The organism is Pseudomonas sp. 8Z (assembly GCF_902506535.1).
In the GTDB taxonomy this organism is placed as follows: domain Bacteria; phylum Pseudomonadota; class Gammaproteobacteria; order Pseudomonadales; family Pseudomonadaceae; genus Aquipseudomonas.
In genome coordinates, this window is sequence record NZ_LR733827.1 from 1863966 (window position 1) to 1921323 (window position 57358).

52 protein-coding genes and 2 pseudogenes (1 of these 54 running past the window's edge) are annotated in these 57358 nt (G+C 61.2%); 13 read left to right on the plus strand and 41 right to left on the minus strand.

Annotated features, from left to right (window positions below; genetic code table 11):
• The first annotated feature begins 107 nt into the window (after window positions 1-107).
• Window positions 108-545, plus strand: coding sequence for an OsmC family protein (locus AERO9A_RS21595; RefSeq protein ID WP_372239692.1), 438 nt, complete (start codon window positions 108-110; stop codon window positions 543-545).
• 21 nt (window positions 546-566) lie between these two features.
• On the opposite strand, the gene AERO9A_RS21600 is transcribed toward AERO9A_RS21595, so the two are convergent.
• Complete coding sequence (locus AERO9A_RS21600; protein ID WP_159973939.1) at window positions 567-989, minus strand: hypothetical protein; 423 nt, start codon at window positions 987-989, stop codon at window positions 567-569.
• Between the two features lie 99 nt (window positions 990-1088).
• Between AERO9A_RS21600 and AERO9A_RS21605 the strand changes: the two genes are divergently transcribed.
• Window positions 1089-2156, plus strand: a complete 1068-nt coding sequence (locus AERO9A_RS21605) for an aminopeptidase (RefSeq protein WP_159973940.1) — start codon at window positions 1089-1091, stop codon at window positions 2154-2156.
• Window positions 2157-2213: 57 nt separating this feature from the next.
• The gene (locus tag AERO9A_RS21610) at window positions 2214-2444 is read left to right on the plus strand and encodes a DUF1161 domain-containing protein (protein ID WP_159973941.1); all 231 of its coding nucleotides are present in this window, start codon (window positions 2214-2216) and stop codon (window positions 2442-2444) included.
• 144 nt (window positions 2445-2588) lie between these two features.
• On the opposite strand, the gene AERO9A_RS21615 is transcribed toward AERO9A_RS21610, so the two are convergent.
• The 3 genes from AERO9A_RS21615 to AERO9A_RS21625 all read right to left on the minus strand — a co-directional run bounded on the left by AERO9A_RS21615 (window position 2589) and on the right by AERO9A_RS21625 (window position 4677).
• Complete coding sequence (locus AERO9A_RS21615; protein WP_159973942.1) at window positions 2589-3236, minus strand: HAD family hydrolase; 648 nt, start codon at window positions 3234-3236, stop codon at window positions 2589-2591.
• A gap of 401 nt (window positions 3237-3637) precedes the next feature.
• A complete protein-coding gene (locus AERO9A_RS21620; RefSeq protein ID WP_159973943.1) occupies window positions 3638-4138 on the minus strand; it encodes a GNAT family N-acetyltransferase in 501 nt (166 codons plus the stop codon).
• Entirely contained in the window at window positions 4135-4677 is a 543-nt protein-coding gene (locus AERO9A_RS21625) for a gamma carbonic anhydrase family protein (RefSeq protein ID WP_159973944.1), read from the minus strand. Before AERO9A_RS21625 ends, AERO9A_RS21620 begins: the two co-directional genes overlap by 4 nt.
• 132 nt (window positions 4678-4809) lie before the next feature.
• On the opposite strand from AERO9A_RS21625, the gene prlC reads away from it, so the two are divergent.
• A complete protein-coding gene (gene prlC / locus AERO9A_RS21630) occupies window positions 4810-6858 on the plus strand; it encodes an oligopeptidase A (protein ID WP_159973945.1) in 2049 nt (682 codons plus the stop codon).
• A complete protein-coding gene (locus AERO9A_RS21635; RefSeq protein WP_159973946.1) occupies window positions 6855-7142 on the plus strand; it encodes a YheV family putative zinc ribbon protein in 288 nt (95 codons plus the stop codon). The genes prlC and AERO9A_RS21635 overlap by 4 nt, the downstream gene beginning before the upstream one ends.
• Window positions 7143-7344: 202 nt before the next feature.
• On the opposite strand, the gene AERO9A_RS21640 is transcribed toward AERO9A_RS21635, so the two are convergent.
• Window positions 7345-8136: a helix-turn-helix transcriptional regulator gene (locus tag AERO9A_RS21640; protein WP_159973947.1), complete on the minus strand. Its 792-nt coding sequence runs from the start codon at window positions 8134-8136 to the stop codon at window positions 7345-7347.
• 82 nt (window positions 8137-8218) lie between these two features.
• Between AERO9A_RS21640 and AERO9A_RS21645 the strand changes: the two genes are divergently transcribed.
• On the plus strand, window positions 8219-9205 hold the full coding sequence (locus AERO9A_RS21645; RefSeq protein ID WP_159973948.1) for a bile acid:sodium symporter family protein: 987 nt from the start codon (window positions 8219-8221) through the stop codon (window positions 9203-9205).
• A 75-nt stretch (window positions 9206-9280) separates the two neighbouring features.
• On the plus strand, window positions 9281-10345 hold the full coding sequence (locus AERO9A_RS21650) for a PA0069 family radical SAM protein (protein WP_159973949.1): 1065 nt from the start codon (window positions 9281-9283) through the stop codon (window positions 10343-10345).
• Window positions 10346-10483: 138 nt separating this feature from the next.
• Here AERO9A_RS21650 and AERO9A_RS21655 read toward each other — a convergent pair whose 3' ends face one another.
• The gene (locus AERO9A_RS21655) at window positions 10484-11440 is read right to left on the minus strand and encodes a DNA cytosine methyltransferase (protein ID WP_159973950.1); all 957 of its coding nucleotides are present in this window, start codon (window positions 11438-11440) and stop codon (window positions 10484-10486) included.
• Window positions 11441-11798: 358 nt separating this feature from the next.
• Here AERO9A_RS21655 and AERO9A_RS21660 point away from each other — a divergent pair, with 358 nt between their 5' ends.
• Window positions 11799-12527, plus strand: a complete 729-nt coding sequence (locus AERO9A_RS21660) for a carbonic anhydrase (RefSeq protein WP_159973951.1) — start codon at window positions 11799-11801, stop codon at window positions 12525-12527.
• A 227-nt stretch (window positions 12528-12754) separates the two neighbouring features.
• Here the strand turns inward: AERO9A_RS21660 and oadA are convergent, their stop codons facing one another.
• Both oadA and AERO9A_RS21670 read right to left on the minus strand, forming a co-directional pair.
• Window positions 12755-14569: a sodium-extruding oxaloacetate decarboxylase subunit alpha gene (gene oadA, locus AERO9A_RS21665; protein WP_159973952.1), complete on the minus strand. Its 1815-nt coding sequence runs from the start codon at window positions 14567-14569 to the stop codon at window positions 12755-12757.
• Window positions 14570-14622: 53 nt separating this feature from the next.
• Window positions 14623-16038: an acetyl-CoA carboxylase biotin carboxylase subunit gene (locus AERO9A_RS21670; RefSeq protein WP_159973953.1), complete on the minus strand. Its 1416-nt coding sequence runs from the start codon at window positions 16036-16038 to the stop codon at window positions 14623-14625.
• 153 nt (window positions 16039-16191) lie between these two features.
• Here AERO9A_RS21670 and AERO9A_RS21675 point away from each other — a divergent pair, with 153 nt between their 5' ends.
• Together AERO9A_RS21675 and AERO9A_RS21680 are read left to right on the plus strand one after the other, a co-directional pair.
• Window positions 16192-17166 (plus strand): LysR family transcriptional regulator, encoded by a 975-nt coding sequence (locus AERO9A_RS21675; RefSeq protein ID WP_159973954.1) that lies wholly within the window; start codon window positions 16192-16194, stop codon window positions 17164-17166.
• An 83-nt stretch (window positions 17167-17249) separates the two neighbouring features.
• The gene (locus AERO9A_RS21680; RefSeq protein WP_178111165.1) at window positions 17250-18437 is read left to right on the plus strand and encodes an XdhC family protein; all 1188 of its coding nucleotides are present in this window, start codon (window positions 17250-17252) and stop codon (window positions 18435-18437) included.
• A gap of 222 nt (window positions 18438-18659) precedes the next feature.
• Here the strand turns inward: AERO9A_RS21680 and AERO9A_RS21685 are convergent, their stop codons facing one another.
• The 5 genes from AERO9A_RS21685 to hexR all read right to left on the minus strand — a co-directional run bounded on the left by AERO9A_RS21685 (window position 18660) and on the right by hexR (window position 23041).
• Window positions 18660-20897, minus strand: a complete 2238-nt coding sequence (locus AERO9A_RS21685) for a xanthine dehydrogenase family protein molybdopterin-binding subunit (protein WP_159974122.1) — start codon at window positions 20895-20897, stop codon at window positions 18660-18662.
• Window positions 20898-20911: 14 nt separating this feature from the next.
• Window positions 20912-21370, minus strand: coding sequence for a (2Fe-2S)-binding protein (locus tag AERO9A_RS21690; protein WP_159973955.1), 459 nt, complete (start codon window positions 21368-21370; stop codon window positions 20912-20914).
• Between the two features lie 192 nt (window positions 21371-21562).
• Window positions 21563-21775, minus strand: a complete 213-nt coding sequence (locus AERO9A_RS21695) for a PA3496 family putative envelope integrity protein (protein ID WP_159973956.1) — start codon at window positions 21773-21775, stop codon at window positions 21563-21565.
• Window positions 21776-21845: 70 nt separating this feature from the next.
• The gene (locus AERO9A_RS21700; RefSeq protein WP_178111166.1) at window positions 21846-22157 is read right to left on the minus strand and encodes a YceK/YidQ family lipoprotein; all 312 of its coding nucleotides are present in this window, start codon (window positions 22155-22157) and stop codon (window positions 21846-21848) included.
• 17 nt (window positions 22158-22174) lie between these two features.
• A complete protein-coding gene (gene hexR / locus AERO9A_RS21705; protein ID WP_159973957.1) occupies window positions 22175-23041 on the minus strand; it encodes a transcriptional regulator HexR in 867 nt (288 codons plus the stop codon).
• Between the two features lie 164 nt (window positions 23042-23205).
• Here hexR and zwf point away from each other — a divergent pair, with 164 nt between their 5' ends.
• Together zwf and tssD are read left to right on the plus strand one after the other, a co-directional pair.
• Window positions 23206-24627 carry a glucose-6-phosphate dehydrogenase gene (gene zwf / locus AERO9A_RS21710; protein WP_218580162.1) on the plus strand — a complete coding sequence of 474 codons (1422 nt, stop codon included), beginning with the start codon at window positions 23206-23208 and terminating at the stop codon, window positions 24625-24627.
• 284 nt (window positions 24628-24911) lie between these two features.
• Window positions 24912-25085: pseudogene (tssD, locus tag AERO9A_RS21715) on the plus strand (type VI secretion system tube protein TssD); the annotation flags it as partial.
• Here tssD and AERO9A_RS21720 read toward each other — a convergent pair.
• From AERO9A_RS21720 to hutC, 3 genes and pseudogenes are all read right to left on the minus strand, one after another.
• Window positions 25086-25688, minus strand: a pseudogene (locus AERO9A_RS21720) (urocanate hydratase); the annotation flags it as partial.
• A 266-nt stretch (window positions 25689-25954) separates the two neighbouring features.
• Window positions 25955-26527: a HutD family protein gene (locus AERO9A_RS21725; protein WP_159973959.1), complete on the minus strand. Its 573-nt coding sequence runs from the start codon at window positions 26525-26527 to the stop codon at window positions 25955-25957.
• Window positions 26524-27270, minus strand: a complete 747-nt coding sequence (gene hutC / locus AERO9A_RS21730; RefSeq protein WP_256666037.1) for a histidine utilization repressor — start codon at window positions 27268-27270, stop codon at window positions 26524-26526. The genes AERO9A_RS21725 and hutC overlap by 4 nt, the downstream gene beginning before the upstream one ends.
• A gap of 168 nt (window positions 27271-27438) precedes the next feature.
• On the opposite strand from hutC, the gene AERO9A_RS21735 reads away from it, so the two are divergent.
• Complete coding sequence (locus tag AERO9A_RS21735; RefSeq protein WP_159973961.1) at window positions 27439-28800, plus strand: formimidoylglutamate deiminase; 1362 nt, start codon at window positions 27439-27441, stop codon at window positions 28798-28800.
• Between the two features lie 136 nt (window positions 28801-28936).
• Here the strand turns inward: AERO9A_RS21735 and glmS are convergent, their stop codons facing one another.
• The 25 genes from glmS to yidC all read right to left on the minus strand — a co-directional run.
• Window positions 28937-30787 (minus strand): glutamine--fructose-6-phosphate transaminase (isomerizing), encoded by a 1851-nt coding sequence (gene glmS / locus AERO9A_RS21740; protein ID WP_159973962.1) that lies wholly within the window; start codon window positions 30785-30787, stop codon window positions 28937-28939.
• A 12-nt stretch (window positions 30788-30799) separates the two neighbouring features.
• Window positions 30800-31570 (minus strand): DeoR/GlpR family DNA-binding transcription regulator, encoded by a 771-nt coding sequence (locus AERO9A_RS21745; protein ID WP_159973963.1) that lies wholly within the window; start codon window positions 31568-31570, stop codon window positions 30800-30802.
• A gap of 163 nt (window positions 31571-31733) precedes the next feature.
• A complete protein-coding gene (locus AERO9A_RS21750) occupies window positions 31734-32345 on the minus strand; it encodes a LysE family transporter (RefSeq protein ID WP_159973964.1) in 612 nt (203 codons plus the stop codon).
• Between the two features lie 70 nt (window positions 32346-32415).
• Window positions 32416-32925 carry a M23 family metallopeptidase gene (locus tag AERO9A_RS21755; RefSeq protein WP_159973965.1) on the minus strand — a complete coding sequence of 170 codons (510 nt, stop codon included), beginning with the start codon at window positions 32923-32925 and terminating at the stop codon, window positions 32416-32418.
• 14 nt (window positions 32926-32939) lie between these two features.
• Window positions 32940-34301 (minus strand): bifunctional UDP-N-acetylglucosamine diphosphorylase/glucosamine-1-phosphate N-acetyltransferase GlmU, encoded by a 1362-nt coding sequence (gene glmU, locus AERO9A_RS21760; RefSeq protein ID WP_159973966.1) that lies wholly within the window; start codon window positions 34299-34301, stop codon window positions 32940-32942.
• Between the two features lie 117 nt (window positions 34302-34418).
• Complete coding sequence (locus tag AERO9A_RS21765) at window positions 34419-34844, minus strand: F0F1 ATP synthase subunit epsilon (protein WP_159973967.1); 426 nt, start codon at window positions 34842-34844, stop codon at window positions 34419-34421.
• 80 nt (window positions 34845-34924) lie between these two features.
• The gene (gene atpD / locus AERO9A_RS21770) at window positions 34925-36301 is read right to left on the minus strand and encodes a F0F1 ATP synthase subunit beta (RefSeq protein WP_159973968.1); all 1377 of its coding nucleotides are present in this window, start codon (window positions 36299-36301) and stop codon (window positions 34925-34927) included.
• A 30-nt stretch (window positions 36302-36331) separates the two neighbouring features.
• The gene (gene atpG, locus AERO9A_RS21775; RefSeq protein ID WP_159973969.1) at window positions 36332-37192 is read right to left on the minus strand and encodes a F0F1 ATP synthase subunit gamma; all 861 of its coding nucleotides are present in this window, start codon (window positions 37190-37192) and stop codon (window positions 36332-36334) included.
• Between the two features lie 50 nt (window positions 37193-37242).
• Window positions 37243-38787, minus strand: coding sequence for a F0F1 ATP synthase subunit alpha (gene atpA, locus AERO9A_RS21780; protein WP_159973970.1), 1545 nt, complete (start codon window positions 38785-38787; stop codon window positions 37243-37245).
• A 21-nt stretch (window positions 38788-38808) separates the two neighbouring features.
• Entirely contained in the window at window positions 38809-39345 is a 537-nt protein-coding gene (locus AERO9A_RS21785) for a F0F1 ATP synthase subunit delta (RefSeq protein WP_159973971.1), read from the minus strand.
• A 14-nt stretch (window positions 39346-39359) separates the two neighbouring features.
• Window positions 39360-39830 (minus strand): F0F1 ATP synthase subunit B, encoded by a 471-nt coding sequence (locus AERO9A_RS21790; RefSeq protein ID WP_159973972.1) that lies wholly within the window; start codon window positions 39828-39830, stop codon window positions 39360-39362.
• Between the two features lie 56 nt (window positions 39831-39886).
• Complete coding sequence (gene atpE / locus AERO9A_RS21795) at window positions 39887-40144, minus strand: F0F1 ATP synthase subunit C (RefSeq protein WP_003097235.1); 258 nt, start codon at window positions 40142-40144, stop codon at window positions 39887-39889.
• Between the two features lie 151 nt (window positions 40145-40295).
• The gene (atpB, locus tag AERO9A_RS21800) at window positions 40296-41162 is read right to left on the minus strand and encodes a F0F1 ATP synthase subunit A (protein ID WP_159973973.1); all 867 of its coding nucleotides are present in this window, start codon (window positions 41160-41162) and stop codon (window positions 40296-40298) included.
• Window positions 41163-41179: 17 nt separating this feature from the next.
• Entirely contained in the window at window positions 41180-41584 is a 405-nt protein-coding gene (locus AERO9A_RS21805; protein ID WP_159973974.1) for a F0F1 ATP synthase subunit I, read from the minus strand.
• Between the two features lie 159 nt (window positions 41585-41743).
• Window positions 41744-42613 (minus strand): ParB/RepB/Spo0J family partition protein, encoded by an 870-nt coding sequence (locus tag AERO9A_RS21810; RefSeq protein WP_159973975.1) that lies wholly within the window; start codon window positions 42611-42613, stop codon window positions 41744-41746.
• 10 nt (window positions 42614-42623) lie between these two features.
• Window positions 42624-43412 (minus strand): ParA family protein, encoded by a 789-nt coding sequence (locus tag AERO9A_RS21815; protein WP_159973976.1) that lies wholly within the window; start codon window positions 43410-43412, stop codon window positions 42624-42626.
• A gap of 11 nt (window positions 43413-43423) precedes the next feature.
• Window positions 43424-44071, minus strand: a complete 648-nt coding sequence (gene rsmG, locus AERO9A_RS21820) for a 16S rRNA (guanine(527)-N(7))-methyltransferase RsmG (protein ID WP_178111199.1) — start codon at window positions 44069-44071, stop codon at window positions 43424-43426.
• On the minus strand, window positions 44068-45960 hold the full coding sequence (mnmG, locus tag AERO9A_RS21825) for a tRNA uridine-5-carboxymethylaminomethyl(34) synthesis enzyme MnmG (RefSeq protein ID WP_159973978.1): 1893 nt from the start codon (window positions 45958-45960) through the stop codon (window positions 44068-44070). The genes rsmG and mnmG overlap by 4 nt, the downstream gene beginning before the upstream one ends.
• Before the next feature lie 804 nt (window positions 45961-46764).
• Window positions 46765-49965, minus strand: coding sequence for a type I restriction endonuclease subunit R (locus AERO9A_RS21830; RefSeq protein WP_159973979.1), 3201 nt, complete (start codon window positions 49963-49965; stop codon window positions 46765-46767).
• A complete protein-coding gene (locus AERO9A_RS21835; RefSeq protein WP_159973980.1) occupies window positions 49965-51518 on the minus strand; it encodes a restriction endonuclease subunit S in 1554 nt (517 codons plus the stop codon). Before AERO9A_RS21835 ends, AERO9A_RS21830 begins: the two co-directional genes overlap by 1 nt.
• Window positions 51515-51928, minus strand: coding sequence for a nucleotidyltransferase substrate binding protein (locus tag AERO9A_RS21840; protein ID WP_159973981.1), 414 nt, complete (start codon window positions 51926-51928; stop codon window positions 51515-51517). The genes AERO9A_RS21835 and AERO9A_RS21840 overlap by 4 nt, the downstream gene beginning before the upstream one ends.
• A gap of 13 nt (window positions 51929-51941) precedes the next feature.
• On the minus strand, window positions 51942-53750 hold the full coding sequence (locus tag AERO9A_RS21845; RefSeq protein WP_218580152.1) for a class I SAM-dependent DNA methyltransferase: 1809 nt from the start codon (window positions 53748-53750) through the stop codon (window positions 51942-51944).
• A gap of 17 nt (window positions 53751-53767) precedes the next feature.
• The gene (locus AERO9A_RS21850) at window positions 53768-54760 is read right to left on the minus strand and encodes a restriction endonuclease (protein ID WP_178111168.1); all 993 of its coding nucleotides are present in this window, start codon (window positions 54758-54760) and stop codon (window positions 53768-53770) included.
• A 75-nt stretch (window positions 54761-54835) separates the two neighbouring features.
• Window positions 54836-56203, minus strand: a complete 1368-nt coding sequence (gene mnmE / locus AERO9A_RS21855; protein ID WP_159973983.1) for a tRNA uridine-5-carboxymethylaminomethyl(34) synthesis GTPase MnmE — start codon at window positions 56201-56203, stop codon at window positions 54836-54838.
• 131 nt (window positions 56204-56334) lie between these two features.
• Window positions 56335-57358, minus strand: partial view of a membrane protein insertase YidC gene (gene yidC, locus AERO9A_RS21860; protein WP_159973984.1) — the 3' portion only. It continues 719 nt past the right edge of the window; only the last 1024 of its 1743 coding nucleotides appear in the window; its start codon lies beyond the right edge, outside the window — the gene reads right to left on this strand; the stop codon is at window positions 56335-56337.

Genomic DNA, 57358 nt, shown 5'->3' on the forward strand with positions numbered 1-57358 from the left:
GGAAAAGCGCAGTTTACGTGCTGTAAATGAGCATTTTGATCGGACTCGCGCACGAGCCTGTTTTTAACGCAGCGATGGCAACGCAGGTAGTTTTTAGAAGTGCCCCAATGGGAGAACGCATGAAAAAGACAGCATCGGCCCACTGGCAAGGCGGCATCAAGGACGGCAAAGGCACCATCTCGACCGAAAGCGGCGCCCTCAAGGACAACCCCTACGGCTTCAACACCCGCTTCGAAAACGCCCCTGGCACCAATCCCGAAGAACTCATCGGCGCAGCCCACGCAGGCTGCTTTTCCATGGCCCTGTCCAAAGAGCTGGGCGAGGCTGGCATGACCGCCGAAAGCATCGACACCCAGGCCGAAGTGACCCTGGACAAAGTCGATGGTGGCTTCGAAATCAGCGCCGTGCACCTGTCGCTGCGGGCGAAAATCCCCGGCGCCGACCGCGCCGCCTTCGAGCAGGCCGTGGAAACCGCCAAGACCGGCTGCCCGGTGTCCAAGCTGCTCAACGCCACCATCACCCTGCAAGCCGTGCTCGACAACTGAGGCAGCGGCGGCGCGAGCGACTCAGAGCGCCGTGCCGCAACGCTCCACTTCGCCACGCGCGAGCACATTGCGCTGCTCATCGTAGAGCCAGGCCTGCGCCTTCATCAGCATCTGCCGCGCCTCAATGCGATAGCGCTGGCCGGGGGCGAAATCCTTGTAATGCAGGGTGATCTCACAGGTCATACGCAGCGGCTCGCTTTGCATGCCCAAGCTGGCGCCGCTGCGCACCTCGAACTGGAAACGCGTCTGCAGCTCATGTTCGCCGGGGGTGACCTGGAAATAACGGCCATCCGGCCAGCGCTCGTCGTCCAGCCGGTCAGCCATCAGCAGCGTATCGGCACTGGAATACAGCTCGATCCAGGCCTGCTGCGGATCGGGCTTGGGCAGCGGTGAAGCACAGGCCCCGAGCATGAGCAGGGCAGGAGCGAGAAGTGCAGTACGCATGGCAACCTCCAAATCGGTTTCAATCAGCAGCCTACACCCGGCGATTACGCCGCGCGAAAGCCCGTGCGTCGCACGCGCCAATCGGCTAGCGTGAGGCGCATGCCCAATACCTTCCTTATCGACGGCTTGCGCCGCCTCGGCGTTCCCCTGCTCGCCCTACTGCTCGGCGGCTGCTCGACGCTGGATTACTACGCCCACTTGGGCCAAGGCCAGTGGCAACTGCTGCAAGCGCGCGAACCTATCACTGAACTGCTCGCCAACCCCGACACCGACCCGCAGTTGGCCAAGCGCCTGCGCCTGTCGCAGACCGCGCGGGATTTCGCCAGCGCCCATCTGCACCTGCCGGACAACCGCAGCTATCGCCTGTACGCCGACCTGCACCGGCCCTTCGTCGTGTGGAACGTCTTCGCCACGCCGGAGTTCTCCCTCGACCCCGAACTGCATTGCTTCCCCATCGCCGGTTGCGTCGCCTATCGCGGCTACTACCAGCAAGGCCGCGCCCGTGGCGCCGCCGCCCTGCTGCGCCAACACGGGCTGGACACCTACATCGCTGGCGTGGAGGCTTACTCCACCCTCGGCTGGTTCGACGACCCACTGCTCAGCAGCATGCTGCAATGGAACGACGAACGCCTGGTCGCGGTGATCTTCCATGAGCTGGCACACCAACAGTTCTACCTGCCGGGCGACACCGCCTTCAACGAATCCTTCGCCACCTTCGTCGAACGCGAAGGCCTGCGCCAATGGCACGCGGCCCGTGGCGAAACACCACCGCTCAACGATGATCGCCAGCGCCAGCAATTCATCGAACTGGTGCTGGCCAGCCGCGAACGCCTGCGCCAACTCTATGCCAGTAGCCTGCCAGAGCAGGACATGCGCGCCGCCAAACAAGCCGAATTCGCCCGCCTACGCCGCGAATATCGCGCCTTGCGCCAAGACGAATGGGGCGGCCAGAGCCGCTTCGATGCCTGGATCAACAGCCCGCTGAACAACGCCAAACTGCTGCCCTTCGGCCTCTACGACCAATGGGTGCCCGCCTTCGCCACGCTGTTCGCCCGCGAGCAAAACAATTGGCCAGCCTTCTATGCCGCCGTTGCCAACCTCGCCCGCTTACCACAAAGCGAACGCCAGATCGCCCTGCAAGACCTGCTGCCACACGGCAAGAACTGAGCGGCCATTTGCCAGTCCAACCACTCAGATTCGCCCCATACACAGGAGGTACACGCGATGCTACGACTGATCCCCGCCCTGGCCCTGATGCTGCTTGCTGGCGGCGCCATGGCCGCGACCAAATCCTGCGAGGAACTCAAGCAGGAAATCGAAGTGAAGATCCAGGCCAACAACGTACCCAGCTACACCCTGGAAATCGTCACCAACGCCGAAGTCACCGACCCAAGCATGGTGGTCGGTAGCTGCGACGGCGGCACGAAGAAGATCATCTACCAAAAAAACGACTGAAACCCAGCGCCTGCAGGCGCGGCTTCAACCGCGAAATTGCCACGCCCCGCAGCACAGCACAGACCGTAAGAGGGGCTTTAGCCGCGACAAACGCTCGCCGCTAAAGCGCCTCCCACAGGTTTAGCACCTCGCTCTACACAGCCTTCAACCGACCAAAGCCCGGTGCAAATCTGCCAGCGTTTCGACGTGATAGGCCGGTGCCTCACCCAACAACTCCTCGCGGCTGCCGAAACCATAGCCCACCGCCACCGCCTGCAAACCGTTGCTGCGCGCACCGATCAGATCATGCTTGCGGTCACCAATCATCAGAGTCGACGCGGGCGCCAGCCCCTCTGATGCCAACAGATGCGCCAGCAGCTCCACCTTGTTGGTGCGCGTGCCATCCAACTCGCTGCCATAGATGCGCGTGAAGTAACGGTCAAAACCGAAATGCCGGGCGATTTCCACAGCGAACAGCGTCGGCTTGCTGGTGGCGATATACAACGTGCGGCCCTGCGCCTGCAGCGCGTCGAGCAATGCGGGCACGCCCTCGAACACCCGGTTCTCGTAGAGCCCGGTCACACTGAAACGCTCGCGATAATGATTGACCGCCTGCCAGCCCGTAGCCTCGTCCAGCCCATAAGTGCTCATAAAGCACTGCAACAAAGGCGGCCCGATAAAGTGCTCCAACGCCGCCAGATCTGGCTCATCGATACCCAGTTTGGCCAGCGCATACTGCACCGAACGCGTAATGCCCTCACGCGGGTCGGTGAGCGTACCGTCAAGATCGAAAAGCAGAGTGGACTGCTGCATGCTAGGCGCCTATTCGTAACCGAAACGGCTGCGCAGGATACCCACCTTTGCCAAAGGCTTCACCCGCAGGTAGCTGACACCCGCCAGCACCACAGCCCCAGCGCCCACAATCACAACGCCCCAAGCGGTATGGCCATACCCTCTTTTTCAGAGCAGATAAAGCGCGCTTTAAAATCAAAGAGTTACGCACAGGCCAGAAAAAAGGGTAAACCACGCCTCAATCGCACCAAGCCTTGAGCCACAAGGCCTGGCCAGCTATCGTCTCTACTTCACTGCCGAATAGGCAGCTCAGAAATGGCCAGTCTGTAGCCTGGGTGGAGCGAAGCGATACCCGGGGCAGCGTTTCCCGGGTTTCGCGGTGCTCAACCCAGGCTACTCATCGGCGCGGTTTGCCGCGCCCTTCAATCCAGCAAACTGCGAAACATCACATAACAATCCACCAAACCATGCCGCGCGTGGCGGTAGGCCTTGGGCAGGGTGCCGACTATCTCGAAGCCGTGCTTCTGCCAGAGCGCCACGGCCACCGTGTTGGTGGCCACCACGCTGTTGAACTGCATGGCGCTGAAACCCAGCTCACGCGCCACATTCAGCGAGTGGGCGCAAAGCTGGCTGGCCACGCCTTTGCCGCGCGCGGCTGGGGCAGTCATGTAGCCGCAGTTGCAGACGTGGTCGCCGGGACCTGCGGCATTGGCCTTGATGTAGTAGGTGCCGAGAATCTGCCCGTCCTGCTCGGCAACGAAGGTGGCGCGCGGCAGTTCGACCCAGAGTGTCCAGGCGGTGTCGCGATCCATATCGGGGTCATAGGCGTAGGTTTCCTGCGCCTGCACCACGCCTTCGATGATCGGCCAGACCTGGTCGAAATCGGCAGCCGCGATGGGACGGATAATCAGCGCGGCGCTCATTGGTCATACCCCTCGGCCAGGTGCTGATCCTTGAGCTTCACGTAGTTGCCTGCGGTGTAGCTGAAGAAGTTGCGTTCCTTGTCGGTCAGCGCGCGCGCCTGTTTGACCGGGCTGCCAACGTACAGATAGCCGCTTTCCAGGCGCTTGCCCGGCGGCACCAGGGAGCCGGCGCCGATGATCACATCATCCTCGACCACGGCGCCATCCATGACGATGCTGCCCATGCCGACCAGGATGCGGTTGCCCAGGGTGCAGCCGTGCAGGGTGACCTTGTGCCCGATGGTCACTTCGTCGCCGATGGTCAGCGGGTAGCCCTCCGGGTTGAACGGGCCGGCGTGGGTGATGTGCAGCACGCTGCCGTCCTGCACGCTGGTGCGCGCACCAATGCGGATGCGGTGCATGTCGCCACGAATTACGCTCAGCGGCCACACCGAGCTGTCCTCGCCCAGCTCCACGTCGCCGATGACCACGGCGCTGGCGTCGACGAAGACGCGCGCGCCCAGTTGCGGGAGGTGCTGTTGGTATTTGCGAATGGCCACGATAGAGGCTCCAAGGCTGCGGGAAAGCTTGATTGTAATTAAGATGGCCCCCATGTCGGTTGTTATCGCGGTGCAACTCGCTGCGCCGCCCAGAATCTCAACCCAGTCTCCCTCCGTTACAGGTGCCTCGCCGTGACCGCCAATAATCCCTTGCTGCAAGACTTCGACCTGCCGCCCTACTCGCAGATCAAACCGGAACACGTCGAGCCCGCCGTCGACCAGATCCTGGCTGATAGCCGCGCCGCTATCGCCGAGTTGCTCGAAGCGCAGCAAGCCAACCCGAGTTGGGACGGCCTGGTGCTGGCGCTGGACGAACTCGGCGCGCGCCTGGGCCGCGCCTGGAGCCCGGTGAGCCACCTCAACGCGGTGTGCAACAGCCCCGAGCTGCGCGCCGCCTATGAGGCGTGCCTGCCCAAGCTGTCGCAATACTGGACGGAGATGGGCCAGAACAAGCCGCTGTTCCAGACCTATGAAGCCCTGGCGCAAAGCCCCGAGGCCGCGGCGTTCGACGTGGCGCAGAAGACCATCCTCGAACACGCGCTGCGTGATTTTCGCCTGTCCGGTATCGATCTGCCCGCCGAGCAGCAGAAGCGCTATGGCGAAATCCAGATGCGTCTGTCCGAGCTGACCAGCAAATTCTCCAACCAGTTGCTCGACGCCACCCAAGCCTGGAGCAAGCTGATCAGCGACGAAGCGCAGCTCGCCGGTCTGACCGACTCGGCCAAGGCGCAGATGAAGCAGGTGGCCGAATCGCGCCAGCTCGCCGGCTGGCTGATTACCCTGGATTTCCCCAGCTACTACGCGGTGATGACCTACGCCGACGACCGCGCCCTGCGTGAAGAGGTGTATGCCGCCTACTGCACGCGCGCCTCCGATCAGGGGCCGAACGCCGGGCAGCACGACAACGGCCCGCTGATGAGCGAGATTCTCGACCTGCGCCAGGAGCTGGCGCGCCTGCTCGGTTTCGCCCATTACAGCGAGCTGAGTTTGGCCAGCAAGATGGCTGAATCCACCGAGCAGGTGCTGAGCTTCCTGCGTGACCTGGCGGTGCGCAGCAAGCCGTTCGCCGAGCAGGATCTGGCCGAGCTGAAGGCCTTCGCTGCCGAGCAGGGCCTGGATGATCTGCAAAGCTGGGACGTCGGCTACTACAGCGAGAAGCTGCGCCAGCAGCGCTACAGCATCTCCCAAGAAGAAGTGCGCGCCTGGTTCCCGGTGGACAAGGTGCTCAGCGGCCTGTTCGCCATCGTGCAAAAGCTCTACGGCATCGAAATCAACGAGCTGAAAGACTTCGACACCTGGCACCCGGACGTGCGCCTGTTCGAGATTCGCGAGAACGGCGAGCACGTTGGGCGCTTCTTCTTCGACCTCTACGCCCGCGCCAACAAGCGTGGTGGCGCCTGGATGGACGGCGCGCGCGACAAACGCCGCGACGCCAGCGGCCAACTGATCGCCCCGGTGGCCAATCTGGTGTGCAACTTCACCCCGGCCTCGCCCGGCAAACCGGCGCTGCTGACCCACGATGAAGTGACCACGCTGTTCCACGAATTTGGCCACGGCCTGCACCACCTGCTCACCCGCGTCGAACACGCCGGTGCCTCGGGCATCAACGGCGTGGCCTGGGATGCGGTGGAGCTGCCGAGCCAGTTTATGGAGAACTGGTGCTGGGAGCCGGAAGGCCTGGCGCTGATTTCCGGCCATTTCGAGACCGGCGAAGCGCTGCCGCAGGCCATGCTCGACAAGATGCTGGCGGCGAAGAACTTCCAGTCCGGGCTGATGATGGTGCGCCAGTTGGAGTTCAGCCTGTTCGACTTCGAACTGCACGCCACCCACGGCGACGGCCGCAGCGTGCTGGAGGTGATCGAAGGCGTGCGCCGCGAGGTGTCGGTGCTGCGTCCGCCGGCCTACAACCGCTTCGCCAATGGCTTCGCGCATATCTTCGCCGGCGGCTACGCGGCCGGTTACTACAGCTACAAATGGGCCGAAGTGCTCAGCGCCGACGCCTTCTCCAAATTCGAGGAAGACGGCGTGCTTAACCCGCAAACGGGCCGCGCCTTCCGCGAGGCGGTGCTGGCCCGTGGCGGCTCGCAGGCACCGATGGTGCTGTTCGTCGACTTCCGTGGCCGCGAACCGAGCATCGACGCCCTGCTGCGCCACCTCGGCCTGAGCCAGGAGGCGGCATGAGCGACGCCCCGCTGAATGTCACCCCTAAACGCTTCATCGCCGGCGCTGTGTGCCCGGCGTGCAGCGAGCCCGACAGCATCAAGATGTGGAGCGAGGACGACGTGCCGCACCGCGAATGCGTCAAGTGCGGCTACGCCGACACCCTCGACGCACGCGGCAACTCGGTGCCCAAGGAACTGCCCACACGGGTCAACGTCAGCGGCCTGAAGCCCAAGGCGGCGGAGCCTAATGTGCAGGCGGTGCAGTTCTTTCCCAATCCGAAGTTGAAGAAGCCGAGCGAGTAGTACCCGGCTGCATAGGCGCCGCCGAATCCCTAGGGTGGGTTAGCCGCCAACCATCGCTTGCATGAGGAATGTCGGCGTGATAGCGGCGTAACCCACCATCGGTGCCAGCAGGAAACTCCGCTTGGTGGGTTACGCGGCGCGTGAGATGCATCGGTGCTGACAGATTCGTGCCCTGCGCCGCTAACCCACCCTACTCTTCACGCTAATCACGAAAGAACTCCCCAGGCGTCTCGCCGAACTGCTGGCGAAAGGCGGCGATAAAGGCCGAGGTGGAGTCGTAGCCGCAGGCCAGCGCCACGTCGGTGACGCGCTCGCCGCGTTGCAGCGGTTCTAGCGCATGCAGCAGGCGCAGGCGCTGGCGCCAGGCGCGGAAGGTCAGGCCGGTTTCACGCAGAAACAGGCGGCTCAAGGTCTTCTCCGAGGCGCCGAGTACCTGGCTCCATTGCGTCAGGCTGCGATTGTCGTCCGGTTGCCCCTGCAACGCGCGACACAGGCGCAGCAGCCGCGCATCCTGCGGCAACGGCAGGGACAGCCCCACCTCCTGCGCCGCACGCAACTGATCCAGCAGCACCTGGGCCAATCGGCCATCGGCACCCTGCTCGTCGTATTCCACCGGCAACTCGCAGAAGCGCCGGATCAGCTCGCGGCTGAGGCTGTCGATCTCCAGCACACGACAGCGCGGCGGCGCCCAGGCGCTGACGGCGCAGTCGATGTACAGGCTGCGCATTTCGGTGCCCGGCGAGCTGAGCACTTCATGTTCAAGGTCGGCGGGCACCCAGATCGCCCGTTGCGGCGGCGCGACGAAGCTGCCGGCGGCGCTGTGCACATGCAACACGCCCTCCAGTGCATAGGAGAGTTGCACCCAGGGGTGGCTGTGGCGCGGCGTGCTGAAGGCTTGCGCCATAGACTCGGTGCGGGCATAGAGCGGCCTGGGCAGGTGCGACAGGCGTGGCACCACGCGTTCGGGGAGCAGATTTTGTCCGTTAAGCGACATTCTCTGGCCTGATGGCGTTAGTCGGTCGATGCCGCTCAGGCTAGAGTGGCCGCGCCCATCTGACAATAAGCGGATTTCATCCATGGCTCGTTCCCGCCTGCTGCCCGACAACTTCACCCTCACTCTGCTGGCCGTGGTGCTGACCGCCACGCTGCTGCCCGCCAGCGGCCAGATCGCCACGGTGTTCGAGTGGATCACCGACCTGGCCATCGCCCTACTGTTCTTCCTGCACGGCGCCAAGCTGTCGCGCCAGGCAATCGTCGCGGGCGCTGGGCACTGGCGCCTGCACCTGCTGGTATTTTCCTGCACCTTTGTTGTCTTTCCGCTGCTCGGTCTGCTGCTGCGCCCATTACTGGAGCCGCTGCTGGGCAGCGAGATGTTCATGGGCATGCTTTATCTGTGCGCGCTGCCCGCCACGGTGCAATCGGCCATCGCCTTCACTTCGATGGCGCGCGGCAATATCCCGGCTGCCATCTGCAGCGCGGCGGCGTCCAGCCTGCTCGGCATTTTCGTCACGCCGCTGCTGGTGGCGCTGCTGATGGGCGTGCACGGCGACAACGGTTCGACCCTCGATGCCATCGGCAAGATCAGCCTGCAATTGCTGCTGCCGTTCGTGCTCGGGCAGATCGCCCAGCGCTGGATCGGCGGCTGGGTGACGAAGAACAAGAACTGGCTGAAATACGTCGACCAAAGCTCGATCCTGCTGGTGGTCTACACCGCCTTCAGCGCGGCGGTAATCGGCGGCCTGTGGCAAGAGGTGCCGCTGGTCACCCTGCTGGCGCTGATCCTCGCCTGCTGCCTACTGCTGGCCCTGGCCCTGCTGAGCACTCACCTGCTCGGCAAGTGGCTGGGCTTTAACGTGGAAGATCGCATCACCATCCTCTTCTGCGGTTCGAAGAAGAGCCTGGCCACCGGCGTGCCCATGGCACAGGTGCTGTTCGCCGGCAGCAGCATCGGCGTGCTGATCCTGCCGCTGATGCTCTTCCACCAGATCCAACTGATGGTCTGCGCGGTGCTGGCGCAGCGTTACGCCAAGCGCGAGGACGCACCACAGATCGCAGCCGCCTGACTGGCGCAGCAATAGGAAGGATTTGCTCGGCGCCCAAATAGCTGTATTTTTATACAGTATTTGAGGAGTCCGATCATGCCCGCCATTCTCCCGCCACGAGGCCGTGGCACCGCCAGCAATCCACATAATCGCTATGCGCCGACCCGCTCCGAGCAGGAAGACGATGGCTGGTATCAGGAAGCAACACCGCCCAGCCGCGCCACCGAGGTGCGCAAGGAGCTGGCGAAGACGGCGATCACCCGCAACAACTCGCCGGACGTCGGCTTCGACCGCTCGGTAAACCCGTACCGTGGCTGCGAGCACGGCTGCATCTACTGCTTCGCCCGCCCCTCCCATGCCTACTGGGACCTGTCGCCGGGCATCGACTTCGAAACCCGCCTGATCGCCAAGACCAACCTGGCCGAACGCCTGGAAGAGCAACTGCAGAAGCCAGGTTACGTGCCGCAGCCCATCGCCCTGGGCATCAACACCGACGCCTACCAACCCATCGAGCGCGAACAGCGCCTGACCCGCCAGGCGCTGGAGATTCTGCTGCGCTACAAGCACCCGCTGCACATCATCACCAAGGGCTCGCTGATCCTGCGCGACCTCGACCTGCTCAGCGAGCTGGCCAGCCACAACCTGGTCAGCGTCGCCTTCAGCCTGACGACCCTGGACGACGAGCTCAAACGCATCATGGAACCGCGCACCGCCGCCCCAGCGGCGCGCCTGCGCGCCATGCGCGCGCTGCACGAAGCGGGCGTGCCGGTCAGCGCCATCTGCGCACCGATGATTCCCATGATCAACGACATGGAGCTCGAAGCGCTGCTGGAAGCCGCCCGTGATGCCGGCGCGCGCTCGGCCGGTTATGTGCTGCTGCGCCTACCGCTGGAGATTGCCGAGCTATTCGAGCAGTGGCTGCAGGTGCACTTCCCGGAGCGCGCGGCCCACGTCATGAGCCTGATTCGCCAGAGCCGTGGCGGCAGGAACTACGACAGCCGCTTCGGCAGCCGCATGCGTGGCGAGGGGCAGTTCGCCGATCTGCTGGAGCAGCGTTTTCGTCTGGCACGGCGCAAGCTCGGCCTGGATCGACGAGGTAGCGTGGCGCTCGATTGTTCGCAGTTCTGCCCACCTGGCGCGCAATTGAGCTTGCATTGGTAGGCAGCGGCTTGCAGACGCAAGCCGGGCCACTCTTGAGGCTTAGGGGCAAGCGCCAGTGCTTAGCGCATCGCCCAATGGAGACAGGGCAAACCCAGGCAGTCGCTCACGCAGAATGTGCCGCCCCAGACACGGGCCGTATCAAGCCACCTGCACGAGACGACGCGTCGAAAGGGCCTCGAAGATTTTCTCTGCCACGGCCTTGGCAACAGGCGGGGGGAAGGCATTGCCAATCTGCCGATAGGTTGCCGTTTTCTTGCCGGAGAATTGCCATTGATCCGGGAAGCCTTGGATGCGGGCGGCCATCCGTGTGGTGAGTCGCGGCATGCCCACGAAGTCGCGCTCTGGGGCTTTGTCAGCCAAGCCATGACCACACACGCCGAGGGTGGCCCAGGCTTTTTTAGCGCGCGTCGGGCCCAGATCCGGGCCGCCATGTTTCTTGGAGCCGCCAACCAGCGTCGGGGCAATCGAATCAGCGAGTTCACGCCAACGGTCAGCCCCCTGCCATCCATCAGCGGCCATCAAATCATGCAGAAGCTGACCGACGGTTGGTGGCTGGATAAGCCCTGGCTCAGGCCAATGAAAACGGTCGGCATACTCCTTCTTGACGCCAACAAAGATCACCCGTGGGCGCAGTTGAGAGACGCCGAAGTCGGATGCATTGAGCAACCGCCAGCCCGCAACGTAGCCAAGCTTCTTCAGTTGTTTTTCAACCTTGGTGCGGTAGTCGTCAAACACCGCATCGAGAAGCCCGCGGACGTTTTCCAGCATCACGGCTTTAGGGCGGATTTCATCGACCAGGCGCAGTGCTTCAGGGAATAGATCGCGCTCATCATCGGCGCCAAGTTGCTTGCCAGCCTTGGAGAAAGGCGGGCATGGGACGCCGCCTGCAACCAGGTCAACGCCGAAAAACGGCAAGCCGTTGAACTGGCGCAGGTCGCCCTCGCGGACGTTCCATTCTGGGCGATTCAAACGCAGCGTCGCACAGGCCGGGGGCTCAATCTCGATCAATGCTTCATGACCAAAACCCGCCATCTCCAGACCCAGAGCCTGCCCGCCAGCGCCGGCGCACATTTCGAGGGATGTAAAGCGGCTCATCTTCGGCTCCGTTCAAGCACTGTATAAAAACACATAAAACTATCACAGGCCTGCCTTATACGCACCTCTTATGACACCGCCAGAGGACAAAACAGACATTCGGCCCATGAGTTTTTTCGCATCAGCCAAACTGCCAGATTCACCGCCGTGCCAAATAGCCGCCGGGCGGTCGAAACCCAAAGCGTTTTTTGCAATCTACGACGACCAGACTGTTCACTGCGCGGCTGTTATCAGCCATGAATTGCAAAACCCTGCCGGTTGTCGCGCCGTTCGGCGCAAGAGAAACTTGGCGTGTGACTCACACAGCGCAGCGACTGTCGTTCTAGCAGCGTCTTTCAGATAATCAGAGGTTCAGGGCATGCCTTACAAACACCAGGTTATTCCGCTTCAAACCCATGAAGGTAGCGAAACTGCAGAACAGGCACTGCACAGCATCGTCGATGGCTTCAAACGCTTTCGCAATGAAGTCTTCCCGCAACAGGAAGAGCTGTTCAAAAAACTCGCCACCGCCCAGAACCCCCGCGCCATGTTCATCACCTGCGCCGACTCGCGCGTGGTGCCGGAACTGATCACCCAAAGCTCGCCAGGCGATCTGTTCGTCAACCGCAACGTCGGTAACGTGGTGCCCGCCTACGGGCAGATGATGGGCGGCGTTTCCACCGCCATCGAATACGCAGTAATGGCCCTCGGCGTGCAGCACATCGTGGTCTGTGGTCACTCCGATTGCGGCGCGATGAAAGCGGTGCTCAACCCAGCCTCGCTGGAAACCATGCCCACGGTAAAAGCCTGGCTGCGCCATGCCGAGGTGGCGCGCAGCGTGGTGGCTGAAAACTGCAACTGCAGCGACGACAAGGAAGCCCTGGCCGTACTCACCGAGGAGAACGTGGTGGCGCAGCTCAACCACCTGTGCACGCATCCGTCGGTCGCCGCCAAGCTGGCACGCGGCCAACTGTTTATCCACGGCTGGGTGTATGACATCGAAACCAGTCAGATCAAGGCTTACGATGCCGAACTGGGTAGCTTCCTGCCGCTCGATGGCGACAAGATTCCAATGGCTACGCCGCGCGCGCGCTTTCCGCAGGCCTGAAAAAACCGGCCGGAGCATGCCGCTCCGGCCGGTCGCAGGGAAAAGGCCACGCCCCGCGCCAACGGTGCTGAGCGTCCGCGCTGTGCTTGCGCACCTGGGGCATGGCCAGAGCAGTGCCGTTAACCGGCGTCAACCCTAAGGCACCTCAAGCGAGATGCCGATGAATAAAAAAGGAGCCCGGATTATCCCCGTCAAACTTGCCCATCCAACAGGCCGAGCTCCTGAGGTTAACCTTCGATTTCCACCAGCACTTCGCCCGGATTGACGCGGTCGCCCTTGGCCACATGCACGGCCTTGACGGTACCGGCAATCGGCGCCTGCACTTCGGTTTCCATCTTCATCGCTTCGGTGATCAGCACGGCCTGACCGGCCTTGACCACATCACCTTCCTTGACCAGTACATCGACGATATTGCCCGGCATGGTGGTAGACACATCGCCCGGAGCGCCGGCCTGCTTGCGCTTGCCACTGGCGCCACCGGCGACGTAGTCGTTGAGCGCTTCGAAGACCACTTCCTCTGGCATGCCATCGATGGACAGATAGAAGTGACGCTTGCCGTCGCCTTTGACGCCCACACCGGTGATATCCACGCGGTAGCTTTCGCCATGCACATCGACCACGAACTCGGTCGGCACACCCTCGCCACCCACCGGCGACGATTGCCCCTGAGCGCCCGGCATGGGCAGCAGCTCTTCCGGTTTGAGGGTGCCTGCCGCGCGCTCTTCGAGGAACTTGCGCCCGATATCGGGGAACATGGCGAAGGTCAGTACGTCCTCTTCACTTTTGGCCAGGCTGCCGATCTCTTCACGCAGGCGGGCCAGCTCAGGCTTGAGCAAGTCGGCCGGGCGCACGTCGATCACTTCTTCGCTGCCGATAGCCTGCTTGCGCAGTTGCTCATCGACCTTGCCCGGCGCCTTGCCGTAGCGACCTTGCAGATACAGCTTCACCTCGTTGGTGATGGTCTTGTAACGCTCACCGGCCAGCACGTTGAAGAACGCCTGGGTGCCGACGATCTGCGAAGTGGGCGTGACCAGCGGCGGGAAGCCGAGGTCGGCACGCACGCGCGGAATCTCTTCCAGTACTTCGTTCATGCGGTTCAGCGCGCCTTGTTCCTTGAGCTGGTTGGCCAGGTTGGAAATCATCCCGCCCGGCACCTGGTTGACCTGCACGCGGGTATCCACGCCGGTGAACTCGCTCTCGAACTGGTGGTACTTCTTGCGCACAGCGTGGAAGTACATGCCGATTTCCTGAATCAGCTCCAGATCCAGGCCCGTGTCGAACTCGCTGCCCTTGAGCGCGGCGACCATCGACTCGGTGCCCGGATGGCTGGTGCCCCAGGCCAAGCTGGAGATGGCGGTATCGATATGGTCGGCACCGGCTTCGATGGCCTTGAGCTGGCACATCGCGCCGAGGCCGGCGGTGTCGTGGCTGTGGATAAACACCGGCAGATCGACCTCGCCCTTCAGCGCCTTGACCAGCTCGAAGGTGGCGTAAGGCGTGAGCAAACCCGCCATATCCTTGATGGCGATGGAGTCGATCCCCATGGCTTGCATGGCCTTGGCCTGAGCGACGAAGGCGGCGTTGGTGTGCACCGGACTGGTGGTGTAGGCGATGGTGCCCTGAGCATGCTTGCCAGCGGCTTTGACCGCCTCGATGGCCACGCGCAGGTTACGCACGTCGTTCATTGCATCGAAGATGCGGAACACGTCGATACCGTTGACCGCAGCCTTGGCGACGAACGCCTTGACCACGTCATCGCTGTAGTGGCGGTAGCCGAGCAGGTTCTGCCCGCGCAGCAGCATTTGCAGACGGGTATTGGGCAGCGCGGCCTTGAGCTGGCGCAGGCGCTCCCACGGGTCTTCCTTGAGAAAACGCACGCACGAGTCGAACGTGGCGCCACCCCAGACTTCCAGCGACCAGTAGCCAACGCGATCAAGCTTGTCGCAGATCGGCAGCATGTCTTCGGTACGCATGCGGGTGGCTAGCAGCGACTGGTGGGCATCGCGCAGGACGGTATCGGTAACGGTGATCTTCTTGCTCATATTCTCTGCTCTCCTGTAGCCCGGATGACAGCCGGGGCCGCAGCTACGAATCGTTAAAGTCCCGCGTGCGCCGCGATGGCGGTGGCGATGGCGATGGCCAGGTGCGACGGGTTGCGCTTGATCGAATACTGGGTCAGTTCCGGGTGGCTTTCGACGAAACTGGTGTTGAACTGGCCGCTACGAAATTCCGGGTTACGCAGAATTTCCTGGTAATAAGGCGCGGTGGTTCGCACGCCCTGCACACGCATGTCATCCAGCGCGCGCAGGCCACGGTCCATCGCCTCTTCCCAAGTCAGCGCCCAGACGACTAGCTTCAGGCACATCGAGTCGTAGTAAGGCGGAATGGTGTAACCGGTGTAGATCGCCGTATCGGTACGCACGCCAGGGCCGCCGGGCGCGTAATAGCGGGTGATCTTGCCGAACGAGGGCAGAAAGTTGTTCTTCGGATCCTCTGCGTTGATGCGGAACTGCAGGGCATAACCGCGATGGATGATGTCTTCCTGCTTGATCGACAGCGCCAAGCCGGAGGCAATACGAATCTGCTCACGCACGATGTCGATGCCGGTGATTTCCTCGGTGATGGTGTGCTCCACCTGCACGCGAGTGTTCATCTCCATGAAGTACACCTCACCGCCTGCGAGCAGGAACTCCACGGTGCCGGCGTTCTCGTAGCCCACGGCCTGCGCGGCGCGCACAGCCAGGTCGCCAATGTAAGCGCGCTGCTCGGGGGTGAGCTGCGGGCTGGGGGCGATCTCGATGAGCTTCTGGTTACGGCGCTGGATCGAGCAGTCGCGCTCGTACAGGTGCACCGTGTTGCCGAAGCTGTCGGCGAGGATCTGCGCCTCGATGTGCTTGGGATTGACGATGCATTTTTCCAGGAAGACTTCCGCGCTGCCGAAAGCCTTGGTCGCCTCGGAGATGACACGCGGGTAGGCCTGCTCCAGCTCGGTGCGCGAGTTGCAACGACGAATACCACGACCGCCGCCACCGGACGTGGCCTTGAGCATCACCGGATAGCCAATGCGCTCGGCTTCGCGCAGGGCCTCGGCCAGGTCAGCGACGTTGCCTTCGGTGCCCGGCGTGCAGGGGACGCCAGCGGCCATCATGCTGCGACGCGCCTCGGTCTTGTCACCCATGCGGCGGATCACTTCGGCGCTCGGCCCGATGAACTTAACCCCACGTTCGGCGCAAATTTCCGCCAATTCGGCATTTTCGGACAGGAAGCCATAACCGGGGTGCAGCGCATCACAGCCAGTTTCCACCGCCAGATTGACCAGCTTGCGTGGGTTCAGGTAACCGGCCAGTGGGTCTTCGCCGATGCTGTACGCCTCATCAGCGCGCTTGACGTGCAAGGCGTGGCGGTCGGCATCTGAATAGATGGCCACCGAGCGAATGCCCATCTCGGCACAAGCACGCACGATACGGACGGCAATCTCACCACGGTTGGCGATCAGTATTTTTCTTATCACGATCCAATCCTTAGCGCAGAGCTGCAAGGGCCGCTGCAACAGTTGGTTGCAAACGTGGGAGAAACCCTATCCGGCTATACGAATTAACAAAAATGAATAATTATTTGATCGTGCATAAGTTATTACTTATGCCTCAGAGAGGAGGATTGAACCGTGCGTAAAACCCTGCTGCGCATGACCCTGCGCCAGCTCCAGGTATTCCGCGCTGTCTGCGAGCACGGCTCCTACAGCCGCGCCGCTGAAGAGATGGCGCTGACCCAGCCCGCCGTAAGTCTGCAGATTCGCCAGCTTGAGGAATGGGTCGGCCAACCGCTGTTCGAGTACGTCGGCAAGAAGCTTTACCTGACCGAAGCCGCCGAAGCGCTGCGTCGCGCCAGCAGCGATATCTTTGGCCGCCTGGAAAGCCTGGATATGCAACTGTCAGACCTCCAAGGCTCGCTGCAGGGCCAGCTCAACCTGTGCGTGGAGTCCAGCGCGAAATACTTCGTTCCCCACCTTTTCGCCGAATTTCGCCGCCGTTACCCCGAGGTCAACCTTAACCTTACGGTGGTCAACCATGCGCTGGTGGTACGCCGCCTGACCCTGAGCCGCGATGACCTGATGATCATGAGCCAGGTGCCGCAAGACATGGCGCTGGACTTCATGCCCTTTCTCAACAACCCCATCATTGCCGTGGCGCCAGCCAACCACCCGCTGTGCGAGCGCGACGCACTGCAATTGCAGGATCTGACCGCCTACCCACTGCTGGTTCGTGAAAGCGGTTCGGGTACTCGCCGCGCCTGCGAGGAACATTGCCACCACAAGCGCGCGCACTTCCCGCAGGTACTCGAAATCGGCTCGATGGAATCACAGCGCGAGGCCGTACTGGCCGGACTCGGCCTGGCCCTGCTACCACGCCACGCCGTACGCCTGGAACTGCAGCAGGGCCTATTGCGCGAGTTACCGGTGGCCGAGCTGCCCCTGCTACGCAGTTGGTGCGTGGTCAATATCCGTGGTCGACGCCTATCGCCTGTGGCGCAGGCCTTCGTCGATTTCATCCGCAACGAACGCGCCACCATCGTCAAACTGGGCGAGCGCTTCCAGCATGTCGATGTAGGATCAGGCAAGAATTTCGCAGAATCAGCCTAACCCTACTCCGCCAAGACATGCACGATGGGCAACCTGGGCGTTGTCTCCTAGCGATACGCCACCCACCTGCCGGAGAACATCCCATGCTGTCGGGAACCAGCGCCCTGCTCAGTGCCATCACCAGCGTTGACCAAGATCGCGGCGAAGCCGTGCTCGCCACCGTGGTCAAGGTCGCCGGCTCAGCCTATCGCCGCCCTGGTGCGCGCATGCTGATCCCGCTGTACGGCGGCACTGTCGGCACCATCAGCGGTGGCTGTCTGGAGTCGGAAGTGGCGCAGAAGGCCTGGTGGCTGACCGATGGCGGCGAGGCGGTAATCCGTCGCTACAGCACCGCCACCCAGGACGACGATGATGACCAAGACGCCGCGCTGACCTTCGGCCTTGGCTGCAACGGCACCGTCTACGTTCTGCTCGAACGCCATAGCGCACAACGACCACTGGCAGTGCTCGATTTGCTGCGTCTGGTGCGCGAAAGCGGCCAGGGCGGCGCAATGGCCACGGTTATTGCCAGCCACCGAAACGCGCAAGCCAAGGTCGGCGACCATCTGATGCTGCACCCGCAACGGCATGACAACAGCCCCCGGCTGGAGCCTGCGCTGGATCAACAGATACGCGCCGACCTCGCCACCACACTGACTCAAGGCCGCTCGACGCTACGCAGCTACCACGATGGCCAGGGCGAGGTGGAGGTGTTCTGCGAGTACCTTGCCCCGCAACGGCGCCTGGTAATCTTTGGCGCAGGCCACGATGCGCAACCACTGGTGCACATGGCCAAGCTAATGGACTGGCACGTGACGGTGATCGATGGCCGCGCCCACTTCGCTCGCCCTGAGCGCTTTGCCGAAGCCGATGCAGTGCTGACGGTCAGCACACACCAGCCGTACAGCCTACAGCACCTGACCGACGGCGCCGTGGTAGCGGTCATGACGCACAGCTATAGCCAAGATCGCCACTGGCTTGGCGCCGTACTGCAGGGCGAGCCGCTCTACGTCGGCCAACTCGGCCCGCGCGAACGCACCGAACGCCTGCTCGGCGAAATCGGCGCGCAGGCCTGCGACATGCCCGCACTGGATCGCCTGCACTACCCGATTGGCCTGGACATCGGCGGCGACACGCCAGAAAGCGTGGCCACGGCCATCCTCGCGGAAATCACCGCCACCCTGAACCAGCGCAACGGCGGCATGCTCAAGCACCGCCGGGCGTCGATTCACGCGCCCACCCAGCAAGACGCCCTCGACATTGAAACAACTCTCCGCCTGACCGCCTCTTGAGCACATACGCAGTTCTTGTGGCCCCCCTTTATCGCGACTAAAGCCGCTGGCTCGTAGGGTGGGCTTCAGCCCACCACGGCTGGCGGGCTAAAGCCCACCCTACGCACTGGATTAGATCCGCAATACTGCTCACAACCTTCAGAGGAGCGGCCTCAGCCGCGATCAATCACAAACCAAAACGCCCGGGCAATTGTCCGGGCGTTTGGGTTGCTGCAGCCGACCTCAGGCCTTGATCTGCGCCGGGAACGGCAGCTTGCGCAGGCGCACGCCGGTGACCGCGAACAGCGCATTGGCCAGCGCTGGCGCCAGTGGCGGCACACCCGGCTCGCCGACACCGGAAGGTTTCTCGGCAGACGGCACGATATGCACCTCGACTTTGGGCATCTCGTTCATCCGCAGCACCTGGAAGTCATGGAAGTTCGATTGCTCGACCCGACCATCCTTCAAGGTGATCGCACTGTTACGCGCGGCCGCCAGGGCGAAGCCGATGCTGCCCTCCATCTGCGCCTTGACCACGTCCGGGTTGATGGCGATACCGCAGTCCACCGCACACACCACACGATCGAGTCGGTAGCTACCATCGGCCTTGACAGTCACCTCGGCAACCTGCGCCACGAAGGAGCCGAACGACTCGTGCACGGCAATGCCACGGCCACGCTTCTCGCCATTCGCCCCCGCGGCCAACGGCTTGTCCCAACCCGCCTGCTTGGCCGCCAGCTCAAGCACACCGCGATGACGCGGCTGGCTTGCCAGCAAGGCATGACGATAGGCGTAAGGATCCTTGCCTGCGGCAACAGCCGCCTCGTCGATCATGGTTTCGGCAACGTAACCCGTATGGGTGTGCCCCACGGAGCGCCACCACAGCACCGGCACCTTGATGTTAGTCGGCGTGGTCAGCTCGACCTGCAGGTTTGGCACCGCATACGAGAGATTGGAAAGCCCTTCGACCGACGTTTGGTCAACGCCCTCCTTGACCACGTACGGCTCCAGCAAGGTACCGGTCATGATCGACTGGCCGACGATGCGGTTGTGCCAGGCCTGCAAAGCCCCCGCCTGATCCAGAGCGATACGCACACGGTGCAAATAGAGGGGGCGGAAGAACCCTGCACGGGTGTCGTCCTCACGCGTCCAGACCATTTTCACCGGCACATCCAACCCTTTGGCGCGGGCAGCCTTGGCGATCGCCACGGCTTCCAGTTGGTAGTCCGATACCGAGCTGCCGCGACGGCCAAAGCTGCCGCCTGCGTAGAGCTGGGTCAGCGAGATTTTTTCCGGCGGCAGGCCCAGGTAGGCGCTAATCATGGTCTGATCGGTCGTCTGGGACTGCTCACCATTCCAGATTTCGCAGCGGTCATCGGACAGCTTGACCAGGCAGTTAATCGGCTCCAGCGCCGCATGCGCCAAGTAGGGAAACTCGTATTCAGCCTCCACGGTCTTCGCAGCACTGGCCAATGCCGCATCAGCGTCGCCCTTGCTCGCCGCGGGCAGGCCAGGTTGCTTGGCGCTTTCGCGGTACTGGGCGAAGATTTCCGCGCTGCCATGGGTAAAGGCCTGGCTCTCATCCCAGTCGATCACCAGAGCATCGCGCCCCTGACGCGCAGCCCAGGTATTTTTCGCCAGCACCGCAACCCCGGCACGGCCATGCGGCAGGTCGCGAAACTCCACCACCTCGACCACATCGCGCACAGCCTTGGCCTTGCTGCTGTCGACCGAGCGCGGCATACCGCCGAAGCGCGGCGGATAGGCAACCACCGCCACCAGCATGCCAGGCAGCTTGAAGTCTTGAGTGAAGACAGCACTGCCATCGGTCTTGCTCTGGCTGTCCTGGCGAGGCAGCGTGACCTTACCGATCAGCTTGAAGTCCTGCGGCTGCTTGAGCTGCACCTGCTCAGGCACAGGCAGCAGCGCGGCAGCCTCCACCAGCTCACCGAAGCCAGCCTTGCGCCCGGAACTCGCGTGGCTGACCACCCCCTGACTGACACTGATCTCACTGGCTGGCACCGCCCAACGCTGCGCAGCAGCGGCGACCAGCATCGCCTTGGCAATGGCGCCCGCGTTACGCATCTGCTCCCAGGAGTTGGCCATCGCCGTGCTGCCACCGGTGCCCTGCATCGGGCCGAAGGCCAGGTTGCTGTAACGCTTGGCATCAGCCGGCGCGCCTTCTACGCGCACCTTGCTCCAGTCTGCGTCCAACTCCTCGGCAACCAGCGTGGCCAAACCGGTATAGCTCCCCTGCCCCATCTCCAGATGCTTGGCGATAACGGTCACCGAGCCATCGAGATCGATACGCACGAAGGCGTTCGGCTCCAACGTCGAAGCCGCCGCCAAAGCATCCTGGCCACGTATCAGCGGTGCCAGGAAAATGCCCAGGGCCAGACCACCGGCCCCCTTGAGCAGACCCCGGCGACTGACATTGAGAACGCTGCCTGCAGCGTTATCCGGCGTGTCGATCTTGCCCATCTCAAAGCGCCTTCTCATGCCAATTGCTCCGCAGCTTCGTGAATGGCGGCGCGAATCCGCACGTAAGTGGCGCAGCGGCAGATATTGCCACTCATGGCTGCATCGATATCAGCGTCAGTCGGCGCCTTGTTGCTGCTCAGCAGCGCCGTGGCGGCCATGATCTGGCCGGACTGGCAGTAGCCGCACTGCACCACATCAAGCTCACGCCAAGCCTGCTGCACAACCTTGCCGACGGCGTCTTCACCGACTGACTCGATCGTGCTGATACGCTTGCCAACCACCGCCGACACCGGCGTCACGCAGGAGCGCGTCGGCTGGCCTTCGACGTTCACCGTGCAGGCACCGCACAACGCCATGCCACAGCCGTATTTGGTGCCAGTCAGATTGGCAACGTCGCGCAATGCCCAAAGCAGCGGCATATCATCGGCCACGTCCAACTGATGGTCGGTGCCATTGAGATTCAGGGTAATCATGGTCTGCCCACCTTATTACTGATGGTATTGGGTGATTCCATTCCGGCGCTCAGACCGAAATTCGCCCCGCACGGACGGGGTCAGGGCATCACTCTAAAGTGCCATCAGGTGACTGTCGCGGGCTCACAGACAGATCAGCAGAACCGGGCAATAAGTTCGTAGAATCGGGCAATAAACGAGCAGTTGCGGCGCTCAGGCCGCACTGCGCTCAGCACCCACGCCACTCGCCAGATAGCCAGCAGGCACCAGCTCGGGATAGTCGGCCAGCTCACGCTGCAAACGGCATTGCTCGGCGTAATGCTCAATGGCCCGGCGATAAGCCATACGCCGTTGATCTTGCAGTTTGCGACGGGTCTTGGCGTCAGTCTGGGTATGCAGTTGCGCGTCATCGAAGATACGAGGCATCTCGGTACTCCCGGAGCGAAAGGCTGGAAACCTCAGCCTGCTCCAGGCAGATGACACTTTGACGGCGACTCTATGAAGGCTCGGTGACCTTGGGTGACCGGCTCGACTCGGCCTTTTTCGACTGTTGACGGCTGTGCACGCGTACCGCGTCGACCGGCAACAGCAGCGTGTCCAGCGCGGCATCGACCGGTAGAGAAACCATCAACGCCGGACAAGCCAGGAACATCCAGCACCAGCCATCGCCAGCGGCATCCATTGCGAACTTAGTCGCCGGAAAAAGCTTGGCCTGCCTGTCGGCAGGCACACGGGAGAAAAAAGTGCTGCAACCCGTAAAGAGAATGATCAACGCAAGCAGCCCGGCGCGGGCCATGAAACGCTTCATCCTTGAAGAGCTCTTGTCTAGTCCTCGCTGCTACGCAACGACTTGGGCGACAACCGCAAACTGCGCAAGCTGCGTTTGACGCTCTTGAGGTGGTTGACCAAGCTCGGCCCACGCGCCATCGCCACGCCCATCGCCAGCACATCGATTACCACCAGGTGAGCGATGCGCGAGGTCAGCGGGGTGTAAATCTCGGTGTCTTCCTGCACATCGATGGCCAGATTGACGGTAGCGAGTTCAGCCAGCGGAGTCTGGCTCGGGCACAGAGTGATCAGGCTGGCGCCCGACTCGCGCACCAGATTGGCCGTGATCAACAGATCCTTGGAGCGCCCGGACTGGGAAATGCACACCGCCACATCGCTCGGCTTTAGGGTCACCGCACTCATCGCCTGCATATGCGGGTCGGAGTAGGCCGCGGCATTGAGCAGCAAACGGAAGAACTTATGCTGGGCATCCGCCGCCACCGCACCCGAGGCGCCGAAGCCGTAGAACTCCACCCGCTGCGCCTGCGCGCAGGCCGAAATGGCTTGCTGCAACGCTTGCGGGTTGAGCCGCTCGCGCACCTCCATCAGGGTGTGCAAGGTGGTATCGAAGATCTTCAGGCTGAAGTCGGCAACCGAATCTTCTTCATTGATGGAAAACTGGCCAAAGCTGGCACCGGCGGCCAGGCTCTGCGCCAACTTGAGCTTGAGATCCTGAAATCCACTACAGCCGATGGCACGGCAGAAGCGCACGATGGTCGGCTCACTGATGCCGACACTGTGTGCCAGTTCGGCCATGGAGCTGTGCATCACCGATGCGGGGTCGAGTAGGACGTAATCAGCCACCTTGAGCTCGGACTTGCGCAGCAGGTGACGAGACTGGGTGATGTGTTGCAACAGATTCACGGCATTAGCTCTTTGGAAAGGGGAGTCAACCGCACGCCCTGAGCGAGCGAGGCTCGGTTATGATCGGCCAAGGCGGTTGTAGTAACTTTGTAGTTATACTACATGGCACCTACCGACGCACAGGTTTAACCGAGCCGGAGTCCCCCTTGAGTATTCCCTGCGACATGCTGGTTTTTGGCGGCACGGGCGATCTGGCCCTGCACAAGCTGCTGCCAGCGCTCTACCACCTGCACCGCGACGCACGCCTGCATCGCGACACGCGCATCCTGGCTCTCGCACGCACGAGCTACAGCCGCGAGGCTTATCAGAATCTGGCCGAGCGCCGCTGCCGCGCCCAGGTGGCACGTAGCGACTTCAACCACGAAACCTGGCGCAGCTTTGCCGAACGCCTCGACTATTTCGTCATGGACGCCGCGCAAAGTGCCGATTTTTCAAAGTTGGCCCGCCACTTAGGCAATAGCGAACGCGTGCGCGTCTATTACCTGGCCACCGCACCGAGCCTGTTTCAGGATATTGCCTCGCACCTGGCCAATGCCGGTCTGGCCACAGCGCCCGCACGTATCGTGCTGGAAAAACCCATCGGCCACTCCCTGGAGTCCGCACGCGCCATCAACGCGGCAATCGGCGCGGTGTTCGACGAGCACCGCGTGTTTCGCATCGATCACTATCTGGGCAAGGAGACCGTGCAAAACCTCATGGCGTTGCGCTTCGCCAACGCACTCTTCGAGCCCGTCTGGCGCGCGGGGTACATCGACCATGTACAGATCAGCGTGTGCGAAACCCTTGGCGTGGAAAATCGTGGGGCCTACTACGATCACGCAGGCGCCATGCGCGACATGCTGCAGAACCACCTGCTGCAACTGCTCTGCCTAGTGGCGATGGAAGCACCGGTGCGCTTCGACGCCGAGTCCGTGCGCAACGAAAAGGTAAAGGTGCTCGAAGCCCTCAAGCCCATCTCCGGCCTCGATGTACAAGACAAAACCGTGCGCGGCCAGTACACCGCAGGCAAGATCGGCGGCCAGGACGTACCGGCTTACTACTTCGAGAAGAACGTCGACAACGACAGCGATACCGAAACCTTCGTCGCGGTGCAGGTGGAAATCGACAACTGGCGCTGGGCCGGCGTGCCCTTCTACCTGCGCACCGGCAAACGCCTGGCGCGCAAGACCTCGGAAATCCTTATCCAGTTCAAGCCTGTGCCGCACCGCCTGTTCGCCGAAGGGCAAGCCAACCAGCTATTGATTCGCCTGCAGCCAGAAGAACGCATCAGCCTGCAACTGATGGCCAAACACCCAGGCAAAGGTATGCACCTCAACCCCGTGGAGCTTGACCTCAACCTGGCCAACGCCTTCAACAAACAGCGCCGCTGGGATGCCTACGAGCGCTTGTTGCTGGACGTGATCGAGGGTGATTCGACACTGTTCATGCGCCGCGACGAAGTGGAAGCGGCCTGGAGCTGGGTCGACCCCATCCTGCAGGGCTGGCATCAGCACTACCAAAGCCCTCGCCCCTACCCCGCCGGCAGCGACGGCCCAGAGCAGTTGCAACACCTGCTGGAACGCCATGGAAGGCACTGGGCAGAATGAGCCAATTGCGCAACTTCTTGCACAGCAAAATGTGGATAAGCCTGTGGATAGATTCTTGCAGGCCTTTGCTGATGAGCCTTAGAAGCTACTGCGCAAAAACTTGCGCAGTAGTGCGCAACTTCTTGCGCACTTTTCCGTGACTTAATGCGCAATATGACCTTTTGGTTGCTTTTGGTCACATTAAGTCATTGATCTATATATAGTTGCAAAAACTGGCATGCCGTTCGCTTTAGTCCAAGCTCCCGGATCACTCACGATCCATGACCCAGGCAAGGAGAGCACTCATGCCAACACCCGCGTATCTGTCCCTCGAAGGCACCAAACAAGGTCTGATCACCGCTGGCACCTTCACCGAGGACTCGGTCGGCAACATTTTCCAGGAAGGTCATGAAGACCAGATTCTGGTTCAAGCCTACAACCACCAGGTCATCATCCCGCGTGACCCGCAGTCCGGCCAAATCGATGCTGCTCTGCTGGCATTCAATGTTCAGCGAGCAGGCGCCAGCCAGGGTGGCAGCCAGCGGCTGGGCGCCGCCCATGCCGCCTAGGCCTGCGGTGAGCACCCAGCGGCCCTTGAGGTTGCCGGCGTAGTGCTGGCGACCGGCTTCGACGAAGGTTTCATAGGTGCCCTGGACGATGCCCTGGCTGCCAATGTAGATCCAGCTACCGGCGGTCATCTGGCCGTACATGGCCAGGCCCTTGGCATCCAGTTCGTTGAAGTGCTCCCAGCTCGCCCAGTGCGGCACCAGGTTGGAGTTGGCGATCAGCACGCGCGGCGCGTTGCTGTGGGTCTTGAACACGCCGACCGGCTTGCCGGATTGCACCAGCAGGGTCTCGTCGTCATTCAGCTCCTTGAGGGTCTCGACGATCTTGTCGTAGCACTCCCAGTTGCGCGCGGCGCGGCCGATGCCGCCGTACACCACCAGTTCCTTGGGGTTCTCGGCCACGTCCGGGTCGAGGTTGTTCATCAGCATGCGCAGCGGCGCTTCGGTCAGCCAGCTCTTGGCGGTCAGCGTGGTGCCACGCGGGGCGCGGATTTCGGTGTCGCGGAACTTGGTCATGGCAATCTCCAGCCGGAGGCTGAGCATCGTAGCAATGTGAGCATGTATCTACTTGTATGTACAAGCACATGCAAGCGAAAGGCCAATGTTTTCCAAGGACTAAGCTAAGAGTCTGTGAGCTAGGACTGGCGGGCTCTTGCGGTGAGAGCACGGCTACACTCAGGTGGCTAACCAGTGTTACAGAAGAGGCATTAATGCTCTGATTTGATGCATTGGCGCACACCATTGGGGCGCCAAGTAACACCGCACTGACGATCAGTAACCGCCTATATCGCAATCAGCTCGATCAGGCAGAGCACGCCCTCTCCAACCAGACGAATCGGTTGCAACTCGCCAGATCCGGCAATCTGCAGGCAGTCGTACGGGTTTAGGCAGTCATGCCCCAACAGTTGCGGATGGCCCTGGGCGGCAAACAACAACAGCGTGTGAGCCGAGCTGAAAAAATCGAGGGTTCCGTCCACCTGCAACCATTGCAGCCGCGCCGCATAACGCAGAGGGTCGTAGATCAGGTTGAAGTCGCGGATGGGGCCGCCGATCAGGGTGCAATCGACAGTGGCGCCGCCAGCGAATGCAAAAGCATCCAGCCGCGTGAGGTCTCGCGAAGGCTGCCCGTCGACCTCCAGGCGCATGCCGGCACCTTCGAGCACGGTGATAACCCGCTGATAACCGGTGAATCTGGAAAAGCCGCCGGACTCGCCAACATCGGCAATCGACAGGCGCCAGCCGAAAGCATCCAGTGCTTCGCCATCGTCTCGGGCAATTTCCAGCGTAGAACCGGCCCCATTCTTCCAGGGCATGCGCGTGTATGTGTTGGCACGCAAAAGCCGCACGCCGCTCATGAGCCAAAGCGTCCTTCAAGGCGATAGCGCGAGCCTGGGTAGAGCAAGCGGGCACTGGTCACGACATTGCGCCCGGACCAGGTACGCCGCCGAATCAGCAGGCAAGGCTCTGTGCTCTCTATCTTCAGCAGTCGGCACTCGCTGCTTTCCGCCAGGACAGCTTCGACCAGATGCTCACCCTCGGTCAGAGGCGCGACCTGTGCCAGGTAGGCATGCGGGGTTTGCTGGGTGAAATCCTGCTGTAGGTAATCGGGCGCCACCGCAGGGTTCACGTAGCGATCCTCGATCTGTACAGGCACATCGTTCTCGAAATGCACGATACGTGAATGAAATACCCGCGAGCCTTCCCGAAGATCCAGCGCCAGAGCGCGTTCAGGGCCCGCCTGTACTTCCTGCAGGCTAACGACCAGGCAGCTATAACGATGGCCGCGCGCGGCAATTTCCTCGGCGATGTTCTGCACCTGCAGCAGGGCCGACTGCCCCTTGGGCTCGGCCACGAAGGTGCCAACCCCCTGCATCCGCACCAATACACCGTCCAGAGTCAACTCACGCAGGGCGCGATTGATGGTCATACGGCTGACACCCAGCTCATTGACCAACTCGCTTTCCGAGGGCACACGGTGATGGGGCGGCCAAGTGCCATTCTGGATTTGCTGGACAATCATCTGCTTGACGCGTGCGTACAGCGGCGCAGGTTGTTCGCCGGTCAACGCCGCTAGTGAAGAGCCAGATGAAGGTGGCACGGATACAGGCACGGAATACTCCTTGTAATGACGTCTGGCGTAGCAAGAGCATGGTTTCAGGCACCGACTAGGCCGTCGTTCACCGGGGCTGGCGGCTTTGGGATTGAGTTTACGCGCGCGCAAAACATCTGTATATGTATATACAAGTAAAACACCTGAGACTTGCATATGCCCGCCTATTTCGCCGAACGCGCCCTACTGCCGACAGGCTGGGCATGCAACGTCCGCTTCGAGATCGACTCAAACGGCATGTTCTCACGCATCGATGCAGGCACCTCGGCGGACGCAGCACAGACGCTTCAGGGTCCAGTGATTGCCGGCATGCCGAACCTGCATTCGCATGCCTTCCAGCGCGCCATGGCAGGCTTGGCGGAAGTGGCAGGCAACCCCGATGACAGCTTCTGGACCTGGCGCGAACTGATGTACCGGATGGTCGGCCGCATCACACCGGAACAACTGCACGTCATCGCCCGACAGTTGTACATCGAAATGCTCAAGGCCGGGTATACCAGCGTCGCCGAGTTTCATTACGTGCACCACGACCAGGATGGCCGCCCCTACCAGAACCCCGCGGAACTGGCACTGCGCATCAGCCAGGCGGCCTACGATGCAGGTATCGGGCTGACGTTGCTGCCCGTGCTGTATAGTCATTCTGGGTTCGGCGGCCAGGCACCAGGTCAGGGGCAGAGGCGTTTTATCAACAGCACCGAGGCTTACCTCAAGCTGATCGATCAACTTCGCACTTCATTGGCCCAGGCTCCCGCTCAGCAGGTCGGCGTCTGCCTGCATTCGTTGCGCGCGGTTACGCCGCAGCAAATCGCCGAGGTGCTGGATGCCGAGCGCCAAGCCCCGGTGCATATCCACATTGCCGAACAGCAAAAAGAGGTCGACGACTGCCTGGCCTGGAGCGGACGGCGCCCTCTGCAATGGCTGTATGAGCATTTCCCAGTCGATCAACGCTGGTGCCTGGTACATGCCACCCATGCGCAAGCCGATGAGCTGACCATGATGGCCCGCAGCGGCGCCGTGGCAGGCCTGTGCCTGACCACCGAAGCCAATCTGGGCGACGGCATTTTCCCGGCCTCGGACTACCTGGCGCAGGAGGGGCGCTTCGGCATTGGCTCGGACAGCCATGTCTCCCTGAGCGTGGTCGAGGAGTTGCGCTGGCTGGAGTACGGGCAACGCTTGCGAGACCAACGCCGCAACCGCTTGTATGGCAGGCAGCAGCCCAACATTGGCCAGATGCTATACGAAAGCGCCCTGCAAGGCGGCGCCCAGGCATTGGGCCAGCCCATCGGCCAACTGGCTGTCGGCCAGCGCGCCGACCTCATCGTCCTCGATGGCAGCGATCCTTACCTAGCCACGGCCAATAATGATGAACTGCTCAATCGCTGGCTTTTTGCCGGACGCGATCAACAAGTGCGTGACGTCATGGTCAATGGCTGCTGGCAGGTCAGAAACCGCCAACACGCCCAGGAAGCAGAAAGCCAGGCCGCATTCACTAAGGTGTTGAGGCAATTGCTGGCATAACCCACCACGATTCGCCCAAAGCAGAGGGGGGCGCAATGCACCCCCGCGCCGATACAAGGCTAATCCCGAATATCGAGCTGCTTGCGCCAGAGCACTACCGTTTTAAGAAACTACCACTGGATACAAGAGACTCGGCTTACTCCACCGTCACACTCTTGGCCAGGTTGCGCGGCTGGTCGACGTCGGTGCCTTTGAGCACGGCGACGTAGTAGGACAGCAGTTGCAACGGCACGGTGTAGAGAATCGGTGCGAGCAGGTCGTGGATATGCGGCATGGCCACCACGTGGGTGCCCTCACCATTGCTCATGCCAGCTTGCTGGTCGGCGAAGACGATCAGCTCGCCGCCACGGGCGCGCACTTCCTGCAGGTTGGATTTGAGCTTTTCCAACAGCTCGTTGTTCGGCGCCACGGTAACCACCGGCATGTCGGCGTCGACCAGGGCCAGCGGGCCGTGTTTGAGCTCGCCCGCCGGGTAGGCCTCGGCGTGGATGTAGGAGATTTCCTTGAGTTTGAGCGCCCCTTCCATGGCCACCGGATATTGCGCGCCACGACCGAGGAACAGGCTGTGGTGCTTCTCGGCGAACAGTTCGGAGATTTTCTCCACGATCTTGTCCATCGCCAGCGCTTCGCCAAGACGGGTCGGCAGGCGGCGAAGCTCGTCCACAAGCTGTGCTTCCAGTGCCTTGTCCAGCGTGCCGTGAACCTGGCCGAGGGCCAGGGTCAGCAGCATCAGGCCGACCAGTTGGGTGGTGAAGGCCTTGGTCGAGGCCACGCCGATTTCCGGGCCAGCCTGGGTCAGCAGGCACAAGTCGGATTCGCGCACCAGCGAGCTGGTGCCAACGTTGCAGATCACCAGGCTGGCCAGATAACCGCCCTGCCCCGGCGCCTTCTCCTTGGCATTGCGCAGCGCGGCCAGGGTGTCGGCGGTTTCGCCGGACTGCGAGACGCTGACGAACAGGGTATCCGGCTGTACCACCACCTTGCGGTAGCGGAACTCGCTGGCCACCTCGACCTGACAGGGAATGCCGGCCAGCTCTTCCAGCCAGTAACGGGCGACCATGCCGGCGTGGTAGCTGGTGCCGCAGGCGACGATCTGCACGTTCTTGACCTTGGCGAACAGCTTGGCGGCCTGCGGGCCGAAGGCCTGCACCAGCACGTGATCACTGCCCAGACGGCCTTCCAGGGTGCGTTGCACCACCTTGGGCTGCTCATGGATCTCCTTGAGCATGAAGTGGCGGTACTCGCCCTTGTCGGCGGCCTCGGCGCCTTCGTGGTACTGCACGGCTTCGCGTTGTACCGGCTGGCCAGCGGCGTCCCAGATCTGCACGCTGTCGCGGCGGATCTCGGCGATATCACCTTCCTCCAGGTACATGAAGCGGTCGGTGACCTGGCGCAGAGCCAGTTGATCGGAGGCGAGGAAGTTTTCGCCCAGACCCAGACCGATCACCAGCGGGCTGCCACTGCGCGCGGCGAGCAGACGATCCGGCTGTTTGGCGCTGATCACCGCCAGGCCATAGGCGCCATGCAGCTCGGGAATCGCGGCCTTGAGCGCGGCGGTCAGGTCGCCGAGCTGCTGCAACTTGTGATCGAGCAGATGGACGATGGTTTCGGTATCGGTGTCGGAGGTGAAGACGTAACCCAGGCCCTTGAGGCGCTCGCGCAGCTCTTCGTGGTTCTCGATGATGCCGTTGTGCACCACGGCCAGCTCGTGCCCGGAGAAGTGTGGATGGGCATTACGCTCGCTCGGCGCGCCATGAGTGGCCCAGCGGGTATGGGCGATACCCAGACGCCCGGCCAACGGCTCTGCCTGCAGCGCGGCCTGCAGCTCGCTGACCTTGCCGACTCGGCGACGGCGATCCAGTGCACCCTGCTCGGTCAGCAGCGCCACACCGGCGCTGTCATAGCCGCGATACTCCAGGCGCTTGAGGCCTTCGACCAGAACCGGGGTGATGTTGCGCTCGGCGATAGCGCCTACGATTCCGCACATGGTGCTCTCCTTTTAGTTTTCCAGCGGCGCGAGGATCAATTGGATGCCGCGCGCGCGTATCTGTTCGGCCGCCTGGGCATCCAGGCGCTCGTCGGTGATCAGGGTATGGACGCTGCTCCAGGGCAGTTCCAGGTTGGGAATGCGCCGGCCGATCTTGTCGCTTTCGACCATGACGATGACCTCGCGTGCCACCTCGGCCATCACCCGCGACAAGCCCAGCAGCTCATTGAAAGTGGTGGTGCCACGCGCCAGGTCGATGCCGTCGGCGCCGATGAACAGTTGGTCGAAGTCGTAGGAACGCAGCACCTGTTCGGCGACCTGGCCCTGGAACGACTCGGAATGCGGATCCCAGGTGCCGCCGGTCATCAGCAGCACCGGCTCGTGCTCCAGCTCGCGCAAGGCATTGGCCACATTCAGTGAGTTGGTCATCACCACCAGGCCGGGCTTGTGGCCGAGCTGCGGAATCATCGCCGCCGTGGTGGTGCCACTGTCGATGATGATGCGCGCGTGCTCGCGGATACGCACCACACCAGCGCGGGCGATGGCCTGCTTGTGAGGCGAGATGGGCTGGCTGGGTTCGCCAATCAGCTCCTGCGGAACAGGCACAGCACCGCCGTAGCGGCGCAGCAGCAGGCCATTGCTTTCCAGGGCGGCAAGATCCTTGCGAATGGTCACTTCGCTGGTGGCGAAGTGCTGCGCCAGGGCGTCCACGCTCACTTCGCCCTGCTCGGCGAGCAAGGCGAGAATGGTGTGGCGACGTTGCGGCGTGTTGCGCTTCGACATCTTTAAGTTTCGGTTCGAAAGATAATGGCGCGAATCAAAACATAAAGGGGCTGCAAGCTTCAAGCTTCAGGCTTCAGGCTTCAGGCTTCAAAACCTGGGGAAGCTCAATCGCTTGGCAAGCTCTTGCTTGCAGCTTGTGGCTTGAAGCCTGTAGCTACCTTTTTCAGTTCAGCGTCAGTTTGACCCCGAAACCCACCAGACAAAGCCCTGCCAGCTTCTCCAGGCCTCTGGCAATACGCGGATTGGCGCGCATACGCTCGGCGAGAAAATGCGTCAGCAGCACGATCAGCAGGCCATAGAGGAAGGTCAGCGCCATGATGGTCACGGCCATGAAAGCGAACGTCACCAGCCCCTGATGCCGCTCGGGGTCGATGAACAGTGGGAAGAAGGCCATGTAGAAGACGATGGCCTTGGGATTGAAGACGGTGATTACCAGCGTTTGCCTCAGGTAGTGGCGCGGCTTGATCTCCAGCATTGGCCCCGCCCCTGGCTTGGCCAGCAGCATGCGCAGACCGAGATAGACCAGATAGGCTGCGCCCAACCATTGCACCAGATGAAAAGCTGCAGGATAAGCCTTGAGTAAGGCGGCAACCCCGGCCACCGCCAGCCACAGTAGCACCTGATCGCCAAAGATGATGCCGAAGGTCGACGCCAGCCCACCGCGAATGCCGCCCTTGCCGGTGGACAGGATCAACGCCAGGTTACCCGGCCCGGGAATGGCCAGCAGAATGATGAAGGCCACCACGAAGGCGGCGTAATCCGTCACACCGAACATACCAAAACTCCTGTCTACCTAAAGTTATCAACAACCCCGAGATCGCTGCGCTCATCAGGCCAAAGATCCTTCAACGAGTCGACAGAATAGCGTTGGGGTCGAGGTAGAACATCTTCTTCCAGCCCTGGGTCGAGTCGTCCGCGTGCCAGGGTAGCGGCAGCACGCTGACGATCGAGTAGTGCAAATGAGCCGGTTTGCCGCGTGCGTTACCCGTATCGCCAACAGTACCGAGCTGGCTGCCGGTCAGCAACGGCTGACCCGGATAGACGTCGATGCTGTGCAAATGCGCGTAATAGTGCAGACGCCACTTCGGGCCCAGCACCAGCACGACCTTGCCACCTTGCTGGATTTCCCCGCGAAACAGCACCACACCGTAACTGGTGGAGCGCACAGGGGTACCGATCTTGGCGAAGATATCGATGCCCTTGTGCACGCCGGAGCGGCCCCAGGGTTCGAACCAGAAGGTCTGCGGATTCCAGTCCCGAGCGCTCGCGCCCTCCACCGGGATTCGCGGCCATTCAGGTAGCACGCCCCAGGTCAGCAACAATACGAGTACGATCCAGCGTTTACGCAGTGGCATCCTTGCCAGCTCCTTCAGGCCTTCTTGGTCGGCCGCTTCCAGCCTTCGATATTGCGCTGTTTGGCGCGGCCGACGGCCAGTGTGTCCGCCGGTACATCGCTGGTCACCACCGAACCCGCGCCTGTTGTCGAGCGGTCGCCCAGGCTCACCGGCGCCACCAGCGCGCTATTGGAGCCGATGAACACGTCCTCGCCCATGACGGTGCGGAATTTGTTGGCACCGTCGTAGTTGCAGGTGATGGTGCCGGCGCCGATGTTGCTGCGCGCACCGATCTCGGCATCGCCCAGGTAGCTCAGATGGCCAGCCTTGGCGCCCTCGCCCAGCACGGCGTTCTTCAGCTCGACGAAGTTACCCACATGGGCCTTGGCGCCCAGCTTGGTACCGGGGCGCAGACGCGCGAAGGGGCCACAATCGGCGCCCTCGCCCATCTCGGCGCCGTCCAGATGACTGTTGGCCTTGATGATGGCGCCCTTGCGCAGCACCGAGTCCTTGATCACGCAGTTCGGGCCGATTTGCACATCGTCCTCGATGATCACCTTGCCTTCGAGGATCACGTTGATGTCGATGGTCACGTCGCGGCCCACTGTCACCTCGCCGCGCACGTCGAAGCGCTGTGGATCGCGCAGGGTCACGCCCTGGGCCATCAGGCGACGGGCCATGCGCTGCTGGTAGTGAGATTCGAGCTGCGAGAGCTGGATACGATCATTGGCACCCAGCACTTCCATCTCATCCGCTGCACGCTCGGTGGCCACGGTCAGGCCATCGGCGACCGCCATGGCGATCACGTCGGTCAGGTAGTACTCGCCCTGGGCATTGCTATTGGACAGACGCCCCAGCCAGTCGGCCAGGCGTTTGCCCGGTACGGCGAGGATGCCCGTGTTGCCCTCACGGATCTGTCGCTGCGCTTCGCTGGCGTCCTTGTGCTCGACGATGGCCTGCACCACACCGCTGCCATCACGGACGATACGCCCATAACCCGTCGGGTCGGCCAGCTCGACGGTGAGCAGGCCCAGTTGATCGTCGCTGACCAGTGCCAGCAGACGCTGCAGGGTCGCGGGCTCGATCAGCGGCACGTCGCCGTAGAGAATCAGCACGGTCTCAGCACTGAGCTGCGGCAGGGCTTGGGCCACGGCATGCCCGGTGCCCAACTGCTCGGCCTGGATAGCGAAGTTCAGATCGTCGGCGGCCAGCCGCTCGCGTACCTTGTCCGCGCCATGACCGATCACCACCTGGATGCTACTGGGCTGCAGGCTGCGCGCAGTATCGATGACGTGGCCGAGCATGGGTTTGTCGGCAACCGGATGCAGCACTTTGGGTAGAGCGGAACGCATGCGGGTACCTTGCCCAGCAGCGAGGATGACGATATCGAGGGACATGAACGACTATTCCTTGGCAGCCACCGGCACACAAGGCGCCGACAGAATGAAACGGCAGAAAAAGAAAAAGGGTAGCCAAGGCTACCCTTTCTCATGCAACGGTTGAAGCGGGAGGCTTCAGCCGCCGAACTTCTTGCGCATCTGCTGGACGGTACGCAGCTGGGCTGCGACTTCGGCCAGGTGAGCAGCGGCGGAGCTGTAATTGAACTCCGAGCCCTGTTCGTTCAGCGCTTTCTCGGCGGCCTTGAGGGCCTCCTGAGCAGCAGCTTCGTCGATGTCGGCAGCTCGCTGCACGGTGTCGGCGAGAACCTTGACCATGCTCGGCTGCACTTCGAGGAAACCACCGGAGATGTAGAACACCTCGTCCTCGCCACCTTGCTTGATCAGGCGGATCGGACCCGGTTTCAGGTCAGTGATCAGCGGCGCGTGGCCCGGAGCGATACCCAAATCACCCAGGTTGCCGTGCGCAATCACCATTTCCACCAGGCCGGAGAAGATCTCCGCTTCCGCGCTGACGATATCGCAATGGACTGTCATAGCCATACGCTTGCCTCATGTTACAGGCTGTGGACAACCTGAGTTATCCACAAACCTGATGCGCCCGTTGCCAGGCGCATGGGTGATTACAGTTTCTTCGCTTTCTCGATGGCTTCGTCGATGCCGCCAACCATGTAGAAAGCCTGCTCCGGCAGGTGGTCGTAGTCGCCCTTGAGGATGCCGCTGAAGCCAGCGATGGTGTCCTTGAGGGAAACGTACTTACCTGGCGAACCGGTGAAGACTTCGGCCACGAAGAACGGCTGGGACAGGAAGCGCTGGATCTTACGAGCGCGCGATACCAGTTGCTTGTCCGCTTCGGACAGCTCGTCCATACCCAGGATGGCGATGATGTCCTTCAGTTCCTTGTAACGCTGCAGCACGTACTGAACGCCACGAGCGGTCTCGTAGTGTTCGTTACCGATGACGTTCGGATCCAACTGACGGCTGGTGGAGTCCAGCGGGTCAACGGCCGGGTAGATACCCAGGGAAGCGATGTCACGGCTCAGTACGACGGTGGCGTCCAAGTGGGCGAAGGTGGTCGCCGGGCTCGGGTCAGTCAGGTCGTCCGCGGGAACGTATACGGCTTGTACCGAGGTGATCGAGCCTTTCTTGGTGGAGGTAATGCGCTCTTGCAGAACGCCCATCTCTTCAGCCAGGGTCGGCTGGTAACCTACTGCCGACGGCATACGGCCGAGCAGAGCGGATACTTCAGTACCGGCCAGGGTGTAACGATAGATGTTGTCGACGAACAGCAGAACGTCACGACCTTCATCACGGAACTTCTCAGCCATGGTCAGGCCGGTCAGTGCTACGCGCAGACGGTTGCCTGGTGGCTCGTTCATCTGACCGTAAACCAGAGCTACCTTGTCGAGAACGTTGGAGTCCTTCATCTCGTGGTAGAAGTCGTTACCCTCACGAGTACGCTCACCCACACCCGCGAACACGGAGTAGCCACTGTGTTCCATGGCGATGTTACGGATCAGTTCCATCATGTTGACGGTCTTGCCCACACCGGCGCCACCGAACAGGCCGACCTTACCGCCTTTGGCGAACGGGCAGACCAAGTCGATTACCTTGATACCGGTTTCCAGCAGGTCGTTACCGCCCGCTTGCTCGGCATAGCTCGGCGCAGCGCGGTGGATTTCCCACTGCTCTTCTTCACCGATCGGGCCGGCTTCGTCGATGGGGTTGCCCAGCACGTCCATGATACGGCCCAGGGTCGCTTTACCGACCGGTACCGAGATGGCCTTGTGGGTACGAGTGATGTCCAGACCGCGCTTGAGGCCTTCGGTCGAACCCATCGCAATGGTACGCACCACGCCGTCGCCCAGTTGTTGCTGAACTTCCAGGGTGGTTTCGGCGCCGACTACTTTCAGCGCTTCGTATACAGCTGGCACCTGATCACGCGGAAATTCCACGTCGATAACGGCGCCGATGATTTGAACGATACGTCCGCTACTCATCTTTGGTTCCTCTGAATATTTGAACCGTTCTTAAACCGCGGCAGCGCCGCCGACGATTTCCGAAATCTCTTGGGTGATCGCAGCCTGACGCGCTTTGTTGTAAATAAGCTGCAGGTCTTTGATGATCTGGCCAGCGTTATCGGTGGCGTTCTTCATCGCAATCATCCGCGCAGCCTGTTCAGCCGCGTTGTTCTCGACCACCGCCTGGTACACCTGCGATTCGACGTAGCGAACCATCAGGCCGTCGAGCAGCTCTTTAGCATCGGGTTCGTACAGATAATCCCAGTGATGCTTGAGCTCTTGATCCGGATCGGCCACCAACGGAACCAACTGCTCCACTGTAGGCTTCTGCGTCATGGTATTGACGAACTTGTTCGAGACCACGGACAAACGGTCGATACGCCCCTCGAGGTAAGCATCGAGCATGACCTTGACACTACCGATCAGGTCATTGATCGACGGCTGTTCGCCGAGGTGGCTGATCGCAGCGACAACATTGCCACCAAAGTTGCGGAAGAATGCCGCACCTTTGGAGCCAATCACGCAGAGATCAATCTCCACGCCTTGCTCGCGATCTTTCGCCATGTTCTTGACCAGGGCCTTGAACAGGTTGGTGTTCAAGCCGCCGCACAAACCACGGTCCGAACTCACCACGATATAACCGGCACGCTTTACAGGGCGCTCGATCATGAAGGGGTGGCGGTACTCCGGGTTGGCGTTGGCCAGATGACCAATCACCTGGCGGATACGCTCCGCGTAGGGGCGGCTAGCTGCCATGCGCTGTTGAGCCCTGCGCATTTTGCTGACCGCCACTTTTTCCATGGCGCTGGTGATCTTCTGCGTGCTTTTGATGCTCGCAATCTTGCTGCGAATCTCTTTTGCGCCTGCCATTTCACACCTATTGGGTTAGCAGGCGGGCGTCTTGCGACGCCCGCTGCGGCTTACCAGGTTTGGGTGGCTTTGAACTTCTCGATACCGGCTTTGATGCCCGCGTCGATTTCGTCGTTGAAGTCACCTTTGACGTTGATCTTGGCCATCAGATCGGCCAGCTCACGGTTGAAGTAGCCCAACAGAGCTGCTTCGAAGGCGCCAACTTTGCTCACTTCCACGTCGGTCAGGAAGCCACGCTCGGCAGCGTACAGAGACACGGACATGTCGGCGATCGACATGGGCGCGTACTGCTTCTGCTTCATCAGTTCGGTAACACGTTGACCGTGCTCAAGCTGCTTGCGGGTGGCTTCGTCCAGATCAGAGGCGAACTGGGCGAAAGCCGCCAGTTCACGGTACTGAGCCAGAGCGGTACGGATACCACCGGAGAGCTTCTTGATGATCTTGGTCTGGGCAGCACCACCTACGCGCGATACCGAGATACCGGCGTTGACGGCCGGACGGATACCTGCGTTGAACATGGCCGATTCCAGGAAGATCTGACCGTCGGTAATCGAAATCACGTTGGTCGGAACGAACGCGGAAACGTCACCGGCCTGGGTTTCGATGATCGGCAGAGCGGTCAAAGAACCGGTCTTGCCAGTCACGGCGCCGTTGGTGAACTTCTCGACGTACTCTTCGGAAACGCGGGAAGCGCGCTCCAGCAGACGGCTGTGGAGATAGAACACGTCGCCCGGATAAGCTTCGCGGCCCGGCGGACGGCGCAGCAGCAGGGAGATCTGGCGGTAGGCAACGGCCTGCTTGGACAGGTCGTCGTACACGATCAGGGCGTCTTCACCGCGATCGCGGAAGTATTCGCCCATGGTGCAACCGGCGTACGGAGCCAGGAACTGCAGGGCAGCCGACTCGGAGGCCGAAGCGGCAACCACGATGGTGTTGGCCAGAGCGCCCGCTTCTTCCAGCTTGCGCACGACGTTGGCGATGGTCGATTGCTTCTGACCAACGGCGACGTAGACGCAGCGGATACCGCTGTTCTTCTGGTTGATGATGGCGTCGACAGCCATGGCGGTCTTACCGATCTGACGGTCACCGATGATCAGCTCGCGCTGGCCACGGCCTACCGGGATCATGGCGTCAACCGACTTGTAACCGGTCTGTACCGGCTGGTCGACCGACTTACGCCAGATCACGCCCGGAGCAACCTTCTCAACGGCGTCAGTTTCCTGAGCGTTGATCGGACCTTTACCGTCGATCGGGTTACCCAGTGCGTCGACCACGCGGCCCAGCAGTTCCGGACCAACCGGGACTTCCAGGATGCGGCCAGTGCACTTGGCGCTCATGCCTTCGGCCAGGCTGGTGTAAGCACCCAGCACAACCGCGCCGACGGAGTCTTGCTCCAGGTTCAGCGCCATACCGTAGACGCCACCTGGGAACTCGATCATCTCGCCGTACATGACGTCAGCCAGACCGTGGATACGCACGATACCATCGGAAACCGATACTACGGTGCCTTCGTTGCGCGCTTGGGAGGCGACGTCGAGTTTCTCGATGCGCCCCTTGATGATTTCACTAATTTCGGAAGGATTGAGTTGCTGCATAGCTCTGCTGCCCCTTCAAACTCAAGATTTCAATGCTTCGGCCAGTTTCGCGAGCTTGCCGCGAACTGAGCCATCGATTACCAGGTCGCCGGCGCGGATCAGAACACCACCTATCAGGGAGGCATCTTCCGCGGCGTGCAGACGCACTTCTCGACCGAGCCGTGCACTGAGAACCTTGGCGAGTTTGTCTTGCTGTTCGTCGTTCAATGCAAAGGCACTGGTGACATCCACATCGATCGACTTCTCCTGCTCGGCCTTGTACAGCTCGAAGAGGGCGAAGATATCCGGCAACAGGGCCAGACGATCGTTTTCAGCAACAACGTGGATGAAGTTCTGTGCCTGGGCGTCGAACGTATCACCACACACCTCGATGAAGGCGGTGGCCTTATCTGTACTCGTCAGACGCGGGGCCTTGAGCACGCGCTGCATGGTGTCGTCGAGCGACACCGCTGCAGCCAGGCCGAGCATGGCTGACCAATTGGCCAGTTGCTGGTGGGCCTGGGCGTGCTCGAAGGCAGCCTTAGCGTAAGGTCGGGCCAGCGTGGTCAGTTCTGCCATGATCGCGCCCTCGCTTAAATTTCGGCTGCCAGTTTGTTAACCAGCTCCGCATGCGCGTTTTGGTCGATGGATGCGCCCAGGATCTTCTCCGCACCGCTGACTGCCAGGCCACCCACTTGGGCGCGCAGGGCGTCTTTGATGCCGTTGATTTCCTGTTCGATCTCGGCCTGAGCCTGAGCCTTCACACGGTCAGCTTCGACACGGGCCTGATCACGGGCTTCGTCGACGATCTGAGCAGCGCGCTTATTGGCTTGCTCGATGATTTCCGCAGCCTGACCTTTGGCTTCGCGCAGTTGCTGGGCCACTTTTTCGTGGGCCAGCTCCAGGTCACGAGCCGCGCGGTTGGCAGCGTCCAAGCCGTCTGCGATCTTCTTCTGACGTTCCTGCAGAGCCGTAATGACCGGAGGCCATACGAACTTCATGCAGAACAGCACGAAGATGAAGAAGGCAACGGACTGGCCTATCAGGGTTGCATTAATGTTCACGCCAACACCTCGCTCGTTCGTTGTCCGTCACACCAATTCACTCGAAAACGAGTGAATTAGCCTGCGATTTGACCAACGAAGGGGTTCGCGAAGGTGAAGAACAGTGCGATACCAACACCGATCATGGTCACGGCGTCGAGCAGACCGGCGACGATGAACATTTTAACTTGCAGCATCGGGACCATTTCCGGCTGACGCGCAGCGCCTTCCAGGAACTTGCCACCCAGCAGACCGAAACCGATGGCGGTACCCAGGGCACCCAGGCCGATCAGCAGTGCAACGGCGATAGCGGTCAAACCAACTACAGTTTCCATTTTTCCTCCCGACTTACAGTCGTATTGGTTAAGGTTTTTGTTGAAGCGGTAAAGCGAAATCGTTTGTTTACAGCATCCCTCATGCCCACGGGCAGTAAGGGCTTGTCCTGGCAGGCACCGCCTGAGCGGCGCCGCGGAACCTTAGCGCGCCTTAATGGTTATCTTCGTGCGCCATCGATAGGTAAACGATGGTCAGCATCATGAAGATGAACGCCTGCAGCACGATGATCAGGATGTGGAAGATGGCCCACGCCACCTGCAACACACCACCCAGCGAGCCCAGCAGCATGCCGCCACTGAACATGATGGCGATAAGAATGAAGATCAGCTCACCGGCATACAGGTTGCCGAACAGTCGCAGAGCCAGGGAAACCGGCTTGGCGATCAGAGTGACGAACTCAAGCAGGAAGTTCACCGGAATCAGCAGAGCCTGCACAGCCATGTTCTTACTGCTGAACGGGTGCAGGGTCAGCTCACCGAGGAAGCCGCCAATACCTTTGACCTTGACGCTGTAGAACAGCAGCAGGGCAAACACCGACAGGGCCAGGCCCAGGGTAGCGTTCGGGTCAGTGGTCGGTACCACACGGAAGTACAGGTGAGGATCGCCCGCGATAGTGGCGGCCAGCTTCGGCAACCAGTCAACCGGGAACAAGTCCATCAAGTTCATCAAGAAGACCCAGACGAAAATGGTCAGGGCCAACGGGGCGATCAGCGGGTTACGCCCGTGGAAGGTGTCCTTGACGCTGCTATCGACAAACTCGACCAGCACCTCGACGAAGTTCTGCAAACCACTGGGCTGACCCGAAGTGGCTTTGCGCGCCGCCAAGCGGAACAGAACGATAAAGATCAGGCCAAGAACCACCGACACCGCCAGGGTGTCTACGTGGAAGGCCCAGAAGCCCATTTCTTTGGCTTCCTGTGCGGTGTGGGCGAAACTCCAGCCGTTCACCGGGTGCTGACCATAGGTCAGATTGGTGAGGTGGTGCTGGATGTAACCCGAAGCGGTTTCTGCTGCCATTATTTGCCTCGAACGCTTTAAGGTCTTGAAAATTTCGTTATCAGCAGCGGGGCGAACCAGCTAACCATCAGGGTCAACAGGTAGACACCGAACAAAACCGGTGCCGCCAGTGGCTTCACGCCCGCAAACGTCAGTGCAAAGAGCACGAACGTCAGAATCAGTTTTCCCGCTTCGCCCGCATAAAAAGAACGGACGATTTCCCTAGCAGCCCGCGCCCCGCTGTAACGGAACGCCTTGTGGGCGAAATACAGATTCGGCAACCAGGCAATCATGCCCCCCAACAGTGCCGAATAACCTGCCACACGACCTTGCCATTGCCAGACCAGTGCAGCAGCGAACAACAGGACGAAAACTTGAGCCACCAGCACCGGAAAAACCGGTAGACGATGGAAGGGCAAGCGCTTTGGCATGCGGCGTTCCATCAACTGATGCCCTCGACTATCGACTGCTTTAACTCAATGAATTGGCATAAAAAGTGCCAACAAAATTGCGCGCAGAGTATAGGGGGCGTATTCCCCCCGTTCAACTGCTAGGTAGTGATTTCCGACCATGCGCTACAGGGTCAGGTGTGGCGAATTGTTTCAGCGGATATGCGCGAGTACGCCCTGCAATTCATCGAGGGAGTTGTAGCGGATCACCAGTTGGCCTTTGCCCTTAGCACCGTGTTTTATCTGCACTGGCGAGCCCAGACGCTCTGCCAGGCGCTGTTCCAGGCGGCTAATGTCCGGGTCGGCCTTGGCTTTGGTCGGCGCCGGTTTGGCGGAGAGCCACTGGCGCACCAGGGCTTCGGTCTGACGCACAGTGAGACCACGTGCGACAACGTGTCGCGCAGCTTCGATCTGCTGTTCGAGGGGCAAACCCAGTAATGCACGGGCATGGCCCATTTCCAGGTCGCCATGGGCGAGCAGGGTCTTGATCTCCTCAGGCAGGGCGATCAGGCGCAGCAGATTGGTAATGGTGACACGCGACTTGCCGACGGCATCGGCAACCTGTTGCTGGGTCAGCTCGAATTCCTGCTGCAAGCGCTGCAAGGCGACGGCTTCCTCGATCGGGTTGAGATCCTCGCGCTGGATGTTCTCGATCAGCGCCATGGCGATGGCGGCCTCGTCCGGCAGCTCGCGCACCATGGCCGGGATCTTGTCCTGGCCGGCCAGTTGGCTGGCACGCCAACGACGCTCACCAGCGACAATCTCGAAACGCCCACCACCGATGGGCCGCAGCACGATGGGCTGCATCACACCCTGGGCGCGGATCGAGGCGGCGAGCTCTTCCAGCGCGGTCTGATCCATGTCACGACGCGGCTGGTACTTGCCACGCTGGATCAGTTCCAGCGGCACGTATTGCAGTTCGCGGGTGTCGACCTGGGCGGCCTCTTCCTGCAATGCGCTGACGGTATTGCCGCCTAGCAGGGCGTCCAGACCTCGACCCAGACCTCGTTTCTTCGCAGCCATGCGATGTTCCTTAAGCGGTAGCGGTTTTCGCGGCGGCACGCTGACGGCGTACCAACTCGCCAGCCAAGGCCAGGTAGGCGATGGCTCCACGGGATTGTTTGTCGTAGACCAACGCCGGCATGCCGAAGCTTGGAGCCTCGGCAAGGCGCACGTTACGCGGGATTACGGCGTCGTATAGTTTGTCGCCGAAGTGCTCCTTGAGCTGAGCACTGACATCGTTGGTCAGGCTGATGCGCGGGTCGTACATCGTGCGCAGCAGGCCTTCGATCTGCAAATTAGGATTGAGCAGTGCGCCGATGCGTTGGATGCTGTTGACCAGATCCGACAGCCCTTCGAGTGCGTAGTACTCGCACTGCATGGGGATGATCACGCCATCGGCGGCAACCAGGGCGTTAATGGTCAGCATGTTCAACGACGGCGGGCAGTCGATGAGGATGAAGTCGTAGTTCTCGCGAATTGGCGCCAACGCCGAGCGCAGGCGACTCTCCTTCATGCTCATTTCCAGCAGGGCGACTTCGGCTGCGGTGAGGTCACGGTTGGCCGGCAGTAACTGGTAACCACCATGTTCGGAGAACTGCATGGCTTCGCTCAGGTCGCATTCGCCGATCAGCAGATCGTAGATCGAGTGCTCCAGGCCATGCTTGTCGATGCCGCTGCCCATGGTCGCGTTACCCTGCGGGTCGAGGTCGATCAACAGCACGCGGCGCTTGGTCGCCACCAGAGAAGCAGCCAGGTTGATACACGTCGTGGTTTTACCGACGCCGCCTTTCTGATTGGCGATCGCGAATACCTTGGCCATCTTCATTCCCCTTAGACCGAGCGACGCAGTATCAACAGATGGCGTTGACCTTGGCAACCGGGAACCCGCAGCACATGAGTCGCAGTGAGAGTGAAGTCCGCTGGCAACGCCTGCAGCTCGTCATCCGGGTGTACGCCCTTCATTGCCAGCCACTGGGTGTCACCGTTACCGAGATGGCGCGTCCAGTCGCTGAAGTCCTGCAGGCTGCTGAAGGCCCGTGAGCTGATACCGTCGAACGCCTGCTCAGGTCGATACGTTTCGACCCGGCTGTGGACAACCTCAAGGTTGGCGAGTTTCAGCTCCAGCTTCACCTGAACGAGAAAACGGGTCTTCTTGCCGTTGGAATCCAGCAGCGTGAAACGTCGCTCGGGGAACATGATCGCCAGCGGAATACCGGGCATACCGCCGCCACTGCCGACGTCCAGCCAGTTATCCCCACGCTCGGCGACGAACGGCACCACCGACAAGCTGTCGAGCAGGTGACGTGAAACCATCTCGTCGGGATCACGCACCGCGGTGAGGTTGTAGGCCTTGTTCCACTTGATCAACAGGCCCAGATAGGCGAGCAGTTGCTCCTGCTGCTGGGCGGTAAGTTCTATGCCGAGCTCACGAGCGCCCTGCAGCAGTTCTTCGGCGTGACGTTGAGTAACCGACATCAGGCGCTCTGCTCCAGCTTCTGCCCAGCACTGCGCTTTTTCAGATGAATCAGCAGCAGGGAAATCGCCGCCGGCGTTACGCCAGGAATGCGACCAGCCTGGCCAAGAGTGGCCGGGCGAGTGTTGTTCAGCTTGAACTGGATTTCCTTGGACAGCCCGGAGATGGCGCTGTAGTCCAGATCCTGTGGCAGTTTGGTGTCTTCACTGGCACGCAGCTTGGCGATCTCGTCCTGCTGACGGTCGATATAACCGGCGTACTTGGTCTTGATCTCGACCTGTTCGGCGACCTGGTTATCCACAGCCGGGGCTTCGGTCACTTCAGCCAATGCGGCGTAGTCGATCTCCGGGCGAGCCAGCAGATTGAGCAGGTTGTATTCATGCGCCAACGGCGTGCCGAAGCGTGCAGCGATGGCATCGCCCTGCGGCGTGCCCGGACGCACCCAGGTGCTCTTCAGGCGCTGTTCTTCCTGCGCAATGCCTTCGCGCTTGGCTTCGAAGGCGGCCCAGCGCTCATCATCCACCAGGCCCAGCTCGCGGCCTTTCTCGGTCAAACGCAGGTCGGCGTTGTCCTCGCGCAGGATCAACCGGTATTCGGCACGCGAGGTGAACATGCGGTACGGCTCCTGAGTGCCGAGCGTAATCAGGTCATCAACCAGCACGCCGATATAGGCCTCATCACGACGCGGACACCAGGGCTCTTTGCCTTGGGCACGCAGGGCGGCGTTGCACCCGGCTAGCAGGCCTTGCGCACCGGCCTCTTCGTAACCCGTGGTGCCATTGATCTGGCCGGCGAAGAACAGCCCGCCAATTACTTTGGTTTCCAGGCTGTACTTGAGGTCGCGTGGGTCGAAGTAGTCGTATTCGATGGCATAACCGGGACGCATGATGTGCGCGTTCTCCATGCCGCGAATGCTACGCACCACCTGCAGTTGCACATCGAACGGCAGCGACGTGGAGATGCCATTGGGGTACAGCTCATGAGTGGTCAGGCCTTCCGGCTCGATGAACACCTGATGGCTGTCTTTGTCGGCGAAGCGATGGATCTTGTCTTCGATCGACGGGCAGTAGCGCGGGCCGACGCCCTCGATCACGCCGGAGTACATCGGCGAACGGTCGAGGTTGGCGGCGATGATCTCGTGAGTACGGGCGTTGGTGTGGGTAATCCAGCAACTGATTTGTTGCGGCTGATGCTCACGCTTGCCGAGGAATGACATCAACGGCGTCGGCGTATCACCTGGCTGCTCGGTCATCACCGAGAAATCCACACTGCGCCCATCGATGCGTGGTGGAGTGCCGGTTTTCAAGCGACCAACGCGCAGCGGCAATTCACGCAGACGATGAGCCAAGGCGATGGAAGGCGGATCGCCTGCACGGCCACCGGAGTAGTTCTGCAGGCCAATGTGGATAAGTCCACCGAGGAACGTGCCTGTGGTCAACACCACGGAGTCCGCATGGAACCTGAGCCCCATCTGGGTAACCACGCCTTTGACCTCGCTGTTTTCCACAATCAGGTCATCGGCTGCCTGTTGAAAAATCCACAGGTTCGATTGGTTTTCCAGAATTTCGCGCACCGCTGCCTTGTACAGAATGCGGTCAGCCTGGGCACGCGTTGCGCGAACGGCCGGGCCTTTGCGGCTGTTGAGAATACGGAATTGGATGCCACCTTTGTCGGTAGCCGTGGCCATGGCTCCGCCGAGTGCATCGATTTCTTTGACCAGATGGCTCTTGCCGATACCGCCGATAGCCGGATTGCAGCTCATCTGGCCAAGGGTCTCGACATTGTGGGTAAGCAGCAGGGTCTTCACGCCCATGCGTGCTGCAGCTAGAGCTGCTTCGGTACCGGCATGACCGCCGCCGATCACGATCACGTCAAAACGGGAAGGGAAATCCACCACGCACCTCGTGCCTGTTGAGAAGGGGGTTTTCAGAAAGGCGGCAAGTATAGGGACTTCGTTGTCTTGAATGAAGCCTTCTGCACAAAAAATAGCCAACCGGTCAGCTCTGACCTGCCTCACGAAGCTCGCACCTGATCACCCTCTGCTCTGCGAGAAATACGTTCAGGCTTATAAAGAATAGAAAGAGAGAATTTTTATAAAGCTTGTTCTTTATGTTTATGTATATAGCCATGCCTTTCTGTGGATAAAGCTCTGTATCCCTTGCTGTTATTGGTGTACAGCGAATGATAAGCCTGTGTCGTTCCTGCTCGTTTCCACTGAGAAAGCTGCTGAACCACTGTGGATGGAAGTGCCAGTTACCCACAGGCATGGTTACGCCCAGCTTTGTCATAGGGTTATGGGCAGGGTTCAGGGGCGGTTTTCCACAGGGTTTATTTGGGCCTGAATAACTCAACGAAATGCGTGGTTGGCGTTGATCGACATGAGCTTTGCGCATGCCTGGAGAGCCTGCCGACTACAGGAAGTGGGCAATCGCACGCTCATTTCGTGGCAACGTCGGTTAGCGGGGGTAGCCGTTGATGAACAAGTCTGCTCGTTTGAGATGCCGCTGTACTGCTTCGCGAACGGAACGCGGCCTGGTACGCCCCACGGACAGCAGGAGTGGATTTATCCGCGATAGGGTTGGGCACCGTAGACAGTAGGCATCGCGAATGAATTCGCGCCTACAAGGAGCTGTGGATAAGCATGTCGAGCAACCGGCATCATTGCGATGCCGGTTATGCACAGCAGATGTTCTGCGAGCTACATGGAGCCCGCATAGCCGGGCAGCGTCCAGGTGGACGAGAGCTGTTCGGCCTGTTGCAGCACGGTTTGTACCGCTGCGTCCTGCAGGTCTGGCGGGTAGCCGTAGTGGCGCAGGATGCGTTTGACCAATACGCGCATGCGCGCACGGGCCGCATCACGGCGCGCCCAATCCACCGACAGGTTGTCCTTGAGCTTTACCAGCAGCTCATGGGCAATCAGCTTGAGCTTGTCATCACCGAGCACCTGCAGCGCTGAATCGTTATCCGCCAGGGCATCGTAGAAGGCGATTTCATCGGGGCTCAGGCCTTGCTCTTCACCACGCGCACGGGCGGCGCGGATGTCCTTGGCAATCTTGATCAGCTCCTGCAGCACCTCGGCGGTGGTGATGGCGTTGGCGTGGTAGCGGGCGATGGCTTCTTCCAGGCGCTGAGAGAACGCCTTGGTCTGCACCACGTTGCTCTGGCTGCGTGAGCGGATGCCGTCGTTGAGCAGCTTGCGCAGGGCTTCCAGGGCCAGGTTCTTCTTCTCCATCTGCTGCACTTCGGCGAGGAACTCGTCGGAGAGAATGGAAATGTCCGGTGACTGGATGCCGGCGGCCTTGAGGATATCCACAATCTCGGTGGACACCACGGCGCGGCTGACGATCTGGCGGATGGCCAGGTCGCGCTCCTGCGAGGTCAGCCCCGAGCCGCTCGCGCTCTTGAGTAGCGCCTCGCGGATGGCCTGGAAGAAACCGACTTCCTCACGGATGGCCACGCCCTGATCCGAGGCTGCAGACAGCGCATAGGCCTTGGACAGGGCCAGCACGGCATCCTGGTAGCGGCGGTGTGCGGCCTTTTTGCCTTCCTCGGTGGTTGCGGCGGCGGCCCATTGCTGCTGCTTGTCGAGAATCCACTCGATAGCACCGGCCATCATCGCCAGGCGCTCCTGCGGTGTGCCGTGCAGCGCACTGAGGTAATCGAAGCCGTGGTACATGGCGCGCACCACCTCGTAGCGCTCCAGCAATTGCGCGATGGCCTGGGCCTCGTTGATGCCGGTGTTCTCCTTGTCCCGTGGCGAATACTGCGCCAGGGCAGATTTGAGGTTCTGCGCGATGCCGATGTAGTCGACGATCAGCCCCGCCGGCTTGTCGCGGAATACGCGGTTGACGCGGGCGATGGCCTGCATCAGGCCGTGGCCCTTCATGGGTTTGTCCACATACAGGGTGTGCATGCACGGCGCGTCGAAGCCGGTCAGCCACATGTCACGCACGATCACCAGTTTCAGCGGGTCGCGTGGATCCTTGGCGCGACGGGCCAGGGCATCGCGGCGGGCTTTGTTGCCGATATGCACCTGCCATGAGCTGTCGTCGCTGGCGGTGCCGGTCATCACCACCTTGACCACGCCCTGGGCATCGTCGTCGCTGTGCCAGTCCGGGCGCAGGGCTATGATGGCGTTGTACAGATCCACGCAGATTTCGCGGCTCATGCACACTGCCATGGCCTTGCCATCCAGCGCGGCGAGGCGTTGTTCCAGGTGGCTGACCAGATCCTGGGCGATCAGTGCCAGGCGCTTTTCGCTGCCCACCAGGCGCTCCACGGCAGCGGCGCGGCCCTTGAGCTTTTCCTTTTCGTCGCTATCGGTGCCCTCGAACAGCGCCTCGATTTCATCATCGAGGGTGGGCTTCTCGTCTTCGTTCAGTTCGATGCGTGCCAGGCGCGATTCGTAGTAGATCGGCACGGTGGCGCCGTCTTCCACCGCGCGGCTGATGTCGTAAACATCGATGTATTTACCGAACAGCGCCGGCGTATTCACATCGGCGGCCTCGATGGGGGTGCCGGTAAAGCCGATGAACGAGGCATTGGGCAAGGCGTCGCGCATGTACTTGGCGAAGCCGTAGGAGATGTCGCCGGTTTTCCTGTCCATCTTGGCTTTCAGACCGTACTGGCTGCGGTGCGCCTCGTCGGCGATGACCACCACGTTATCGCGCAGGGTCAGCGGCTCGGCCACCTCGCCGAACTTCTGCAGGGTGGTGAAGATCACCCCGCCACTGGCGCGGGCCAGCAGGCGCTGCAAATCCTCGCGGCTCTCGGCCTGCACCGGCGTCTGGCGGATCAGCTCCTTGCACATGGCGAAGGTGGCGAACAGTTGATCGTCCAGGTCGTTACGGTCGGTGAGCACCACCAGCGTCGGGTTGTGCATGGCCGGGTGCTGCACCAGGCGCCCGGCGTAGAAGGCCATCAACAGGCTCTTGCCGCTGCCCTGGGTATGCCAGATCACCCCAGCCTTGCGGTCGCCGCGCGGCTGCTCGCGCACGCTGGGCAAGCCGTAATGGGCCGGGTCTTCGGTCTGGCCGCTGAAGGTGGCGCGGATGGTCGAGGCCAGCGCCAGGTTGACCGCGTGGTACTGGTGGTAACCGGCGATGATCTTTACCAGCCCCTGGCCGGTTTCACCGAAGGCGGTGAACCAGCGCAACAGGTCGAGAAAGCGCCGTGGCTCGAACACGCCTTCGATCAGCGTCGGCAGTTCCGGCTGGCCCTTGGGCAGAATCTGCGTGCCGTCGAGGGTACGCCAGGGCATGAAGCGCTCCAGATCGGCGGACAACGAGCCGATGCGCGCGGCGATGCCATCGGAGGTGACCAGCACGGCGTTGCTGCGAAATAGCGCGGCGATCTGCTGCTTGTAGGTCTGCAACTGGTTGAAGGCACCGAGCATATTGGCCCCGGCACTGCCTGGCGCCTTCAGCTCGATCACCACCAGCGGCAGGCCGTTGACGAACAGCACCACATCCGGCCGGCGCTTGTGCGTGCCGCTGATCACCACCAACTGGCGCACCGCCAGCCAGTCGTTATTGGCGGGGTTGTCGAAATCCAGCACACGCACCTTGCCGGCGGTGAGCTGGCCGTCGGCGGCGAAGTATTCGACGTCTACGCCCTCGATCAGCAGGTGATGGATACGACGGTTTTCTTCCAGCAGGTTGGGCAGCTCGTGCTGGGTCAGCTTGCGCACGGCCTCCTGGCGTGGCTCGTCCGGCAAATGCGGGTTGAGGCGGGCCACGGCGCTTTCCAGGCGCTGCTGGAGGATGACCTGATCATGGCTATCGCGCTCCGGCGTCTTGCCGTCGGGGCCGATCAGCTCATCGCCGGTAGCCGACCAGCCCAGCGCGGCGAGCTGCTCGATCAGCCCCTGTTCGATTGCGGCTTCGGATAGAAAAGCCATCAGGCCGTCTCCGCCAGGCGTTCGGCGTCCTTGATACGCACTTCACCGGAAATCAGTTTGGGCAGCAGGGTGTCGCGTAGTTGGACTAGGGCTTGGGTCGACTCTGCATTGGCTTTGATACTTTTAAACAATGGAGAAACACTTTTTGCAAATGCCAGCCATACATCTGGATTATCCGGATAGGCAATCTTGAACTGGGCAATCGATTCCGCTTGCACGCGCTGACGTCCTGATGTGCCTGTCATGCTTTGGATTGCATGGTTACGGAATGCTTTATCCCTTGCCAGCAAATAAGCATATTCTGCTGGCACCGGATTTACCGGGCGCATAACGATAAATTCGGTAGATCCCCAGGCAAGAGTATTTTCAGGTAAGCATTGAATAAAAGCCGTTTTCCCATTTTCCAAACATGGAGTAATGCGCGCTAGCAACGTATCTCCGTTGCGAAAACGCATGCCACTGCTGTATTCCCTTAAAATCGGAGGTTCTGGCCAGCTACCAACGGTTGGAAGTGCTGCCATATCAAGGTAAGGCGAAAGCATTCCTTTTCGCAGGGGCTCTGTTGGGTTGAACTCAATCAATTTACTGACTGGTTCCCAAGACCATTTCTTAGGAATTGGCTTTAGTTCTGACTCCTGCATGCCGTGCGCTGAAACAGCGTCAAAATTGACGAACCACGAATTGAACAGGCTGCGGGCCATGGCTTCCAGTGTTTCGTTCATCCGCCGGTTGATTTCGATTCTGTCGTCGAGCGTGCCGAGGATATGGGCAATGGCGTGCTGTTCTTTAAGAGGCCTCATTGGAATCTGCAATGCTTCGAGGACAGGGATGCGAAGATTGCTTACGGTAGATCCAGTTCCCTCATTCCATCCGATTTGATGCTGAACACTTTCTGATTGCAGTGCATAAAGAACGTAGCGTGAATTAGCAATCTTTGGGTCTGGTCGTAGTAATACTTGTCGTTGTCCGAGGCAACACTCCAACCCATTTGGAATCATGCAGACTTCGCCCATTGGTGCTTCGCGTGTAATCACGATATCGCCAGAGGATGGCTTAGCACGACGATTACGCCCGATAAAATGGGTTTCATCTGTGAACGAAGGTGATGACAAGTCAAGCTTGCCATTTTTTATATTCTGGTTACGAAGAACTATGAAGCCGGAGTCAGTCCATGCAGGAGTGCTATGCGGGCAGTCGACAATTAGTGAGCAAATCGTATTTAACGATTGCGTTAGGAGAGAATTAGCTTCCTGCACCACCACTCGATCCTTCTCGATAATCTTCCTAAACGTCTCACTGGTTTCCGCCCAATCGACGATATCCACCTTCCACGGCAAGTCCGATTCGGAAAAGTCTTCGGCCAGGGCGGCGCTGGTGGCCAGCGGTAGCGGGCTGTCGGTGATGATGGCCAGATCCAGGTCGGAATATTCCTTGGCCGTCCATTTGGCGCGTGAGCCAAAGGCCCACACGGCATATTGCGGCACATGGCGCTGGAGAATGTCGCGGACGATGGCCCAGTGGTCGGGGCGAATGTCGATCTGGGGTTCGCTCACGCTTGGGCATCCTGCAACTGTTCGAGGAGGTAGGTCGCTTCGCGCTGGAAGTCGGGAATGCTGGCCACCACTTCCACGGCAATGGCTTCATCGTAGGTGTGGCTGGTCTTGGCACGCATATCGCGAAAGCGCCGCCAGTGTTGCCAGTCGCTGAGCAGCAGGCCGCGTTCGTTGCCGCTGCGGATCAAGTCGGCAAAGCTGATGCCGTCCAGCTCGCTGGGGCTTGCCGAGGTGGCTTCGAGGTGGCGCTTGAGCATCTTGTGGCTGATTTCATAGGTGAACTCGAAGCGCTGGATCAGACCATCGCGGATCTGCGTATCGCTGATGTCCTGCTGGTAGCGCTTCCAGCCTTCGTCCAGGCGTTCGATGGCGCGCTGCAGTGGGGTCAGGTCGAGGGTTTCGTCTGCCATGCTGGGCCTCCGCTCAGAATCCGAGGGCTTTGAGGTTGTGCTCGATGGCGGCATCGAGCTTGGCGGCCTGGGCCTGTTGTTCGCGCCATTGCGCGGCCAGGCGTTGCATCTTCTGCTCGAAAGGCTCGCCGTCTTCTGCCTGCGCGGCCGCGCCGACATAGCGCCCCGGTGTGAGTACGTGGCCATGCTTGCGCACCTCGTCGAGGGAGGCAGCCTTGCAGAAGCCGGGAATGTCGGCGTAGGGGCCGGCATCCGCTTCGCCGCGCCAGGCGTGGTAGGTGGCGGCGATTCTGGCCACGTCGTTGTCGTGCAGTTCACGGCGGGTGCGGTCGACCAGGGCGCCCATGTTGCGCGCGTCGATAAACAGGATTTCGCCACGGCGATCGCGCAGTTTGCTGTTCTTCACCAGGCCGTTGCTGCGATCCTTGGCCAGTATCCACAGGCAGGCGGGGATCTGCGTGGAGTAAAACAGTTGCCCCGGCAGGGCGACCATGCAGTCGATCACGCCGGCTTCGATCATGGCCTGGCGAATCTCACCTTCGCCGCTCTGCTGGCTGCTCATCGAGCCGTTGGCCAGCACCACGCCGGCAAAGCCGTGGGGGCTGAGGTGGTGGAGGATGTGCTGCAGCCAGGCGTAGTTGGCATTGCCGGCGGGCGGCGTACCGTAGGCCCAGCGCACGTCGTCACGCAGGCGTTCGCCGCCCCAGTCGGAGATGTTGAACGGTGGGTTGGCGAGGATGAAGTCGGCCTTGAGGTCGCGCAGTTCGTCCTTGTGGAAGCTGCCTTCGTTGTTCCAGCGGATGTCGCTGTCGATGCCGCGCACGGCCAGGTTCATCTTGCACAGGCGCCAGGTGGTGTAGTTGCTTTCCTGGCCGTAGATGGCGATGTCGCCGATGCGCCCGCCGTGTTCGTCGACGAACTTTTCGCTCTGCACGAACATGCCGCCGCTGCCGCAGCAGGGGTCGTAGATGCGGCCCTTGTAGGGTTCGAGCATTTCCACCAGGGTGCGTACCACGCTGCGCGGGGTGTAGAACTCGCCACCGCGCTTGCCTTCGGCGCCGGCGAACTGGCCGAGGAAGTATTCGTAGACGCGGCCGAGCACGTCCTTGGATTTGTCGCCTTTTTCGTTGAGGGCGATGCCGGAGATGAGGTCGATCAGCTCGCCGAGCATGACTTTGTTCAGCGCCGGGCGGGCGTAATCCTTGGGCAGCACGCCTTTGAGCGATTCGTTGTCCTTCTCGATGGCGCGCATGGCGTCGTCGATCAGGGTGCCGATGCTGCTTTGCTTGGCGTTGGCCTGCAGGTGCGACCAGCGTGCTTCACGGGGCACCCAGAAGATGGTGTCGGCGAGGTATTCGTCCTTGTCTTCGGCGGCTTGCGGGTCTTCTTCGAGCAGCTCTTTATGACGTGTCTCGAAGGCGTCGGAGATGTACTTGAGGAAGATCAGGCCGAGGGCGACGTGCTTGTAATCGCTGGGTTCCATGTTGCCGCGTAGCTTGTCGGCGGTTTTCCACAGCTTGTCGGCGTAGTCCAGTTCAGTCACCGGTGCGGGTTTGGTGTCTGCGCTTTGCGGCGCTGCGGCTTTGACCGGTGCGCTGGGTTTGGGCGCTGCCGGGGCTGCAGTGGCTTCACTCAGGGCGACCGAACCGCCTCGGCCACGGCCCGTGCGGATGCGGCCTTCGTCGAGCAGGTGTTGTTTGATGCGCTGGTAGGTGCTGTCTTGCCAGCCGATGGCTTCCTGCAGGCGCTGGTTGCCCGCGCTGCCGCCAAGCGAGGCGAGGGTGGCCAGGAAGCGTTCGGTCTGTTGTTCGGTGCTGTTCACGGTGCAGTTCCTTGGGCTCAAGCGGGCCAGTAGAGGCGCTTGAGTGGGACGAGACGTTTGGTTTCGGCGTCGGTGGCGTCGTAGTGTTCGATGAGGGTGCGTACCACGTGGTCGAGTGTCCACATGGCCAGGGGGATTGGAGCGCGGTCGGCTTCGTACTGGGCATCCTTGCTGAAACCGCCGGTGCTGACGTAAAGACCACGATCATCCTTGTGCCGACCCCCGAGGAAGCTGCGGATTTCCTGACTGCCCATCTTGCCGTTGCGGTGCTTGACCTCGACGACGATGCGCGGGTGCTCGAAACCAAAACCATCAGGTGAGGCGACGATGTCTTTGCCACGATCCGGGCCGCGTGGTGATACCTCGGTCTTGTAGCCCATGGCGCGGAGGATGCCGGCCACTAGTTGCTGCATGTCTTCCCAATCCAGCTCGTTGACTCGATCCTTGATGCGCTCTAGTGCCTGCGATTCGATATCGGCCAGAGGGTCAGCGATGACTTCTTCTGTTTCATCCTCTTTTACGGCAGCGGGCTTGCCCTTGAGCGCTGCCAGCACGTCGGCGACTGCTTTGGCAGGCACTTCGAACAAGGTCAGAGTCGAGCCGAGGCTGTTCTTGGTGGCCGTACCGAGGCTGTCACGCGCCAGTTCCTGGGTTTGCCATTGCACCTTGCGCACCAGCGCCATGCCTTGTTCGGCCGTTTGCGGTTGGTGTTCGGCTGGGCCTGTTACCTTGCCGACGGCGTACAGGCGGTTGGCGGGCGAGTAAGTGATGATCCAATCACCCGGCTGTATTTCGTTGACGAAACGCCAGACCTGGGAGGCACCAGAGATCACCCGGCCTTGCTTGGCTTGGGGATCCATGGATTGGTACAAGGCAATCAACTGTTTGCGGCTAACGCCTGGCTTGGCCTGTGCAGCCAACTGGCTCCAGCCGATGGCGGCGACGCCGTGCTCGCGGAAAGCTTCATACAGGCTGCCGCCTTCACCGCGTACCATCCACATCCGTGTCACAGGAACCTCGCAGATTTCACAGTCAGAGGGGAATCAGGCGCTCTACTTTACGGGAGTGCGCGGCTGCATCAAGTTTCACTTGCCGATGCAGAAGCTGGAGAAGATCCGCCCGAGCAGGTCGTCGCTGCTGAAAGCGCCGGTGATCTCGCCTAGGGCCTGTTGGGCCATGCGCAGATCCTCGGCCAGCAGCTCGCCGGCGCCCATCAGGGTGAGCTGGTTGCGACCGTGTTCGAGGTATTGCTCGGCCTGGTGCAGCGCCTCCAGGTGGCGGCGGCGGGCGCTGAAGCCGCTTTCGGCGGTCTGTTGATACCCCATGCAGGCTTTCAGGTGTTCGCGCAGCAGTTCCAGGCCACCGGCAGATTTGGCCGAGAGGCTGAGGGTGACGTGGCCATCGGCGCTGGTTTTCAGCCCGACCGTCTCGCCGGATAGATCAGCCTTATTGCGAATCAGGGTGACCCGCGCCGGATCGGGGCGCTGTTCGAGGAATTCAGGCCAGAGGGCGAAGGGGTCGGCGGCTTCCGGCGCAGTGGAGTCCACCACCAGCAGCACGCGATCTGCCTCGCTGATGGCCTTGAGGGCACGCTCCACGCCGATGCGCTCCACCTGGTCGTCGGTGTCGCGCAGGCCGGCAGTGTCGACTACGTGCAGGGGCATGCCGTCGATGTGGATATGTTCGCGCAGCACGTCACGGGTGGTGCCGGCGATGTCGGTGACGATGGCCGCTTCGCGCCCGGCTAGAGCATTGAGCAGGCTGGACTTGCCGGCATTGGGCCGACCAGCAATTACTACGGTCATACCGTCGCGCAGCAAGGCGCCCTGCCCCGCTTCGCGCAGCACTGTGGATAAGTCGGCGCGCACGTTGTCGAGTTGGCTCAGTACATGGCCATCGGCGAGAAAATCAATTTCTTCTTCTGGGAAGTCGATGGCCGCTTCGACGTAGATGCGCAGTTGAATCAACGATTCGGTCAGCGCATGCACGCGCTTGGAGAACTCGCCCTGCAGCGAGCGCAGGGCATTGCGCGCGGCCTGTTCGGAGCTGGCTTCGATCAGGTCGGCAATGGCTTCGGCCTGGGCCAGGTCGAGCTTGTCGTTGAGAAAGGCGCGCTCACTGAATTCGCCAGGGCGAGCCAGGCGTGCACCCAATTCCAGACAGCGGCGCAGCAGCAGGTCGAGCACCACCGGGCCGCCATGGCCTTGCAGCTCCAGCACGTCTTCGCCGGTGAAGGAGTTGGGGCCGGGAAAGTAGATGGCCAGGCCTTCGTCCAGGGTCAGTTGCTGATCGGCGTAGAACGCACCGTGGTGGGCGAAGCGCGGCTTGAGTTCACGGCGGCATATGGCCTGAGCCAGTTGTCCAGCCAGTGGGCCGGACACCCGCACGATGCCCACCCCCCCCCGTCCCTGGGCAGTGGCGACGGCGGCGATGGTGTCTCGGGTGTGGTTCATGGCGTTCTACTCGCTACTGGGGGCGGTCGTAGGGGCAAATCATCGCGAATGAATTCGCTCCTACAGGGGAGACGGATAGCAAAACGCCCCAATCATGGGGCGTTTGCGTGATGCTTTGAAGCCTTGTCGAATCAGGCGTTGGCCGATTTCGTAGCGGCTTCGATCTTGCGGGTAATGTACCACTGCTGGGCGATGGACAAGCAGTTGTTAACCACCCAGTACAGCACCAGACCCGCCGGGAACCACAGGAAGAAGAAGGTGAAGATAATCGGCATCAGCTTCATCACGCGCGCCTGCATGGGGTCCGGCGGCGTCGGGTTGAGCTGCTGCTGGATGAACATGGTTGCACCCATGATGATCGGCAGGATGAAGAACGGATCCTTGATCGACAGGTCTGTGATCCACAGCAGCCAGGGCGCTTGGCGCATTTCCACGGATTCCAGCAGTACCCAGTAGAGCGCGAGGAATACTGGCATCTGTACGAGGATCGGCAAGCAGCCACCCAGAGGGTTGATCTTCTCTTTCTTGTACAGCTCCATCATCGCCTGGGACATCTTCTGGCGATCATCACCGAACTGTTCCTTCAGCGCCTGCAACTTCGGCGAAACGGCGCGCATGCGTGCCATGGAGCGGTAGCTGGCGGCGGACAGCGGGAAGAAGATGCCTTTGATGATGACGGTCAGGAAGATGATCGACCAACCCCAGTTACCGATCAGGCCGTGAATCACTTCCAGCAGCCAGAAGATTGGTTGGGCGAGGAACCACAACACGCCATAGTCGACGGTCAACTCAAGACCCGGCGAGAGGCTGCCGAGGTATTCCTGCATTTTGGGGCCGGCATAGAGCACTGCGCCGGTTTCACCTTTGGCTCCTGCTGCAACCTGCACGGCTGAACTGGTGAAGCCGACGATGTAGTTGCCTTGGCTGTCCTTGCGGGTCTGAATCTGGTTGCTGCTGTCTTTGGATGGCACCCAGGCGGTGACGAAGTAGTGCTGCAGCCAGGCAACCCAGCCACCTTGTACGGTTTCCTTGAAGCTGTGCTTGTCGATGTCTTTCATCGACAGCTTCTTGTAAGGCTCGTCCGGGGTCCAGACGGCAGCGCCCAAGTAAGTGGCGGTGCCAGTGGCTGTGGTCGAGGACGGGTCACCGCTGTTG

Excerpts from the sequence above, each read along its gene's own strand:
- AERO9A_RS21655 (WP_159973950.1), bottom strand. The coding sequence starts at position 11,440 with ATGAGCCGCTTTACATCCCTCGAAATGTGCGCCGGCGCTGGCGGGCAG.
- AERO9A_RS21620 (WP_159973943.1), bottom strand. The coding sequence starts at position 4,138 with ATGAGCGCCGCGCTGATTATCCGTCCCATCGCGGCTGCCGATTTCGAC.
- atpB (WP_159973973.1), bottom strand. The coding sequence starts at position 41,162 with ATGGCAGCAGAAACCGCTTCGGGTTACATCCAGCACCACCTCACCAAT.
- AERO9A_RS21785 (WP_159973971.1), bottom strand. The coding sequence starts at position 39,345 with ATGGCAGAACTGACCACGCTGGCCCGACCTTACGCTAAGGCTGCCTTC.
- AERO9A_RS21685 (WP_159974122.1), bottom strand. The coding sequence starts at position 20,897 with ATGGGCAAGATCGACACGCCGGATAACGCTGCAGGCAGCGTTCTCAAT.
- AERO9A_RS21755 (WP_159973965.1), bottom strand. The coding sequence starts at position 32,925 with ATGCCACTGCGTAAACGCTGGATCGTACTCGTATTGTTGCTGACCTGG.
- AERO9A_RS21635 (WP_159973946.1), top strand. The coding sequence starts at position 6,855 with ATGAGCGACGCCCCGCTGAATGTCACCCCTAAACGCTTCATCGCCGGC.
- AERO9A_RS21660 (WP_159973951.1), top strand. The coding sequence starts at position 11,799 with ATGCCTTACAAACACCAGGTTATTCCGCTTCAAACCCATGAAGGTAGC.
- AERO9A_RS21735 (WP_159973961.1), top strand. The coding sequence starts at position 27,439 with ATGCCCGCCTATTTCGCCGAACGCGCCCTACTGCCGACAGGCTGGGCA.
- glmU (WP_159973966.1), bottom strand. The coding sequence starts at position 34,301 with ATGTCCCTCGATATCGTCATCCTCGCTGCTGGGCAAGGTACCCGCATG.
- atpG (WP_159973969.1), bottom strand. The coding sequence starts at position 37,192 with ATGGCAGGCGCAAAAGAGATTCGCAGCAAGATTGCGAGCATCAAAAGC.
- AERO9A_RS21650 (WP_159973949.1), top strand. The coding sequence starts at position 9,281 with ATGCCCGCCATTCTCCCGCCACGAGGCCGTGGCACCGCCAGCAATCCA.
- atpA (WP_159973970.1), bottom strand. The coding sequence starts at position 38,787 with ATGCAGCAACTCAATCCTTCCGAAATTAGTGAAATCATCAAGGGGCGC.
- mnmE (WP_159973983.1), bottom strand. The coding sequence starts at position 56,203 with ATGAACCACACCCGAGACACCATCGCCGCCGTCGCCACTGCCCAGGGA.
- AERO9A_RS21745 (WP_159973963.1), bottom strand. The coding sequence starts at position 31,570 with ATGTCGAAGCGCAACACGCCGCAACGTCGCCACACCATTCTCGCCTTG.
- AERO9A_RS21615 (WP_159973942.1), bottom strand. The coding sequence starts at position 3,236 with ATGCAGCAGTCCACTCTGCTTTTCGATCTTGACGGTACGCTCACCGAC.
- atpE (WP_003097235.1), bottom strand. The coding sequence starts at position 40,144 with ATGGAAACTGTAGTTGGTTTGACCGCTATCGCCGTTGCACTGCTGATC.
- AERO9A_RS21600 (WP_159973939.1), bottom strand. The coding sequence starts at position 989 with ATGCGTACTGCACTTCTCGCTCCTGCCCTGCTCATGCTCGGGGCCTGT.
- AERO9A_RS21765 (WP_159973967.1), bottom strand. The coding sequence starts at position 34,844 with ATGGCTATGACAGTCCATTGCGATATCGTCAGCGCGGAAGCGGAGATC.
- AERO9A_RS21830 (WP_159973979.1), bottom strand. The coding sequence starts at position 49,965 with ATGGCTTTTCTATCCGAAGCCGCAATCGAACAGGGGCTGATCGAGCAG.
- AERO9A_RS21805 (WP_159973974.1), bottom strand. The coding sequence starts at position 41,584 with ATGGAACGCCGCATGCCAAAGCGCTTGCCCTTCCATCGTCTACCGGTT.
- AERO9A_RS21610 (WP_159973941.1), top strand. The coding sequence starts at position 2,214 with ATGCTACGACTGATCCCCGCCCTGGCCCTGATGCTGCTTGCTGGCGGC.
- AERO9A_RS21680 (WP_178111165.1), top strand. The coding sequence starts at position 17,250 with ATGCTGTCGGGAACCAGCGCCCTGCTCAGTGCCATCACCAGCGTTGAC.
- AERO9A_RS21810 (WP_159973975.1), bottom strand. The coding sequence starts at position 42,613 with ATGGCTGCGAAGAAACGAGGTCTGGGTCGAGGTCTGGACGCCCTGCTA.
- AERO9A_RS21695 (WP_159973956.1), bottom strand. The coding sequence starts at position 21,775 with ATGCCTCGTATCTTCGATGACGCGCAACTGCATACCCAGACTGACGCC.
- AERO9A_RS21605 (WP_159973940.1), top strand. The coding sequence starts at position 1,089 with ATGCCCAATACCTTCCTTATCGACGGCTTGCGCCGCCTCGGCGTTCCC.
- glmS (WP_159973962.1), bottom strand. The coding sequence starts at position 30,787 with ATGTGCGGAATCGTAGGCGCTATCGCCGAGCGCAACATCACCCCGGTT.
- AERO9A_RS21750 (WP_159973964.1), bottom strand. The coding sequence starts at position 32,345 with ATGTTCGGTGTGACGGATTACGCCGCCTTCGTGGTGGCCTTCATCATT.
- zwf (WP_218580162.1), top strand. The coding sequence starts at position 23,206 with ATGCTGGTTTTTGGCGGCACGGGCGATCTGGCCCTGCACAAGCTGCTG.
- AERO9A_RS21690 (WP_159973955.1), bottom strand. The coding sequence starts at position 21,370 with ATGATTACCCTGAATCTCAATGGCACCGACCATCAGTTGGACGTGGCC.
- AERO9A_RS21640 (WP_159973947.1), bottom strand. The coding sequence starts at position 8,136 with ATGTCGCTTAACGGACAAAATCTGCTCCCCGAACGCGTGGTGCCACGC.
- AERO9A_RS21595 (WP_372239692.1), top strand. The coding sequence starts at position 108 with ATGGGAGAACGCATGAAAAAGACAGCATCGGCCCACTGGCAAGGCGGC.
- AERO9A_RS21840 (WP_159973981.1), bottom strand. The coding sequence starts at position 51,928 with ATGGCAGACGAAACCCTCGACCTGACCCCACTGCAGCGCGCCATCGAA.
- atpD (WP_159973968.1), bottom strand. The coding sequence starts at position 36,301 with ATGAGTAGCGGACGTATCGTTCAAATCATCGGCGCCGTTATCGACGTG.
- AERO9A_RS21725 (WP_159973959.1), bottom strand. The coding sequence starts at position 26,527 with ATGAGCGGCGTGCGGCTTTTGCGTGCCAACACATACACGCGCATGCCC.
- AERO9A_RS21815 (WP_159973976.1), bottom strand. The coding sequence starts at position 43,412 with ATGGCCAAGGTATTCGCGATCGCCAATCAGAAAGGCGGCGTCGGTAAA.
- oadA (WP_159973952.1), bottom strand. The coding sequence starts at position 14,569 with ATGAGCAAGAAGATCACCGTTACCGATACCGTCCTGCGCGATGCCCAC.
- AERO9A_RS21700 (WP_178111166.1), bottom strand. The coding sequence starts at position 22,157 with ATGAAGCGTTTCATGGCCCGCGCCGGGCTGCTTGCGTTGATCATTCTC.
- AERO9A_RS21645 (WP_159973948.1), top strand. The coding sequence starts at position 8,219 with ATGGCTCGTTCCCGCCTGCTGCCCGACAACTTCACCCTCACTCTGCTG.